The sequence below is a fragment of the Psychrobacter sp. 4Dc genome (assembly GCF_002836715.1).
Lineage (GTDB): Bacteria > Pseudomonadota > Gammaproteobacteria > Pseudomonadales > Moraxellaceae > Psychrobacter.
In genome coordinates this window covers 1-57,671 of sequence record NZ_PJAT01000097.1, presented here as the reverse complement: position 1 = coordinate 57,671, position 57,671 = coordinate 1, and the positions used below count along the sequence as shown (strand labels likewise).

Below are 57,671 nucleotides of genomic sequence, written 5' to 3'. Positions count from 1 at the left end.
TTATCATGCATCGCTGATTCAACAGCAGATTTCACTTCGCTTGATACTAGCTTATCTTTGGTCTGACTTGAGAATTTTGGATCTGGTACTTTTACAGAGACAATTGCAGTTAAGCCTTCACGAGCATCATCACCCGTTGCGGCTACTTTTTCTTTTTTAAATAAATTTTCGCGATCCATATAACTGTTCAAGCAACGCGTCAATGCTGAACGGAAACCTGATAAGTGAGTACCACCATCTTTTTGCGGGATATTGTTGGTGAAACACAGTACTTTTTCGTTATATGTATCTGTCCACTGTAGCGCGACTTCTACGCTGATACCATCATCTTGCTGGCTGGTAAAATGGAATACGTCGTTGATACCGTCTTTACCAGCATTGATATAGCTAACAAACTCTAGCAAGCCACCTTTATGCTCAAATTCATGACGCTTATCAATACGCTCATCAGTCAAAACAATACGCACACCAGAGTTCAAAAATGACAGCTCACGTAAGCGTTTTGCCAAGATATCGTACTCAAAAATCGTACCAGTGAACACATCACTACTAGGATAAAAGCGGATTTGTGTGCCCGTCTGATCGGTGGCTTCCATCTGTTGGATATCGCTATCAGGTACACCATCAGTATAAGTTTGATGATAATGATAGCCTTCGCGCCAGATATTCATCTCAAGTTTTTGAGATAGAGCATTAACGACTGAGACACCCACACCGTGCAGACCGCCTGACACTTTATAACTATTATCATCGAACTTACCGCCCGCATGCAGGACAGTCATAATAACCTGAGCCGCTGACACACCCTCTTCTGGATGGATATCAACAGGCACACCGCGCCCGTTATCCATCACACTGACAGACTCATCTTCGTGGATGACAATATCAATCTGATCACAGTGACCAGCAAGTGCCTCATCGATAGAGTTATCCACTACCTCAAAGACCATATGATGCAAGCCTGTGCCATCATCGGTATCACCGATATACATACCAGGACGCACACGTACGGCCTCTAACCCACGCAATACGCGAATATCTTTAGAACTATAATCAGAAGGCAACACTTCTGAAACTACAGTAGGCACAGCGGCTTCAGTAGCACTGTCGTCTATCAATTGCTCGTGGTCAATAGGTAATGAATCACTCATGTACATTCCTTAATCTAGCCATAATCAGCCATTTACGATTAGCGCACTTATAAAAAGTCTGCTGCATAATGGCATCTTAAAATTAAAGTATATTATTCATAATCTAGAGTGCATATGAGCAGCTAAACCACTAACCACCGTTAGCCTCAAAAAAGGCTGCACAGAGATAAAATTAGTAAATTATTTATTAGTAATAGTCTTTGTTTTTCTAGACATTGTCAAAACTATTGAAATAAATAAAATACATAATTATCAAATACTTATAGATAATTGAAAAATAGAAATCTTTTCTATGATGCTATCAAATAAATTGCTGAGCACAGGACAAAAATAAAGGGTTATTTTAACATTTTTTTGCTTCTAAGTCACTGTTTACTGAGAGTTTTACGGTCTGTGAAAGGTCGTCTTAACATAGTAACTGTTAGGACAAATAGTAGTGGCTAGTGTACTGAGTAATGAGTAATGAGTAATGAGATGTGAAAGTAGATGGGTAATCATCAAAAGTATAAGCAGAAAAATGAAGTATTAGTTAGTAAATGAGATTTTTCCTTGTTTCACGTGAAACGTATTTGGTTGTGACCAAAGTTCATTAACTAAAGGTAAAATATCGTCTGTTAGACTGGTCATAAATACTTGGCAAGGGAGTTGAGCTAGGGTCGATAGCAGTATTTCTATAGCTCTATCATCTAGTTCTGCAGTGATATCATCTAGAAGCACAACAGGGGTTGCTTTCGATGATAAATCATCATTGAGTGAGTCACTGCTCTCTTCATCGTTTAGCAACAGTGGTAGCTGCGATAGGCGCAGTGCAGTAATGAGCAGTTTCTTTTCACCGCGAGACAATACATTTGCTGCCTGCTCTTTTAAAGTCGGTAGTTTGGTTTGGATACTATTTGCTGAAGCTGCTGTTCTCGCATCTGTCGTTTGATCGCTTATAGACTCATCAGAACGCCAATGCACATGAATATCAGCACGATGATTGCCTATACGAGTATATCCCAATTGCAAATCCTGCTCTAACCGCTCATTAAGCTGCACATCTAGCGCGACACTGGTGTCATAACCAGCGTTATAGCTCAGGCTCAGTTGCTCAGCGTAAGAAGGCAATAGCTGTAAAATACTCTTGGCAAAATAAGGCTGCCATTCAGTAAATACTTGCTCGCGATAATGATGAATCAAAGCAGCATGGTTACTCAACCCTTTATCCCATGATTTCAGCTCAGAAAGCTGTACTTGGGTTAAATGACGAGTCCTCTTTAGCAAACTATTGCGCTGTTTCAGTAGGCGTTGATAAGCCATCCATTGTGGATGGAACCCTTGTTTCATGTGAAACACTAACCAATCTAGCAGCTGTCGACGGCTCGCACTTCCCTGCTCCAACATATCCATCGTCGATGGATCTATCAGCAATGTAGGTAGCTGCTCTGTCAAGATACTTTGGTTATAAACAGTGGTTTGATTGAGGCGTAAGATGGTCGTAGCATCTGCTTGCTTTTGAATAGCTAAAGTACGACTATCATTGAGCTTAGCATGAACAGTCGTGTTATTTTGATGATGTTGGATATAACGTTTAGGCTGGTGATGACGAAAGCTCTTACCTCTTGATAACAAGAATATAGCTTCGAGCAACGAGGTTTTACCACTGCCATTTGCACCAATAATTATGTTGCAGGCAGCAGGCTCTACACTAATTTGAGTAAGGTTTCTAAGATGGGATATTTGTAGACGTTCAATCATGGTATCGATAGCCGCCCATTAAAGCCTGCTAATTTAACAGGCAAAAGTTTATTAAAAATCAATATTCAGTACTAAAAATAAAGCCCTTTGAAACGTATTATTTCTATTCGATTTTGTTTATTTCTAAAGAAAAACACACTATATACGCATTGGCATAATGACATACTGATGGAACTCATCATTTAGTTGATTGACCAATACAGAGGCATTCGATTGGCTCATATGCATTTGTAAATCGCCTTGGATGACGCCTAATACATCTTGCAGATAAGCAGCATTAAACGACAACTCCATTGGCTCACCTTGATACTTAGCTTGTATCATCTCGACTGCTTCATCCTGCTCAGCATTATTAGCACGTACTTCGACCATACCATCGCTAGCAAAATTAAAGACCACACCACGAGATTTTTCATTACTCAAAATGGCAACGCGGCGTAATACGTCCGTCATTTTTTCTTGACTGAATAAAGCCAGCTTGTCAGTATTGCTCGGCATCACACGGCGATAATCAGGGAACTTACCATCAATCAAACGCGCAGTAAATGTCACCATCAAATCTTGGCTGACCTTTCCTGCACTATCGACATCACCAAATGGTAAGCTTACTTGTAAAAACTCCCGGCCAAAACTTAGGGTAACTGCGTTATCTTGATCACCCAACATTTTACCAAGCTCAGAAGCTAAACGCTCAAGCTCAATCACTGCCTTACGCGGCAAGATAGCCTGCATATTGAGATCTGCACTTACATTGATCACACTACGGGCTAATGCCAATCTATGACCATCTGTTGCTACCGTTGTCAGTTGCTGCTGTGAAACATCAAATAACATACCTGTTAAGTAGTAGCGTACATCTTGAATCGCCATTGCAAACTGTGTTTTGTGAATCAAATCTGTCAGACGATTACGGCTAATAGTCAGAGGTGTGATATTTTCAGGGTTACCCAAGCTCGGATAGTCTTCGCTTGGCAATGTTCCCAATGTAAAACGACTCTTACCACTAGTTAACAAGCAACGCTCATTTACCTGAGTTACTAGATTAACTTGCGCCTGCGCTGGTAGCGATTTACAAATATCTTTTAGCTTGGTTGCAGGAAGCGTCGTTGTACCGGCTTCAACACAAGCACCAGCAGGCAATTTCAATGTCGATGTCAGCTCTACCTCTAAATCTGACGCTGTTAAGATAAGCTCAGATTCTGATAGCTGTAGCTTGATATTACCCAATATAACCATATTGTGGCGTTTATCAGCGGCTTTGGCGATCAAGTTGATAGCTTTTAGTAACGATTCTCGATTGATCGATAATTGCATGCTTAGTTACTCTTATTTGAATGATTCTTTTATAAAAATTTGCCGTAATGGCTTAATAATACCTTGTCTGCTAACGATAATCTACAGAGCATCTGTGCACTTGTATTTTCGATATTATAAACCATCTGTATCTACTAGAATACAACGATATCTAACGCTTTTATCCTGCCTGTAACATCAGAGCTAGGGTTTTATAATCCTTATCAAACGCAGGATCTGCTGCTCTCAACTCATTTACTTTATCACAAGCGTGCATCACCGTCGTATGGTCGCGTCCACCGAACGACTGACCAATTTCAGGGAAGCTATCGCCTGTTAATTCACGCGACAAAGCCATAGCTATTTGACGTGGTCTTGCAATACTACGCGTACGTTTACGCCCCATAATATCTTTGACCGTGACATCATAGTACTCAGCAACTATCTTACGGATATTATCCATATTTACTGCCTGCACACGCATCGCAACGATATCTTTTAGTGCGTATTGCACCATCTCAAGGGTAATCTGTGCCCCTGTTAAGTTAGCATTGGCAAATACCTGATTTAAGGCACCTTCCAAACGTCTGACATTAGACACCACATTTTGTGCAATGAATAGCGCACATTCCTTTGGTAATACCATCCCGTAGGAGGCTGCTTTTTTCTGCAGAATTTGTACTCGAGTATCAATTTCAGGAGGATCAACAGCGACTGTTAACCCCCAAGAAAACCGTGATCTAAATCGTTCATCAAATTCTGTCATTTGGGAGGGATGTCGATCAGAGGCTAAAATAAGTTGTTTATCACCACTAGTAAAATCTGCAAATAATGTTAGAAACTCATTACTACTTTTAGTCTTTCCTGCCAATACATGAATATCATCTACAATTAATAAATCTACTTTTTTAATTTTCTTTTTAAAATCTTCTATTTTATTATTTCTTAATGAATAAACTAATTGATTTATAAATTTTTCAGAAGTGAAATAATAAAAACTTTGATTATTTTTTAAATAGCGATGAGCTACAGAATGCATTAAATGCGTTTTTCCCAATCCAGAAGGGCCGTATATAAATAAAGGATTGTGACGATTTTTTGATTGGCGCTTACCAAGCTCATAACAAGCCTTGTAAGCCAAGTTATTGGACTTACCTGTAACAAAGGTTTCAAAAGTAAATTCGGGGTTCAGATAGCTTAATGATTTTGTATCAGCAGACTCAACTGGCTCATTATGACGCATGTTCGCGTCGATATCTGCTTTTGCGTTGTTATGATGAATAGATTCAAATTTATGTTCGGATGGGGTAGGGGAGACGTTGTCTTCTACAAACAAAGAACCTGATTGACTGTTATCTTCTGCATTGCGGCCAGTATTATCAACACGTACGACGACCTCTTCAATACTACCTTGACTGTGTTTGGTCACCAACTGCTGAATATCTTGAAGATGATTCTTCTTGATATACGTCACAAAATAATCATTGGGAGCAAGAATAATCAAAGTTTGTGCTTCTTGATGAGCTGACAGAGGTCTCAGCCACATAGTAAACACGTTGTCTTTGACGTTATAACGCAAATCGTTTAGACATTTATCCCAAATATTTGCTGTGTCTATCATGAAAAGTACTGACCTTGTAATCTGAAATAATAGTTATTTTTTAGCAATATAAACTGCTACCTAAGCCTCGATATTACACGTAACAACTAACCAAAGAGTTCGTACTGATATCCTATACGAAGGTGTATATCAAGTAGCGCCTAATTTAACACAGATACCCTGTGGATAAAACCTTGTTTTTTGTGGATAAGATTGTGGATAGTTTTGTGCATAACTTTCATAACCTAGTTATCCATATTTAACCCACAGTTTATCCACAGGCTTACCCATAGCTTAGTAAATTGATAATAAAAAGAAAAATAGACTTAACCACAGATAATCATGGTCCCAATAATAACAATACTATATTTATATTAATTAACTATTATTATAGTGTTTGAACCAAACTGTGGATAACTTTGTAAATTATAGAGTATATAACTATAAAATTTGGTTAACTAGAAATAGGTTTTTAGGGAGATATTTCTACTAGGTTCGTATGAGTTATTTCTCATTTTGGGACAAAGCAAATTAGCTTATTGACCAAAACTATACTGAATGGTATAATCCTCCGTTATTACGAATTTAGTCCATTATTTTGATAGGTGAGTTATGAAACGTACATTCCAACCAAGCGTGATCAAGCGTAAACGTACTCACGGTTTCCGTGCTCGTATGGCAACTAAAAAAGGCCGTCAGGTCTTAGCTCGTCGCCGCGCTAAAGGACGTCATCGCCTTACTGTATAATCAGTAGATTGCGATAAGCATGGCTAATAGTGCTTGTTGTGTTCCTATTGTTTATAGATTGCGATAGTCAATCATCACAACTGACACTTAGCCATATATTAAAAGCGCCCGCATCGGCGCTTTTTTTGTCTCTATAATTTGTTATTATTTCTTCTATCGTTATCCTACTAGGTTGTACTATGTCCAATACTCTATCAGATACACCTGCAGCTAGTTTCACTAAACAGCAACGCCTGCTTACCCCTGCAGCCTTCCGTGAGGTATTTGACGCACCTGAGCGCAAGATTCATCAGAGTCATTTAATGGCTTTTGTACGTGCCAACGAGCATGCACAGCCGCGAGTCGGTATGGCTATTACCAAGCGTAAAGTACCTACTGCTGTCGCTCGTAATCTAATCAAAAGGTACGTGCGTGAAGAGTTCCGTACCAAAGCTTTTAAAATGGAAAATAAAGATATTGTTTTTATTGTTAAAAAACCTATTAAAAATATAGATAATAAAGAATTAAAAACCCAAATAATTAATATATTTAAAAAAATAGAAAAAAAATAAAATGAATATTTTATTAAAAATAAAAATTATAAATAAAATTTTATATAAATTATTTTTTAATTTAATTGTTTTTTATCAAAAAATAGTTAGTCCTATAATACCTGCTCGTTGCCGCTATTATCCGACATGCTCAAATTATGGCAAGCAAGCTTTAACATGGCATGGCACCTGTAAGGGTGGTTGGTTGTTGTTAAAACGTCTTAGTAGGTGTCACCCGTTAGGTGGGCATGGCATAGACTTTGTACCTTTACCATTAGCTTCTTATAGCTATCAATATATATCTTTTAATAATGTACCAAATACTGACACCCAGGGTTTGGGTGTCTATCGAGACAATACTAGCTATGTTTCACAGCTTAATCATTTGATGAAATCAATATAAAGTCGCTTTCTCTAGTCTCAGATAGATACTCTGTTGAGTTACCCACAAGTTATCCACACTCTTGGTATCATTTGAGACAGATTTTTAGTAAAATGATGCACATTTTATGTAAATGACTACTAATTCAGTTGCAATGTGACAGGACAGCTGTGTAGTACAGTCATGACACATGCCCTAATTTTTCATTCCCTAATTTTTTAATCTAGGAAAGGTTTATGCAAAAGATATTTCGGGTGATGATCATCATTGCGATGCTAATTACCGCTTATCTGCTGATTTTGGCATGGCGAGATGATTATGCCGATGCTCCAGCTGTAGATGCGGTGCCAGAAACTACAAGTTCGGTAGGTGCTGACATTCCTTCTACTACTGGTGCAGCAGGTGATATCCCGGTACAGACATTACCTGTGGATAATAGTGCTGTGACAGCGACTCCTGCGAAAAACGCTGGTCTAATCACGGTAACAACTGATCGCTATGATATAAAAATCAATCCAGAAGGCGGTGATATTGTTTATGCTGCACTCAAGCAGTATGATGCAACGCTCGATAGCGATAAGCCTTTCGTATTGTTAGAAAACAACAGTAACCGTGTGTATGTAGCTCAATCTGGACTTATTGGTCAGAACGGTATTGATACAGCAGAAGGTAGAGCGACTTATAACCATACTGCTAACAATTATGTGATGGAAGATGGACAGCAAACGTTGTCAGTGCCGCTTACTTATAAGAAAGACGGTGTGACGATTACCAAGACTTTCACTTTCACTGAAAATAAATATCCAATCGATATTAGCTATCAAATCCAAAACGCGTCTACCAATGCTTGGCAAGGTCAGATGTTTGCGCAATTAAAGCGTGATGATAGTAAAGATCCTGGCATGTCTGATAAAGGCGCGCTGAGCATGGCGACTTATTTAGGCGGCGCTTGGGGCACACCAGATGATCCTTATAATAAGCTGAAATTTGGTGACTTTAGTGACGGCGAGTTGACGACCACTAGCGATAAAGGCTGGGTTGGTATTGTACAACATTACTTCGTATCTGCTTGGACACCTGAAAACTTCACTGGCAAATTCTTCACTCGTGAAACAGGTAGTGATTACTTTATCGGCTTCAATAGCCAACCAGTGAATGTGGCACCAAATAAGCAAGTTACCTTGAATGCAACACTGTATGCAGGTCCAAAAGTTCAGTCTGAGCTAAAAGACGTTGCGGTAGGCCTTAACAAAACAGTTGATTATGGTCTGCTGTGGCCAATATCAAAGGTCTTGTTTGCTATCTTGGAAGGTGTGCATAAGGTTGTTGGTAACTGGGGTTGGTCAATTATTTTACTGACTATCTTAGTAAAAATTGCCTTAATGTGGTTCTCTAATAAGAGCTACTATTCGATGGCTAAAATGCGTGCCATTGCGCCGAGACTCAAAGTGCTCAAAGAAGAGCATGGCGATGATCGTATGAAAATGTCGCAAGAAATGATGGCGATATACAAAGAAGAAAAAGTCAACCCGATGGCAGGTTGTCTACCAATCTTGATGCAAATGCCTATTTTCTTAGCCTTATATTGGGTATTGGTAGAGAGTGTTGAGCTGCGTCATGCGCCATGGATTTTGTGGATTCAAGATCTATCAGCGATGGATCCATGGTTTATCTTGCCGTTGCTAATGGGTGCATCAATGTTTGTACAGCAGCAGCTGAACCCACAGCCAGCAGATCCGATGCAAGCAAAAGTCATGAAGTTCTTGCCGATTATCTTTACTGCGTTCATGCTGTTCTTCCCAGCAGGTTTGGTTCTATATTGGACAGTCAACAACTTGTTTAGTATGACTCAGCAATATATCGTCAATAAGAAAGTCGATGAAGAGCAGAAGCGTCGTACGGTAAAAGTGGTCGATTAATTAGTTTTTTGTCAGAAACACCAAAAACCATCGCGCAAGCGGTGGTTTTTTTATAGATGGTAGATAAGTAGTAAATGTTATCCACAGCTTATCAACATTATCCCCAGTTTATAAATACTGAAACGAAAATATATCTGTTGCGGCTACCTTTCAAAGTTTGCTTTGTCAGTATGAGTCCAGACGTCTATAATAGAGCTTTTAAACATTGAGAGTCATTGTGGATTCCTTAGAGACAGCATTAGCCGTACCTAATTCTTCTGAAAAATCTAATACATCGGGACTCGCCACAATTGCTGCGATTGCAACGCCGCTCGGGCGAGGGGGTGTGGGTGTCATACGTCTATCAGGCAGCCGTGCTTACGATATGGCATGTGCTCTAACAGGTAAGTCTGCTTTTACGCCGCGAATGGCCAGTTTTTGTCGTTTTTATCAGGCTGATGGCACTGTCATTGATGAGGGACTGGTCTTGTTTTTCAAAGATCCGCATTCATTCACAGGTGAAGATGTGATTGAGCTGCAAGGGCATGGCGGTGTTATTTTACAAAACCAATTGCTCGCGCGCGTATTTGAGTTAGGTGCCAAGCAAGCAAGTGCAGGAGAGTTCTCTTACCGTGCTTTTGATAATGATAAGTTGGACTTGGTGCAGGCAGAAGCGATCGCTGATGCGATTGATGCGACCAGTGCTGCCGCGGCTAGTAGTGCAATTCGCTCTCTAAGCGGTGAGTTTTCACAGAAAATTAACCAGTTATTAGAACAACTCATTCATCTTCGTTTGCATGTTGAAGCAGCGATTGATTTCCCTGATGAAGAAGACGTTGATTTTTTGTCTGATGGAGTCATACAAAGCAAACTTGAGCAGACGCAAGATAAGATACAACAAGTTCTAGCAACGGCAAAGCAAGGTCAGCTTTTGCGCGACGGTATCCATGTCGTGCTAGCAGGTAGGCCAAACGCAGGTAAATCTAGCTTGCTCAACCGCCTTGCAGGGCAAGAGCGTGCTATCGTGACTGATGTCGCCGGTACTACGCGTGATACGCTGCAAGAGACAGTCGTGCTCAATGGTTTGACGCTACATCTGACTGACACAGCAGGCCTACGTGAGACAGAAGACACTGTGGAACGTATCGGAATCGAGCGTGCCCGTACAGCCATCACGCAGGCTGATATGCTGCTGATGGTCTATGATGTGACTCGCGATGTTGAAGAAGAAAGCACACCTTTGCAGCTTGCTGAACAGTTGTTTGGTGAACTACCAGAAGCTAAACGCTTACTTATCATTGCTAATAAGAGCGATTTATTGAGCGATAATAATAGAGAAGAAAGTGCTGCTAAGACTCAAGCTGAAATCAAGAATAGAGGTTATCAGCAAGTTAATGTTTCATGTGAAACAGGTATTGGTATTGATAATTTGGTTGAAGCACTATGTGAGAAAGTAGGCTTTCATCCACCAGAGAATAGCTTAATTGCTCGTACCAGACATCTCGATGCGCTTAGACGAACTGCTAATTTCTTGGCAGAAGCACATGAACAATTAACCGTATTCGAAGCGGGTGAATTGGTTGCTGATAGTTTACGTCAGGCCCAACAGAGCTTGGGTGAAATCACAGGTGAGTTCAGCGCCGATGACTTATTAGGTAAGATATTTGGTAGCTTTTGTATTGGTAAATAACTGGTAAGTAGTCTTTGTTATTATCCAATAAACCTAGCTAACTTAGAAACACTGTTCTTATTCTCAATCGTAAAATAAGGAAATGCTATGCACTGTCCGTACTGTAATGCGTCAGAGACCAAGGTTATTGACTCACGTCTTGCTGCGGAAGGTGCACAAGTGCGTCGACGCCGTTCGTGTAACAGCTGCCAAGAACGTTTTACGACTTTTGAGATGGTAGAAGTTGTCATGCCAAGGATTATCAAATCGAGCAACAAGATTGAACCTTACGACAATGAAAAGCTGCGCCGTTCCATTTTACTGCCCTTACAAAAGCGTCCTATCACTATCGATGAACAAGAGGCGATGATTAGTCGTATTGAAAAGCGTGTTAGGCAGATGGGTGAGCGAGAAATCAGTAGTAAAGTCTTGGGTGAAATCATCATGAGTGAGCTTAAAACTTTGGATGATGTCGCCTATGTACGCTTTGCTAGCGTGTATCGCGACTTTCAAGATATCGATGCATTCCATCAAGAGATTGCCAATATTCGTCCAAATGAAAAATAAGCGAAGTAAGCTTTTAAATAAGCCCTAGTTGATAAGTAATTCCTAATTGTTAATCAGCTTTCGAACCTTATTTTCTTATATAGAACACTCAATCATTTATTAAGACCAGCCTTATGTCTATTCAAAGCCATGCTCAAGATGCACAAGACCGCTACTTTATGATGCTTGCTATCGAACAAGCGAAGCGCGGTTTGTATACTACTAGACCCAATCCTGCAGTGGGCTGCGTTATTGTTCAGGCAGAGCAGATTATTGGTCAAGGTTTTCACCCTAAAGCTGGTGAGCCACATGCAGAAGTATTTGCGCTGAAAGAGGCTGGTACACAGGCAGCAAGGGCAACTGCTTACGTTACATTAGAGCCATGTAGTCATACGGGACGTACACCACCATGTGCGCTGGCGCTGGTTGCTGCTAAGGTAAATCGCGTTGTGATTGCAGGTCTAGATCCTAATCCGCAGGTCGCAGGTCGCGGTGTGAAACTATTAGAGCAAGCTGGTATTGAGGTAACAGTCGGTGTCCTGACAGAGCAGGCAGAGGCACTAAACCGTGGGTTTCTAAAAGCTATGCGCACTCAGATGCCCTATGTACGATTGAAAATAGCGACCAGTTTAGACGGCCGTACAGCGATGGCATCTGGTGAATCAAAGTGGATTACCTCGACAGCTGCTCGTGAAGACGTACAAAAACTACGAGCACAAAGTGGCGCGATTATCACCGGTAGTGAAACTGTAATAACTGATAACCCACAACTCAATGTGCGCTCAGAACAATTGGACGTGCCACCTGAGAAAATACCTAATCCTAAAATAGTCATACTTGATAGGCGTCAGCGTTTAAAGCACAGCCTACAGTCTGATTATCAGCTATGCCGGCATCCAGATACTATCTATTGGCATGAAGACGATTTGTCGGCGTTGTTGGCGAAACTGGTTAGTGAGCACCAGTGCTATGATGTGTTGGTGGAAGCAGGTGCTAGTGTTACAGGTAGCTTTTTGAGTCAACAGTTGGTAGATGAGTTAATCGTATATCAAGCACCTTGTTTACTTGGTGAGCAAGCACGTCCCATGGTTGATTTTAATCCTATGTCCCTTGCTCAGCAGTTACGGTTTGATATAGAAAGTCATCAACAGCTTGGCTCAGACCTCAAATTAACCTTATTACCTTTATAGATATTCTTCGTATAAGTAGGTTTTCCACAAATTATAAAAAAAAGCTTAGAATATGGATAAATCAATTGTTGATTTACGTGTTTCACATGGAACTGTGTATAACTTTGTTTCACATGAAACACAAAAGATGTTCATATTTCGATTGTTTTAATAAATATTTATACAAATCAATACTTTAACAGTCTATTTGTAAATAAATAGGTTTCATGTGAAATTTTTATTTGTTGTGGATAACTATGTATTTATAGCGACTTCTAGCTATACCTCTATTGATTTATCCTTACTTATCCACAATTTATCCTATTAACGGTCAAGTCTAACGATGTTGCACTGTCAGTTATTTGAACAAGTTGTGATAAAGAATTGATAGATGATTTGATAAACTAAAATATTCGCCTATAACGGCAATACTGTAATGAGATGAGGGTAATATGTTTACTGGAATTATAGAAAGCGTTGGAAAAGTTAAATCGATGCAGGCGACAGGCGGTGACATACGTTTGACAGTAGAGTCTGATGACTTGGATTTCAGTGACGTGAAGCTAGGCGATTCTATTGCATCAAATGGTATTTGTTTAACCGTGGTGGAATTCGGGAGTAACTACTATTCTGTTGATGTTTCACGTGAAACTATTGCTAGAACAGCATTAGAAGGGTTAAAAGCAGGTCATACCGTCAATCTAGAAAAAGCCATGCTACCAACGACTCGTTTTGGTGGTCATATCGTCGCTGGTCATGTAGATGGAGTAGGGGTCGTTAGTAAATTACAACAAGATGCTCGTTCTATCTATATTGAGATTGAGATACCGCAAGAGCTAGCGCACTATACAGCGACCAAAGGCTCTATTACAGTAGATGGTATTAGTCTGACGACCAATTTAGTGCGTGACAATATTGTCTCTCTAAATATCATTCCGCATACTGCTCAAGTGACGAATATCGCTAAGCATTGGTTAGTAGGCAACAAAGTGAATATTGAAGTAGATATCGTGGCTCGTTATCTAGAACGTCTACTAAATAAATCTCAATCTGGGGGTATGAATGCGTCAAGCCCGCAAAGCCAAATCACAGAAGCATTTCTGGCCGATAATGGGTTTATGAAATAACAATTAAGCTTACCGAAATACTATCCTCGTACCAAGTTTTTGACCCTATCGATATTACTTTGATTAGGTGATATCGATAGGGTATTTTTTATTTGCACTAGAGATTTATTGTATAAAACTCTGCAAAACGGATTCTAAGTCTTTCTTACTAATGGGTTTGGATAAAAACTCGTCCATACCTACTTGCATACAAGCCTCGCGATCTTCTTCTGTATTATTCGCAGTTAGCGCCACAATTGGTATTTTATCACCTTGCGAGCGAATCACTTGTGTGGCTTGTAAGCCATCCATAATGGGCATTCGGCAGTCCATCAAAATCAAAGAAATTTCTTCACGTTGGCTTTTGAGTTTCTCGAGTGCTTGCTGTCCATCTTCTGCGACAATACTACGATAACCAAGCTTACTTAACATCTTACAGGCTATCTTTTGGTTAGTAGGACTGTCTTCTACGACCAAAATCAGTGGAGACAAGATTTCTTTCTTAGGTGTATCTTCTACAAAAGATAGACTGCTGTCATATTGATGTTTGACCAGTATGTTTAGCGTTTTCCTTGCAAACAAGGTTAAACGTAGCAGTTCAGACAGTAGTAAACTTGCGTCCAAGGGTTTGGTCAAAAATCCATCATATTGGCCTAGTAAAGTAGAAGGGATATGCCTTTCAAGTTTCATGCTAAGTAATATCTTCGGTAGTGAAGGCGTAGCGACTAGGTCGTTTAACACTTCTTGTTGCTCGCTATACTTGTTGCTCGCATGAGCTGATAAGGTGATGGATTCGCTGTATTCATAATCTAATAACAAGATAGGAATGACGGTTTGCTCATCTTGTTTTAATTTGTTTTTTAGCTGCTGTACAGTGGCTCTATCTAAAGTGCTGTAGATAGTCACAGATATCGTTAAGTACTCGCACAAACGTTGTAAATGTTCAGCAACTAGAGGCTGATTGATGACAGCGATAAGGTGAATATGGGGCAGCTGCGAACAACGATGATATACCGATTGATAAGTGGTCTGAGGATAAGGAAGGTAGAGGCTAAATATCGTCTCTTTATCCACCGTATTACTTAGTTCGATGAAACCGCCGAGTAACTGAGCAAAGCTATTGGCATCACTCAAGCCAATATTACTGTCTTCAACTAAGTTATGATTGTTTTGATTCAAGATATTGACTAATTGATTTTGTCTCTCAGGAGTAATAGTTGCTCCAGTGTCTTTTACGCTAAACCGAATCCAATAAGATGTCTGCGCAGGCACTGTCGTGTCATTGTTAGGAGTTAAATCCTGATTACTTATTTGCGTTACTTTATCTTCAGGTACACGATCAACAGTGAGCGCGACATAGCCTGATGTTGTAAAACTAATAGCGTTTTTCAACAGATTTAATAGGATATGGTGCAGTCGAATGTAATCAGTTTCGATGTAACGAGGACAGTCCGGCGCAAAGAAATAAATCAATTCTAACCCTTGTTGTCTTATTTCTTTTGTGACTAAATTGCTAACCTCTTTGCTTACCTTATAAATATCAACCGTTTCGATACTTAGACGTGTTTTTCGGACTTCAATCTCCTCTGTGGCTAGTGTCTCATTGAGCACAGTCAACATGCTTTGACTGGTTGTAATCAATGTATTTAGAGTCTTTTTGCCTTGAGCCGTCAATATTGAAGGGTCGATGGGTTCCAACGAATCAATTATCTTCTCTAGTGGTAACCTTAACTTACGACCTATAAATGCTTGGGCTTCGTTTGATTCATCAATTTGTAATTGCAGTTGTTGGTTGTGCAGCTGTAGTTGTTCAGATTGATGGAAAATTTCATCAACATTATTAAAAATCACAGTAAAACCGTGAACTTGCCCATGTTCACCAAACCAGGGTGTTGCGTGTAGTTGGTAGGCTTGTTTGTTCTCCAAGCCATAAACTATCAGTGTGCGAGTAACGCGTAAATTTGAGATGGTTTTTAACAGTATTTGAGTGGCCTCGTCTTTCCCTTCAACGAAATCAGTCAGCTCATAGCTCTGTTCACTCTGTGTAGGAGGGGTAAATACTTGCTCAAAACGCTGATTATAGAAACTAATTTGACCATGTCGTATACTCATCAGCATCGGTAAGGGTGCCTGATCAACCAAGCGTTCTAAGCGATGAGTCAATGTTTTTATACGCCGATAGTCATTATGTAGTTGGTAGCTGACGCGACTTAATGCATGACCTAACAGCATGAACTCTGTAGTAGATTTCTTTTGTAAAAACGGCGGCGGCGTATAAGATTCTTTTGCGCGGCTACTCAAATTATCCGTATAAACCAGTAACTGCTCCCAGTTAGTGCGACGATTAAGCATATAGAGCAATGCCATGAAGAATAGTATGATGGCGACCATCAAAGGAAGCCAATAACGGTAAGATATCCAGTCAACAACAAAAGGTTCGTGGCGTAATACGATATAAATCTGGTGTCCGCTTCTTAGAGTAATGATTCCTGTTAGATCATTGCTATTGACTGTATAAGCGCTATGATCATTACTGCTAAAAGTGGTAGTGCCGATGGTAGGGAAAGCAACAGTAGAAAAAGCAGATTCATTGGGACGAGTATTATGATGAATATAGGTCTGCCCAGAAGGCATCATCAAAATCAGCTGATAACTCAGTTGATCAAAAGTAGGCTGTTCTAAGATTTTTTTTATTTCGCTATCTACAGGCGCTGCATGCTCAATAATACTATGTTGTAGGGAATAAAAAGTATCTATGCTGTGTTGCTCACTATGTTTTTTCATTCCATCAAACATTGTGACATAGTACAGCAGTAACATAACCGTGAGAGACAAGGTATAGAAAATCAATAAGCGCTGTAAGGACTGAAACTGTTGCATGAAAGCGTGGCCCTATCTCGACACGAAAGAATATAGTGAAATTAAAATGAGGTTTCTACATATAGTAGGGGAATTATACGGCAGTTGAATTGCCTAAAATTTTTAGTGTTACCTTCTATTTATAGCAGAATAACGGCTTACTGTTTACAGAGAGTGGTTATTAACGCCAAATTGTTTTGTAAAAACTATAAGCAGAGCGTTTGATGTTCTTGATATTATAAAGGCAAATAATGTCATTGGTTATCATGAAGTGAGGTCATTACAATCATGGCACTGCGCCGTAAACTCACCTATAATGAACAAATAAACCTTATATAATGCATGATTATGACTACAACTGCTCCTACCTTTGATACATCTAACTCGCTTACCGACCATGATACCCCAACTACTAACCGATTAAGGGTAGTATTTGCGGGCACGCCTGAGTTTGCAGCTATTAGCCTTGAGTCATTAGTTAATCAGCAAGAAGCGCTGAATATAGAGATAGTTGCTGTTTACACCCAGCCTGATCGTAAAGCAGGTCGTGGTCAAAAGTTGTCAGCCTCTGCGGTAAAAGAAGTTGCATTGGCAAATGATATCGCTGTAGAGCAGCCAGTCACTTTTAAAAAGTCTAGTGCAGAAGGCCTAGCTGCTAGGCAAACTCTACGCACCTATCAACCAGATGTGATGATTGTTGCCGCTTACGGATTGATTTTACCTATCGGTGTACTAGAGACGCCTACTCATGGTTGCTTGAATATTCATGCCTCACTGTTGCCACGCTGGCGCGGTGCTGCACCTATCCATCGTGCACTCTTGGCCGGAGACGATGAGACAGGAATTACCATTATGCAGATGGACAAAGGTCTTGATACAGGTGACATGCTTTATAAAGTTAGCGAAAGTATTGCCTCTGATGATACCGCTGCTAGCCTACATGATAAGATGGCTGCACTTGGTGCGACAGCCATTAGTACGGTATTAAAGGATTTGCCCACTTATCAAGATCAAGCTATCGCTCAAGACGATAGTCAAGCCAACTACGCTGAAAAATTAGTCAAAACCGAAGGCGAAGTTGATTGGTCGCAGCCTGCTGCCGCTATTGAACGCCAAATTCGTGGACTGACGCCATGGCCCGGTGCTTATACTTTCCGAGCAGGGCAGCGCGTCAAAGTGTTGGCTAGCTTACCTGTAAATACATCGCAGCAAAGCAATGAACCTGCTGGAACGGTTATCAGTGTCGGAAGAAAAGCGATCTTAGTCGCTTGTGGTAAAGAGAGTGATGCTGAATCATCAGCCACCACTTTAGCTATTACTCACTTGCAGTTTGCGGGTGGTAAGCCGATGACTGCTGAACAAGTTTGCCATGGCAACCAATTAAATGACGGTGATCAATTTACGTCAGAAACAAAATAACGTTACTTATATTTAACCTACTTGCACAAGACGCTATCGATCATACGTCAAGGAAATGAAATTTAATGAGACAAAACAGTACTGCGCCTAGAAACAATAAGCTCAAACCATCAAGCAATCTTATTATGAATGGCAGCGTACGCGTGCGTGTGATTCGTACCTTACTGGCTATCCAAAACGGTCAGTCGCTCTCAAGCGTCCTTGATCCATTGCTAAACAGTCTGCACGATGGTGATAAAGGCTTTGCCCATGCATTACTGCTCACGACATTGCGCCAGTGGCATGCGTTGGCACGTTTGCTCGATAGCTTAGCAGACAACCCTATCGAAGAGATTGAGGTGCGTACCACCATTCAAGTCGGCTTAGTACAGTTGCTTTACTTAGAAGTAGCTGACCATGCCGCCATTCACGAAACCGTTGAGGCTGCAAAAGAGATTGAGTTCGCTCACTCGACTGGTTTGGTGAATGCTATTTTGCGTAAGGTCGCTAAGAATCCAAGCAAATTCCGTAAGAAGTGCGATAAAAAACATAGTCTACCAAATTGGCTTGCTTACCAGCTTAAGCAAGATTGGAGCGAGCAGTATGATGAGCTGACACAAGGCTTACGCCAACCAGCACCGATGTTTTTACGAGTGAATTCGGCGGTTACTTCGGTAGAGGACTATCAGCATGCATTGGATGGCGCAGAAATTGATGCAGATATCGTTGAGCTAACGACTGGCTTTAAGGTAGCGAACTCATCAGAGTCTGCCGCTGCTACGCTATCAACCAAAGGTCTTAGACTACATCAAAGCACTTCCGTTAATGCTTTGCCTGATTTCGCTTTAGGAACGGCTAGCGTGCAAGATATGCATGCTCAGTTAGCTGCACCGATTATCAATAAAGCATTAATGGCTAAGCTTAGTGCTGAAAAACCTGATACGAATAATGAGATACATATTCTAGATGCTTGTGCGGCACCTGGTGGCAAGCTTGCTCATTGGTTAGAGCTAATGAGCGCTAACGATGAATCATCGTTGTTTCACGTGAAACAAGACGATGCTGAAACGTCACCTGCGATTACTGATATCAAGGTAACGGCTATCGATAATGAAGCACCACGTATCGAACGTATTCGTGAGAATTTACAGCGCTTGAATCTAAGCCAGCATGACTTGCAGCAAGCAGAGAAAAGCGTCGCACTTAATATCGTTTGTGCAGATGCAACCAGATGGCAGCATGGCAAAAATAAAAAAGCGGCGACAAATGAACCCGTATTTGATGCAATATTATTGGACTCTCCTTGTACTGCGACTGGCGTGATTCGCCGTCATCCAGATATCAGTATCTTGCGTACCGAAGAAGACATCGAGCAAACGGCACTGTTGCAAGCAGATATCTTGCATAACTTATGGCCACAACTCAAAGCTGGTGGTTATCTGCTGTACGTAACATGCTCTATCTTAAAGCAAGAAAACGTCGAGCAAATGCAGGACTTTATCACTCATCATAATGATGCAGTAGTGATCGAGTTTACTGAAGATTGCAACTGGGGTATCGAACAAGCAATCGGTCGTCAGTGCTTGCCAATCGATAGCGCGAGTGGCGATGGTTTTTATTATGCATTGCTACAAAAAACTGCTGAATAAACCGTTTTTAACTATTGAATAACATTATTGTAGACAGGACAATCTAATGAAATATATCAGTACCCGTGGTCAGACAGCACCAATGGATTTTAGTGATGTGCTTTTGATGGGTCTTGCCCCAGATGGTGGTTTGATGTTGCCTGAGCACTATCCAAACATCGATAGCGCAACGCTTGATGAATGGCGTACGCTCAGCTATCCAAAGCTTGCGATGGCGATTATGCAGCGTTTTGCGACGGATATTCCTGCGGCTGATTTGCAAGATATCATTGAGCGCACTTACACTGCTGATGTGTTTGGCTCTGACGAGATTGTTCCTGTCCGCAAGCTTGAAGATAACTTATATATTCTAGGATTATCAAACGGTCCGACATTGGCATTTAAAGATGTTGCTATGCAGTTTTTGGGCAATGCTTTTGAGTATGTGCTTAAGAAAAAAGACGCACGTATTACAATCATCGGTGCAACAAGTGGTGACACGGGTAGTGCAGCAGAGTATGCATTGCGAGGTAAAGAGAACATCGAAGTCTTTATGCTGTCACCATACGGCAAAATGAGTGAGTTCCAACGTGCGCAGATGTATAGTTTGACCGACAACAATATTCATAACATTGCGATCGATGGTATGTTTGATGATTGCCAAGACATAGTCAAAGCGCTACAGCAAGATGCTGAGTTTAAAGCCGCTTATAACCTAGGCACGGTAAACTCTATCAACTGGGGTCGTATCCTAGCGCAGATTGTTTACTATTTTAAAGCTTACTTTGCGGTCACGACGAGCAACGATGAAAAAGTCAGCTTTAGCGTACCATCAGGTAATTTCGGTAATATTTGTGCCGGTCACATCGCTCGCGAAATGGGACTGCCAATTGACCGTCTGATTGTCGCAACCAATGAAAACGACGTTTTAAATGACTTCTTTAATCAAGGTGCTTATCAGCCGCGTCCGACTGAAAAAACCTATGTAACCTCTAGTCCGTCAATGGATATCTCAAAAGCATCTAACTTTGAGCGTTTTGTTTATTTGCTATTAGAAAAAGATAGCGCACGCGTTCATGAGTTATTTGACGGCGTAAAATCAGGTCGAGGCTTTGACTTGTCTGACTTGATGGAAGCAGTTAATAACCGCTATGGTTTTGCTGCTGGTAAATCTACTCATAGCGACCGCTTGCAGACTATCAAAGCGCTTTATGATCAGCATGGTGAATTGGTTGATCCACATACTGCAGACGGCATTAAAGTCGCTAAAGAGCTACAGTTAAATGGTGAAATTATTGTTTGTGCAGAGACAGCATTACCCGTTAAATTTGCAGATACTATCGTTGAGGCTATCGGTCAGATAGATATCGCTCGTCCAGCGCATACTGAAGGGTTAGAAGATTTACCGCAGCACGTAGTGGTACTGGATAACAAAGCTGAACTGGTCGCTAAACAAATCCGCCAACATGTCACACCGAATCCTGCTTAAGTAATTACGGTCTTTATGCTTATCATCAACAAAGAAAAGTATCCACGTAAAAGTTACAACATTGTAATAAAGTGTTTATGATTGTGTTATGGTAGATATAATTGTAATATTAGAAACAGCGTCAGCAAGTCATCATCATGCTAGGCGCTTTTTTAGGAATTATTCTAGCCAATTACACTGAACAGTTACCCTATAATCGCCATGAGAATTTTATTTATAAGTTGCTGATATGATTAAACTTTTATTAATTTTAGAGGTTTTTTGCAGTGATAAATTAAGTACGGTTCTTTGCGTCGAACACAGTGGTACATATTGTGGATATAACGATGAAGATGAGCTTAAAAAAGATAGCAAAAGCACTGTTAATGACGACGTTTAGTAGTGCCATGTTGATGAGCACGGCTCAAGCTAACAATCCGCCACCAACTATCAAAGCTGATGCGCCCAATCGTTATATCGTCAAAAAAGGCGATACCTTATGGGATATCTCAGGTCGCTATCTAGACAGTCCTTGGCGCTGGAAAGAAATTTGGGCAACCAATAAGCAAATCAAAAATCCAAACCTTATCTACCCCAATGACGTTCTCATTCTTTGTGTGATTCAAGGAAAAACACTGATTGGCGTTGATACTGGTGAAGGTTGTGCTGGCGTTGAAAAGCAGCTTACTGGAAATGTAAGTACGAGCACGGTCGCGATTACTTCGACGGCCAATAGCATCCCTCCTATTCCGTGGTCGGCTATTCAGCATTGGCTTGATAAAACGCTTATCGTTAATCCCCAAGACTTTAATACCACGCCTTATATTTTAGCTTCTAAAAACCGTAACTTAATTACTGCGCGTGGTGATAAGGTCTATGCTAAAGGCGTACCGCTTATCGTGGGCCAACGTTACGGCGTCTACCGTGAGGGTGAGCTATATGTAGACCCCAAAACGCAAGAAGTGATCGGTTTAGAAGTTACGCAGGTAGCGACTGGTCTTGTTACTTCTACAGAAAGTAATGGTGTGACTAGCTTGCAGCTTATCGATAGCTATGGCAAAGAAGTGCGTGAAGGGGATCGCGTCTTTGTAGAGTTAGACAACGCTATTCCTCCTGTCTTTTATCCAACGCCTGCAAGTGTCAGTCGCGGCGGTATGATCGTACGTGTGATGGACTCTATCAGCTCAGCTGCGAAGGGTAGTGTGGTCACCATCAATTTGGGTAGCTTACAAGGTGCTAAACCAGGTGATGTGCTGACGGTTTATCAAAAAGGGCCTTTGGTACGTGATACTAAAGATAATGACACACCGGTACGTCTACCAAACGAGCCAAGTGGTATGGTGATGGTTTTTAATACCTTTGACCACATCAGTTATGCTTACGTACTTGACTCTGAGCTACCACTTAATATTGGCGATCAGTTATTACCACCCCCTTATTTATAAATAGCTATAAGGCTGTATTAAGCAATATATTAAACCAAATACTAATCTAAGCTTGCCTATACGAGACAGATGACAATGACGGCAGTCACCTCTTCTTTATCCGACGATCAGCGCGCTATCTTAGCGCTGTGGTACGAGGTGAATGCATCGTTATCTGCTTATCACAAATTGATCACTTCTTTCGGTTATCCGCAGCTTGCTTGGCAAGCCAAAGTAGAGGCATGGAAGCAGCTCGGTATTCATCATACCCATCTCAAACGTCATGAACAGCTAGAGCAAACACTCGCCAATATCGATAAGATTCAGCAAGCGTTGATAGAGGGGCGTTATGGCTTGCTATTCGCTGATGACGCCGATTATCCTGCTCAACTCTCACAAATCTACGACCCGCCGCCATTATTATTTTATCGTGGGAATAGCGCGCGCCTACATCAAGCACAAATCGCTATAGTAGGTAGCCGCAAACCCACCGCGCATGCGCAAAAAATCACGTTTGATATGGCGCAGTACTTAGCGCAAGCAGGTTATATCGTTACTAGCGGTCTAGCTATGGGTGTAGATAAACGCGCACATTTAGGCGCGCTAGCTCAGGCAGACCCTGACTATCAGGGACGGACGGTTGGTGTAATGGGTACAGGGATCGATGTGAACTATCCCAATCATCGAGATCAGTTATTTACTCAAATTATTGAGCAAGGTGGCTGCATCATCAGTGAGCTACTACCACACACGCAGCCGCATAAACATACTTTTCCGCGTCGCAATCGTTTGGTAGCTGGGCTGAGTCTTGCGACCATTGTGACGGAAGCGACAATCAAAAGCGGCTCGCTTATAACAGCACGTCTCACGTCTGAACAAGGTAAACAGGTCTTTGCTATTCCCAGTCATATTGATAATAGTAATGCAGAGGGCTGTCATCATTTAATTCGTGAAGGCGCGACCTTGGTTTATCATCCTCAGCAAGTACTAGAAGATGTCAATGGTCAGCTTGACTATGATAAAGGCGCTTATAGAACAGCGAACGCTACTAATTTCAATAGTAATCACTCTAATATCACTCAGACTTCTGAAGCGATAGAGACAAGCTCAATCAAATCTACTAGCCAGCAACCAACCTCTGAGATAAAGCCTGCGCGCAGTACAGTCGTTGTGCCTGAGCATTTAACTGCAATCTATGAGCAGCTTGACTGGCATGGGCAAGATTTAGATGCGCTTATTAGTGCAACCAAGCTTGCACCGCCGCAGTTGATTGGTCAGCTAATGGAGCTTGAACTAATGGGTCTTATCAGTGAACAAGGTGGACGATATTTACGCATTTAAAATGTTGTAAATATTCCTTATTGGACACTGGCATAGATAGCCCTTAGTTATAGACTCTCCTAGACAATATCTTTCTTGTGGTATTATTAGAATTTACTTCTACGAACTATCTAAGTCATGAGCCAACCTACACCTCTTATTACTAATTCTGCCATTCAAGCTGCTAAGTGGCTAAAAGAAGGGCAGCTGCTCGCGTATCCTACAGAAAGCGTTTGGGGTATTGGTTGCGACCCTTATGACCAAGCAGCTGTTCAGCGTATTTTGGATATTAAACAACGTCCACAAGCCAAAGGCATGATAGTCGTCACTGATAGTGTGTCTCGCTTAGCACCTTTGCTAGCCTCTTTAGATGATGTTCAGCGCCAGCAGGTTATTGATAGTTGGCAGACAGACGATAGCAGAGATGAACAGCACAATCGTCAAGCACATACTTGGTTATTACCGATTCCTCAGCCGCTTGCGAGCACTGTACCTACTTGGATTACCGGTCAGCATCAGACTATTGCTGTTCGCGTCATCTCGCACCCTACAGTTCGCCAGCTTTGCCAGCAGATGGTCGGTGAGCAGAATCCATTTGGTCTATTGGTTTCTACAAGCTGCAACCGATCAGGACAAACGCCTGCTAGCACCTTTGAAGCCGCCTATGCTTATTTCGAAGAGCAAATTGGTTATTTGCAGGGTGATACATTGGGTTATACCTTACCTAGCCAGATTCGTGACGCAACGACAGGCTTGGTTATTCGTTAGTGGACAAGAAAGATGTAGACGTTTTTTTTGCTACCTGTTTGCCTTACTCAACATGTTTTCTATTGTATGAGCTACATTTTTACAGTAATGCTGGCACAAATACTGTTTATCACATACTGACGGGTAGCCCTGAATAGGATTTAGGCAGTCATATGAAAAATAAATTAAATCAGCCAAGTCATAGTTTGAACGAAAGTTTGGCTGAATATCCAAAAATGAAGGTTACTAAGTTATTTTTATTCGTAGGTGCGCTGTATGAGCTCATTATTTTTCCATGGATAGCGACACTTCTTAGCTCAGATTAAGCTATGCTGAATAAACCGTACAACTAAACTTGGTAAACTAAGCGTATTAACCGGAGTTTATCATGACCAAGAAAGTAAGAACCTACAGTGACGAATTTAAAGCCGAGGCTGTTAAAAAGATAGCAGACAACAATGGCAATATTTCAGCCACTGCAAAGCAGCTTGGCATTGCCATGCAAACGCTCTCAAATTGGCAGAACAAAGCCAATCAAGGCAAGCTTGTCGGCACAGAGCAATATGATCCTGATCTTATAAGTGCTCTTCAAGAAATAAAGCAGCTCAAGCGGCAACTTAAAGTGGCCGAAGAGGAGCGCGAGATCTTAAAAAAGGCGACGGCGTACTTTGCCAAGCACAGTTAGTGAAGTACGCCTTTATTAAAGACAATCAGCAAGTCTTTAGCATTAGTAGCATGTGCCGCGTACTACAGGTTAAACCCTCAAGCTACTATGACTGGCTAGGTCGTCATATCAGCTGTCAGCAGGTACATCGTAATCAGTGCGAGTTGTTGGTTAAAGCGGCTCACAGTGAAACCCTCGAACGCTACGGTTTTGAGCGTCTGCATGCGTATCTAAGCGGACAAGGACATAATATTAGTCTATACATGGTCAGAAGCATCAAAGAAGAATTTGGCATCAAATGCCGTCGTCATAAGCGCTTTAAAGTCACCACTGACTCTAATCATCACAAACTGGTCTATCCAAACGTGCTCGATCAGAAGTTTGACACCAGTCGCCCTAATGAGTCTTGGGTTAGCGATATTACTTATATCTGGACACATGAGGGCTGGCTGTACTTAGCAGGGGTCAAGGACTTATATACCAAAGAGCTGGTCGGCTATGCGATCAACAAACGCATGACTGCTGACTTAGTTTGCAAAGCACTAAGTATGGCAATCAAAAACAAACGGCCTAATAAAGGGTTAATTGTGCACTCAGACAGAGGTAGTCAATACTGTAGCCATGCGTATCATAAGATCATTAAACAGCATCAATTTACAGGCTCAATGAGCGCTAAAGGTAATTGCTTCGACAACGCACCCATAGAAAGCTTCTGGGGCACTTTAAAGAACGAGCTGGTATATCATCAGGATTATAAGACTAGATTTGCAGCGATCAACGATATTATTGGCTATATTGAGCTGTACTACAACCAAACGAGGATTCAAAAGGGCTTGAGCTATAAATCGCCAAGACAGGTGTGGTTTGATTATTATCGTCAAGCTGCGTAATTAAAATCTCCCAAGTTTAAGTCTACGGGATTGACGGCAGGGGTCAGATAACAGCATAGGTCTATTGTTCATACTGTTTTTTCCAGTTTATCTTATTGCAGGTGGCTTGTTTGCGATGCCAACTACATTAATGATGGGAAAGTGGCATTCGTATAAAGAAATATACATACAAGATGGGTGGTGGATAAGAACTTTTTTTATGGGAGTTCTTATTAATGCTTTATTTTTTGTTTGGTTTATATTTTCTAAATTTGGTTTGGTGATATGGTTCTCTATCAGTTTAACTGGAGGAGTAAGTGCCGTATTAGCAGGTATGTCAGCTTTACCAGTATTAAAAGAAAATGTTGAAGACGTAGGCTGAGCCATTAAATAAAGAGCTGATCAAACTATTTCTGAAATATTATGATGCGTTTGGATGGTCAAGAAAGTTCGAAACGGTTTATAACAGCTATATTATTTCCATTCACAAATTGACCAACTTATGAGTTAAAACTAATGTTAGATAACAACAGCCACTATCCAAAAAAAATGGTGATATTTTTATTTTTAACTTTAGGTACGCTATATCAGTTGATCTTATTCCCTATTTTAGTATCGCTGATAATGTGGAATAAGGATATAGGTCTGGCATACGCTGTAGCCATACCTTTTTACCTTATTGCAGGTGTATTTCTTATTGGAATGCCTACACTATTGTGCGGTATATGGCTTGCTTCCAAACAAACATATAAGTCCAAAAGATGGTGGGTAAGAGTTTTTCTTGTTGGTTTTTCTATTAATGCCACATTTTTTATTGGTCAAGATGCTCGTACATGGTTGGCGATTAGCTTAGTAGGAGGTATAAGTGCTTTGATTGTGGGTATGTCCGCATTACCTAAACCTAAACAAAGTCTGCAATATTAGCCAAAAAATTAAGATACTTTTTTAATAAAAAAACTTCTATCTTTGACAGTAATTATCAAAGTGCAATGTTTGACCTCGTAAACCTTTCATTCCTCACCTTCCTTTACCAAAAGCATGTAAAAGTCGTTTTGATAAAAACCACAAAAAAGCAGACGATGGTTATAACAGTCTAGTTTTTATTGAACGATAAGTACTTCAGCAATAAGTAACTCAAAGATAAGTCATAGTGGTGGTATTTGAGGCATATAGGGAGTAGGGTATGAAGGTTTTGATTAGTGGCGGTTCAGGATTTTTGGGAAGTGCATTCAGTCGAGAGTTAATGGCACGGTCTCGCGCGCAAAATAAAGACGTGACGATTACTTGGCTAACTCGTGATAGCGGTCAACCACATCCCGATGATATCAATATGATGACTTATGACGAGCTTGCAATGTCTGATATGAGCTTTGATGTCATATTAAATTTAGCAGGTGCTGGGATTGCTGACTCTCGTTGGAGCGATGGGCGAAAAGAAGAATTGATGGCGAGCCGTATCAAACCTACTCAGTCGATATTGGATTTTATCGCACGTGCTAGTACCAAACCCAAGTTACTGGTGAGCGGATCAGCGATTGGCTGGTATGGCACGCAGGGCGACAAGCCACTGACTGAAAACAGCGATTATGAGACGGATTTTGCTCATACACTATGTGATGAATGGGAGCAATTAGCGCTTAAAGCGACCGAACACGATGTTCCTGTGGCTATCGTCAGAACAGGTGTGGTTATTCATCCTGAGGGCGGAATGGTGGCTAAATTATTACTACCCTTTAAATTTGGTGTCGGTGGACAGTTGGGTGATGGACAACAAATCATGAGCTGGATTAGCCGTGAAGATTGGGTTAGTGCGGTCATCTTTATTATTGAGCAGCAGCTTAAACTTACTAAAGAATCAGACGTTAATCACATTGAAAGCTTAGCCCAAGACAATGCACCTATTAATGATAGCACTATTAAGACTGCAAACAGTACCGCAAATAATACAAATGCAGTCGTATATAACCTTACTGCTCCGAATCCTGTGACCAATCATACTTTTACCAAAGCACTTGGCTCATGGCTACATCGCCCAACCTTTTTTACTTTACCAGAGTTTTTGCTTAAGCTGATGTTTGGCGAAATGTCGACCTTACTTATCGATGGTCAAAAGGTGCTGCCACAAGCGCTATTGGATGCAGGTTATTCGTTCAAACACTCGACACTCCAGCAAGCATTAGGAAATCAGAAATAGTTATATAGCAGTTGTTTCATGTGAAACATTAGAGTTTATTTTCTGATAATCACTTATCAAACAGTATTTATGTCTAAGGGCAGTCCATGCGTTACGCATTTTTCTTCACTATCTTTTTGCTATTACAGCTGTTCAGTCTGGGTACAGTATTAAGTATACAGTGGTGGCTCCAGCCTTGGATGACGCCAACATTACAGACAACGATATGGGTTAGTGTATTTATTATTACTAATGGTCTATTAGTATTGAGCGTAAAAAGAGCATTTGCTAACAGTTATCGCTGGATTAGTGGATGGATGCTAATCATGCATTTTATGATACTGACGGCGTTGGCAGTGAGTCTATTCTACGGAGGGTATCTGCTAGTAGTTGCTTTATCAGGTAGTACGTTACACCAATCGAATGAAATGGCTATAGGGCTAAGAGTACTAGCGCTATTCCTATTTTTAGGACTATTTATTTATTCGTTATATAGTGCCTATACCCCTGTTATACGCAAGCTTTCTATTAATATAGATAAACCTTTAACCAAGCCATTACGCATTGCAGTCGCTAGTGACTTGCATATAGGACGATTATTTGGTGTAAAAGCCATAGATAGATTGCAACAACTTATGATTCGCTCTGGTGCAGATATGCTACTAATGCCAGGGGATATTATGGATGATAATACAGAGGCCTTTAATGAATATCATATGGAGCAAAACTTAGCAAAATTGTGCAGTAGTCTGCCACGTGGTGTCTATGCGACATTGGGTAATCATGATTTGTATGGTCATGAGCGACCCATTAGCGAAGCGCTGCAAAATGCAGGTATACAATTGTTGAACGATGAGGTGCTCTATATCGAGCACGAGGGTCAACCAGTATGGTTAGTTGGACGTTTTGATAATCATAAACGTCAACGTGTAGCAACTACCGATCTGCTGACGCAAGTAGATACGTCGCAGCCAGTGATATTGTTAGACCATAGACCGAGTGATATAGATAATCACAGTCAATTACCTATAGATTTACAAGTCTCGGGACATACCCACAACGGTCAAGTATTCCCCGCTAATTTCATCGTCAATGCTATTAATAGATTAGGCTATGGCTATGAGCAGATTGGTAAAGGGCACTTCGTCGTGTCCTCTGGTTATGGTTTTTGGGGCATTCCCTTTCGATTGGGATCGCGCTCAGAGATTTGGTTAATTACACTATCTGGCAATACAAATTGAATATACAAACCGATAATTAGCTAGCAAGCGGTCTATGCAGCTAACCGCGATTGTGTACTGATGATCTCACGTACAAAGCTGCTAAACCCATGAATAATATTGCTTGTCTCTTGTCCAAGACCTTTATGAATACTCATAAAATGAATAAAGCCATGCGGTGCACCAAGCACAGTATAGGTCTCTACAGCAACGCCGTAACCTTTCAGCTGCTTTGCATAAGCAAATGCCTCATCACGTAATACATCGAGCTCAGAAGCTACAATGTAAGTTGGGCAAACTTTACTATTATCACCCAGCATAGGTGAGTTCAGTATGTGTAAACGAGGCAGCGGACTATTCTCTAGGCAAGCAGCATCAAATACTGCTACATCAGCATGATCTAATAGTAGACCCTCGCCGTATAACTCCCAACTTGGATAATCTGTCTCAATATCAGTGACTGGATACAAAGGCATCTGCGCTAGAGGTTCGGGTAATTTTTCTAATAGATTAAACATTTTTTGTCCATCTAACCCTAGGTCTGCCCATGCGCTTTTACTCGGTGCGGTTAGTTGCTGCGCAATTAAAGTTGATAGACCACCACCTGCGCTATCACCAGCTAATACGATACGAGAAGGTAATGCGCCCAATGTGTGACAGTGTTCAACTAACCAATCATACGCAGTGATACAGTCTTTTAATGCTGCTGGAGCAGGACATTCAGGCGCTAAGCGATAATCGACACTAACCACAGACCAGCCAGTCTGCTCACATACCGCATGACAGAACTCATGATGTGTATCGACATCACCAATGCAGAACCCGCCACCATGAAAAAACAGCATGACTGTTTCATCAGGATTATGGATACGTTTTCTTCTAAAACCAGATTTTTTGCCGCCGGCTTTATAACAACGGACAGTCATGTCGCCATCATCCGCATTGGCAATCATTTCATCTTTCCAGCTAACAGGTGAATCACCTTTTTTAGTGAAGGGCTTTATATTGCCTAGCATAGTCGTATTGGCTTGCTGCCATACTCTAGGTGATTGCATGGCTACTGCATCAGCAGTAAATCTCTCACGCAATTCCGGCATTGGGGTTAGTTCTAACGGCGTTTTGAGGTAACTATTTACTGCAAGGATGAGACGTAGATGAGCGTTTGCATGCAGATACTGTTTTGAATTAGGGCCTTTAAGATAACCAATCGCGCCTTCCAAAATAGGGTCTGGTAAGTAGCCGAGACTTTTCATTGCGTAATGCAATGTATGCGGCTGATAGTTTGCCACAGGGTTATAAGCGAGTATTTTCTCTTTAACGCTCAAACGTTTTTCTAATGAGTCATACGCTTTCGCATCTTGATTTGATGATTCTTTTGACACTGGATTTTCTTTTGACGCTAAGTGCAATGTCATCAATGCTTTATTAAGCAAAGTATTGATAGATAAATTTTTTGAATTAGACATAACAGCTCTCATAAATGATTTTTAGCGTGCATTTGAGTGTGGGCGATAATATTTATAGCAATGATAAAATAGACAGCAGAGTAATAGCGTATCGTTTGGTAATAGCTTGATTAATAAGCGTAAAGCAATGGGAATAAATAGCGGTTTTTTGTTCTTTTTGTGAGTAAATATTGAGATTTATTGACATGGAACAAAAATGTTTGACGCATCGTATTAATGACACTTCACGAATATTTGTCATAAATGGTAAAAATTCCTTTGCTCTAGGCTTGAAATTTGTCCTTATCACCTTTATCAAGCAGCTATTGAAGCGTATTAAAAAAACAATGAGTCAGAAACATCGAGCATTTAATAATGGCATAGTAGGACTAGTAATTATTCGGTCTACTGTGCCGTCTCTTAATCTTCATTATTGAAATTCCAAGGAGCTATCATGAGCGAGCAAAACCCGAACCACGAAAATCTTGACCAAAATGTGGCACATGAGAATATTGATCACAATGACAGTATCTTAGAAGAAACCATGAAAGAGTTTGATCCACAGAATAATTCAGGTGAAGAAACGACTATCGAAAACGAAATCAACCTTGATACTTTCAAAGCGCGTATTGCTGAGCTAGAAGGCGAAGTAAAACAAGCCAAAGAAGGTACTGCACGTGCTAATGCTGAAGCTTATAATGCGCAAAAACGCATGGAGCAAGAAGCGGATAAGAGCAAAAAATTTGCACTACAGAAATTTGCTAAAGAATTGTTAGACATCGTTGACAACTTAGAGCGCGCTATCGAAAATGCCGATGCCAATGATCCAGTCGCTGAGGGTGTGCAATTAACGCACAAAGCATTGGTTGCAGTATTGACCAAAAACGGCGTAGAAGTGGTCGATCCACAAGGCGAAAAATTCAACGCTGACTTCCATGAAGCAGTGGGTATTGACCCAGAAGCAGCGGCAGATACAGTTGGTACGGTCTTACAAAAAGGCTATAGCCTAAACGGTCGTCTATTACGTCCAGCTATGGTTCGTGTTGGTCAGTAATATTTTTAGGGCTAAACCCTACTAATATGAAGGTTTTTCACAAAAAATGACATGAAACACAGTTTTTGCGTGATTATCGCCTTGAAAAATACGACGGGTAAACCGATATATAGCAACAAGTGACCGACTACGGTCTGGATAAATAAGTATTTATAGTTAAAAACAAATTAGGAGCAATTGATTATGGGTAAAGTAATTGGTATTGATTTAGGTACTACTAACTCGTGTGTAGCAGTAATGGAAGGTGACAAAGTTAAAGTCATCGAAAATGCTGAAGGTACTCGTACAACACCATCAATCGTCGCTTATAAAGATGACGAAACGCTTGTTGGTCAGTCAGCCAAGCGTCAAGCAGTAACTAATCCAAGTAACACTTTGTTTGCGATCAAGCGTTTGATCGGTCGTCGTTTTGATGACAAAGTCGTGCAAAAAGATATCGGCATGGTTCCTTACAAAATCGCTAAAGCAGATAACGGCGATGCGTGGGTAGAAATCAACGGTAAAAAGCTTGCGCCACCACAGGTTTCTGCTGAAATCTTGAAAAAAATGAAAAAAACAGCAGAAGACTATCTTGGTGAGAGCGTGACTGAAGCAGTTGTAACTGTACCTGCTTATTTCAATGACTCACAGCGTCAAGCAACTAAAGATGCGGGTAAAATTGCTGGTCTAGATGTAAAACGTATCATCAATGAGCCAACTGCTGCTGCACTTGCTTATGGTATGGACAAGAAGCAAGGCGATAGCACTGTTGCTGTATATGACTTAGGTGGTGGTACTTTCGATATCTCAATCATTGAAATTGCAGACGTCGATGGCGAGCAACAGTTCGAAGTACTAGCAACCAACGGTGATACGTTCCTAGGTGGTGAAGACTTTGACTCAGCATTGATTGATTTCTTAGTGGCTGAATTCAAAAAAGAGCAAGACGTTAACCTAAAAGGTGACTCTCTTGCGATGCAGCGTCTAAAAGAAGCGGCTGAAAAAGCGAAGATTGAGCTATCAAGTGCACAAAGCACTGAAGTGAACTTGCCTTATATTACTGCTGATAGCAGTGGTCCTAAGCATTTGGTTGTGACCATCAGTCGCTCAAAACTAGAGAGCTTAACGGAAGAGTTAGTACAGCGCACCATGGGCCCTTGTAAGATTGCCCTTGAAGATGCTGGCCTAAAAATTGGCGATATCAACGATGTAATCTTGGTTGGTGGTCAGACTCGTATGCCACTAGTACAACAAAAAGTACAAGACTTCTTTGGTCAAGAGCCACGTAAAGACGTGAACCCTGATGAAGCTGTGGCAGCTGGTGCGGCAATCCAAGGCGCGGTATTGTCTGGTGATAAAACTGACGTATTGCTACTTGATGTAACGCCATTGACCCTAGGTATCGAAACGATGGGCGGTGTTATGACGCCAGTTATCGAGAAAAACACCATGATTCCTACCAAGAAATCACAGGTATTCTCAACCGCTGAAGACAACCAGCCAGCAGTAACGATTCAGGTATATCAAGGTGAGCGTAAAATCGCTAACCAAAACAAACTGCTTGGTCGTTTTGACTTGACGGATATCCCACCAGCACCACGTGGTCTACCACAAATCGAAGTGTCTTTTGACATCAACGCTGATGGTATCATGAACATCTCAGCAACTGATAAAGGTACTGGTAAAGCACAAAGTATCCAAATCAAAGCGGATTCTGGTCTGTCGGATGAAGAAGTCGAACAAATGGTTCGCGATGCAGAAGCCAATGCTGCTGAAGATGAGAAGTTCGCTAACCTAGCGCAAGTTCGTAACGAAGCAGATGGTCGTATTCATGCCGTACAAAAAGCGCTGAAAGAAGCAGAAGATAAAGTCACTGATGAAGAAAAATCAACAGTAGAATCTGCGATCACTGAGCTTGAAGCTGCAGCGAAAGAAGATGATCATGACGAAATCAAAGCTAAGCTTGAAGCTTTAGACAATGCATTCTTGCCAATCAGCCAAAAAATCTACGCTGATAGCGGCGCTGGTGCAGAAGGTATGGATCCAAGCCAGTTCCAACAAGGTGCTGACGATGCTGGTAGCAACAAAGCTGATGACGACGTCGTTGATGCTGAGTTCACTGAAGTAGACGAAGACAAAAAATAATACGGCTACTAACTAGTTAAATGAAAAAACGCATCCTTCGGGGTGCGTTTTTTTATGGCTGCTATTTCTAAATGTTGTTATGCCTATTAGCCACAGTTCCTACTAGCCACTATTTTTACTATCAGTTAATAAATTAAGTTTTAAACGCACTCACTATGAGCACTTCATAGGTTAAATTAACCACGAGCTGTCCTATGTCATTCTTTTCTGAGAATTGCTGCCAATAGTCTGACTCAAATTGCTGTAGACGAGATTTTGTCCATACAAAGGTTTGAGTATCTTCTGATTTAGCTTGAGTTTGATTGGTCGATACGCCGGTGAGTTTCATATGCTTTAAGATAGCGTAGGGGGTTAGAAATGGTAAATCAAAGCGCTGAATTGAGAGTTTGATATTCTCAAAGCCAGCACTATCTAATGCCAATTGCCATTCATTAATATCTGGGTAGTAAAGTCCTTGACCTGTGAGAGTCTTAATTTGCAAAAAGTTATTTGGCGTAAAAGTACTAAAGACCAGTTGTCCTCTAGATTGTAGGCGCTGCGCTGATTGCGTGACGAAACTCAATGGATCATCAAACCATTGCACGGCATTGGCACTAACTATCAAGCTATGATTTTCTGCTAAATCTATGGTTTCAGCATCACCGATAATGATCTCAGCAGTTGGCAGTATTGATTGCAATGTAGCAGTCTGTTCAGTACATAACTCATTAATGATCCAGTACTCGCTCTGTATATGCTCAGCGAGTAGGCGCGTCATTTGACCTGTGCCTGCACCCACTTCTAGCACACTACTTTGTTCGGTATTAGCAATACTGTCTAATAAGTACTGACAAACGATCTGCTGAACATTGGCATGCTGGTCATAGTCGCTTGCATTGGCAAAGTGGCGAGCGATGGTTTGTTTTCTAACACTGAGGTCATCAGCTGTATCGAGTGTTGTCATAGGCTTCATTATGTCCAAGTGCGCCAGTTGTCTATTAATAGTAGGAGTAAAGTTTGTGTCAAACGATAAGGTTACAACTGCTGTATCAATCGCTCGCAGTCTTCGTTAGTCAGTTTGGCATTCATAACTAAGCGAATACGAGCAGTGTTTGCAGGCACAGTAGGTGGCCTGATAGGTAGCGCATAAAATCCAGCGGCTTGCAACTGTTGTGCTTTGGCAAGAGTGCGTGCATTGTCGCCCAAGATATAAGGCACAATGGGTGAGTTGTAGCTAATATCTTGGACAGCTGAAGTTACACGGTGTTGTGGGTCGATGGCCTGACTAAGCATTGTAGACAACTGAGCTAAATGTGCACGTTGATCAGTGAGTTTTGGCATTCTTGCTAAAATAAATCGTGTCCACGCATGATTGATAGGGGGTAAGGCGGTGCTAAAAATTAGTGGGCGCATAGCGTTAATCAGCCATTGTTTGAAAATATCATCACACATTATATAAGCACCAACTGAAGCAAACGCTTTGCCAAATGTACCCACCAAATAGTCAATATCAGCCAACGTATGCGTCTCTTCTGCCAATCCTAAACCTGTATCGCCTAATATCCCGATAGCATGTGCTTCATCGACATACAGCTCAATACGAGCATCTCTGGATTTTAATTGTACTAATTCAGGCAAGTCAGCACGGTCACCATCCATACTAAATATACTCTCGGTGACAATAATGATACGTTCAACTGTCTCGTCTGCTTGTTCAATAAACTTGGCTAAATGTCCGTAATCGTTATGACGGTAACGACGATAGGTGACAAGTTTACTTTGGCTCAGGCGCATCCCATCGATAATGCTGGCATGTACTAGCTTGTCAGCCAAAATGAGCGTCTTGACGGGCAGTGCTGTCAATGCTGGCAAGATACCTAGATTGGCGTGATAGCCACTATTCAATACCAGCACCGACTTTGTATTGGACAGGTCTTGTTTTTCCATTGCGCTTTGATACCAGCTTTGCAATTCAGACTCTAATGCTTCTAACTGTATATCGTTGCCTGTCAGTAGGCGTGAGGAAGTGGCACTCATTTTAGGAGTGTGCGTAGTAGATAGCTGTTCTATTTGATTGAGAAACTCAGTTTGTAGCTCGATATCACCGCCCAAGCCAAGATAATCATTACTCGCGATATTAAGTAAAGCTTTACCTGCACTAACGACGTATCGGCCATCGTGCTGCAGGTTTGGCAATTGACGGTACTGCTGCTTTGCTTTTAAGTCTGCAAGTGCGCTTTGCAAACGCTCAGTGATAGAATTTTGCATTTCTTCTCTCTAATTATTGTTATATCAGCCATGTTTAGCCGATTTGTCCAGCAAGAAAACTGTGAAATGAGTACGGATTATTGCATAAACTGGATGGATGTAACAAAAGGTTTCATATCTAGGCCTTTGTAACCCGAGCACTGACAAATGCTTTCAAATCTTAACTCTCATACCATTAAACACTGACAGAGTGTCTGAAATAGTTTGTTACTATGTACCCATCGTTAGCAAACAAGGCGATACGGCCAAATGGTCAATACAACTAAATAACTTGTTTGTCCAAATTTACTTGAAGGAGCTAATAATGAAAACTCTACAAAAAACTATACTTGCACTAGCAACTGGTTCTTTACTTACTGTAGGTGCGCAAGCTGCCGTTAATTATGGTAACGGCTATACAGGTCAACCGTATGTTGGTGCTAAGATTGGTCAGTTCGATAATGATGTAAGCGGCGACGATCCAACTGCGTATGGTGTGTATGCTGGTTATAACTTCGATCCTAATTTTGGTATGGAAGTTGAATATGTTGGTTCAGATGATGCTGATCTAGACAATAATGCTGGCGATTATGATACGAAAACTTATGGTGCGTACGGTACTTATCGTTACACGTTCCCAAATACTGCACTGTATGCCAAAGGTAAGCTTGGTATCGCTAAAACAGAGCTAGAAGCTGATTTTAACGACGGTAGCAGTGATTCAGTGAGTGATACTGGTATTGCTGGTGGCATCGGTCTTGGCTATGCGGTGAATCCTAACTTCAATGTTGAAACAGAATATGCCATGATGGATAGTGATGCAGATACTAAGCTGCTTACTGTTGGTGCTAACTTAAAGTTCTAATTATTTAGAAAACAAGCTTTTAGCAAACAGCTATAATAAAGAAACGATCACTTTAAGTGGTCGTTTTTTTTCGCTTAAAATTTATGTTAAGGCCTTTAAGTTAGTAATTTATAAGCATCCAATAAGTAATATATCATTATCGTTAAAGCGTTGTTATCCTTAAAAATGTGCTACATTAAAAACTGGAATGATAAAGATAGGAATGGTGGCAAGGATGGAGATACTTTGGATGATTGAACCTTGGCATTGGTTAGTATTGGGCTTCTTATTACTAATCGTTGAGATGTTTGTACCGACGTTTGCCAGTCTGTGGTTTGGTGCCGCTGCCATCATCGTTGCAGCGCTATCATGGCTGTTGCCTATTTCTGTCTCTGTTCAGATTATCGTCTGGTTAGTGCTCTCTGCTGTGTTCTTATTGGCTTGGTTCAAGTTTATCAAGCCGTTGTCAGTAGATCGTACCAAAGCTGGACTGGGCGGCAGTGTCATAGTCGGTGAAGTCGGCATGATTATCGTGTCACCGCAGCTAGATAAAGCTGGCACGGTTAGATTTAGTGTTCCTATCGTTGGTGCGGCTGAATGGATGTGCCGTACGAGAGGGGAGCAGGTGGCAATCGGCGATAGAGTGGTAGTGACGGATATTGTTGGTAACGAGCTGATTGTGAGCAGTACAAAAGCGCAGGCAGCGATGCATAAAAGTATGCAGGTATAATAATAAGGGATGAGTTATGGAAAGCTTTAGTATTGTCATGGTGGTATTGATTGCACTGGTGGTATTCACCGTGTTTAAAGGCGTACGTATTGTACCGCAAGGTTATAAATGGGTTGTGCAGCGACTGGGCAAATATAGCCAAACGCTAGAGCCTGGGCTTAACCTCATCATCCCTTATGTAGATGATGTGGCTTATAAAGTAACGACCAAGGACATCGTACTCGATATTCCGTCACAAGAAGTCATTACTCGTGACAACGTCGTTATCATTGCAAACGCTGTCGCTTATATCAATATCGTGCGTCCTGATAAGGCGGTCTACGGTATCGAAGATTATGAGTACGGTATCCGTAATCTGGTACAAACGTCATTGCGTTCGATCATTGGTGAGATGGATCTTGATAGTGCATTGTCCAGTCGTGACGAGATCAAAACCAAGCTAAAACATGCGATTTCGGAAGATATCGCCGATTGGGGTATTACCCTTAAGACAGTGGAAATTCAAGATATTAACCCTTCGCAGACCATGCAAGCATCCATGGAAGAGCAAGCAGCGGCAGAACGTTTACGCCGTGCGACAGTGACCCGTGCTGATGGTCAAAAGCAAGCTGCTATATTAGAAGCGGATGGTCGCTTGGAGGCTTCACGCCGTGATGCTGAAGCGCAAGTGGTACTAGCCAGAGGTTCTGAAGAGTCGATTCGTTTGATTACTAGCGCGATGGGAGAGGAAGAGATGCCGATCGTATACTTGCTGGGTGAGCAATATATCAAAGCGATACGAGAGTTGGCTGAATCTGACAACTCTAAAATGGTGGTACTACCAGCAGATATCTTAAGTACTGTAAAAGGTATGGTGGGTGATAAGTTAAAAGTGTAAAAAGCCATAGCAATATTAAAAAAGACCTCGCTTGAGGTCTTTTTTATATTTAATAATTGACGAATGACTCGTTAACTTAGATAACTTTGGAAAAGCGGTTTTGGTGTTTCTTTTCCAAGTATTCATCAAATACCATAGCGACGTTACGACCAAGCAAGCGACCTCTAGGTAAGACGCGAATACCTGCTGCATCCATATCTATCAGCCTGTCGTTTTGCATAGCGCCCAACTGCTGAATCTCATTAATAAAATAGGTGATGGCATCGATACCAAATTTTTGATTCACATCTTTAAAATCGAGATAATCATGACACAGTAGGTTCATGATGACGTATTCACGCAAGCGGTCTTTGATAGAGGTTTTAATGTACTTTACTGCAGGCATGACAGTCGGATTGATTTTCGCCATATCAATCTTGGCTTGATAACTCTGTAGATCAGTATCGTTTTGCAAAATATAGCGCGTATTGGCATTAGAAATCTGACTGATTGATGAGACACCAAAACCTAATAAGTCACAATCTCCCATGATGGTGTAACCCTGAAAATTACGATGCAAGTTACCTTCGCGCTGGGCGATAGCCAATTCGTCATCAGGTTTGGCAAAATGGTCGATACCAATATATTGATAGCCAGCTTCGGTCAGTGTATTGACGGTATTACCCAGCATCGTAAGCTTAGCAGCTGGGCTGGGCAAGTCTTCATCTTTTATCTGACGTTGGGCTTTAAATCGCTCAGGCAAATGCGCATAGTTAAAGACCGATAGGCGGTCTGGTGACATCTCGATGATACGATTTACAGTTTTGTCCAACGTATCAGGTGTTTGATGTGGTAAACCATAAATCAAATCAATATTGATAGAGCGAAAACTAAGCTCACGTGCTTCTGTTAGCACGCTTTCAATAAGCTCTGCTGAGTGCACACGATTAACGGCGATTTGGACCGTTTCATCCAAGTCTTGCACACCTAAGCTGATACGGTTAAAACCGAGATTCCGCAGTATCTTTAGGGTGTCTTCACTCAGCTCGCGAGGGTCAATCTCGATAGAATAGTCACCTTCATCTTCTGGCAAAAACTCAAACTGAGTCTGTAAAAACTCCCATAATTGCACCATCTCTGCGTCACGCAAAAACGTTGGTGTACCACCGCCCAGATGTAGCTGTTTGACCAATGGTCTGTCGCTGCCTTCTGGCGTAGATAACAAGCGGCGTTTATGGATAATTTCAGCAATCAAATACTGTAAGTAATCGCCAGAATCACTATTTTTTTTGGTAATAATCTTATTGCAAGCACAGTAGTAGCAAAGGTGGCGACAGAACGGAATATGAAAATATAACGATAAAGGAGCGCGCGCTTCACGATTCTGCAGGATTTTTGTCTCAAGACCAATAGCTTCAAAACTATTTGGTATTGGAGCGAATTCTAGAGCAGTCGGATAAGAGGTATAACGCGGTCCCGAGCGATTGTACTTATTGATGATTGCTTCATCAAATGTTGGTAGCTGCTTGCTAGTAATACTGCCGCCGCGTGTACTGGCATAAGGGTTGTCAGGTTGCATAACAGGGCGCACAGTCGTGGGCGGCTCGTCCGCACGGTTGTAAGGTTGCTGAGTGTTCTGTTCTGAATAATCTGTCATGCGATATTCCTCGTTTTTACTCTAGATACTGCTGATTTCTATATGATCAATGATTTCGGATGTGTTGTTTATTTTCAAATTTTATAACTGATCGATAATAAGATTTGAATACGTCATCGGCAGCAGTATGTATCGCCAAATGTATAGTAGATAGTATAACAAATCCTTGTTAGCAGTGGGGTGGTCGGTGAGTATTCTCAATTATTGAAGTAGAGCGTTATTTAAACATAAAAAACCCCAGAACGACGCTGAGGTTGTGGTGATTCCCTCTACACCAGCAATAAAACACGACGTTTGCGCGTTGATAAATAATACTTTATTATCAATGACACTCTGTATTAGGAAGATGCTGATGTCGTTTGCCCAAGTCTATACCCGTTCGGTGGTTGGTCTGCATGCTCCCAAGGTCATCATTGAGGTGCATCTATCGCAAGGACTGCCTGCATTGACCATCGTTGGCCTACCTGAGGCCGCCGTGCGTGAGAGTAAGGACAGGGTACGCTCTGCCATTCTAAATTCAGGTTTCCAGTTTCCGAACCGCCGCCTCACGATTAATTTAGCCCCTGCTGATCTACCTAAAGATGGCGCGCGTTTAGACTTACCTATTGCTATCGGTATACTAGCGGCAAGCGGACAGCTTGAGCCAGAGGTGCTATCAGGATTTGAGTTTATCGGCGAATTAGCGCTCAATGGTCAATTGCGACAAGTAACTGGTAGCTTGGCAGTCGCACGGGCGATTAAAGCTGAGAAGTTAGCATTAGCATTGTCGCAAGTAGTAGCGAATGAGCAAGAGCAAAATAATTCAGATACCTCGCCGCAGACAACTCCGCAACTGATTGTACCGATTGATAATGGTCGTGAGGCCAGCCGCGTTGATGGCGTAACGATACTAGCTGCTCAGAGTCTAAAAGCAGTTTGTGATCATCTACAGTCGCTCGTTGACCCAAGTGCAAACTATGAGAGTTTGTCAGTGGTGCAGCCTAATCCAGCACCGCAGCATGTTGGCTATCAAGTGGACTTAGCCGATGTCAAAGGACAACATCATGCTCGGCGCGCGCTAGAGATTGCCGCCGCGGGTGGTCATTCATTGTTATTTACAGGGCCACCAGGTTCTGGCAAGACGCTTATGGCGTCACGATTGCCAACAATATTGCCAGACTTAAGTGATGAAGATGCGCTAGAGGTTGCCAGTACCTATTCGGTGGCAGACAGCGATTATGACTATGGGACGCGGCCATTCAGACAGGTGCATCATACAATATCAGCTGTGGCGTTGGTCGGTGGTGGTTCACGGCCAAAACCGGGTGAGATTACGCTAGCTAATAAAGGCGTGTTGTTTTTAGATGAATTGCCGGAGTTTGATCGAAGCGTGCTGGAGGTATTACGTCAACCATTAGAAGCCAAACAAATCACGATTAGTCGCGCTAATTCTCAAATGACCTTTCCAGCGAATTTTCAATTGGTCGCTGCGATGAATCCTTGCCCATGTGGCTATGATGGCGATACATCAGGACGTTGTCGCTGTCGACCTGAGCAGATCAAACGTTATCAAGACAAACTATCTGGTCCTCTCTTAGATCGTATTGATTTGCATATCACCGTGCCTGCGTTACCGATTGCCGATCTGCAAAATAGTCAGGTAGGTGAAACCTCCAAGCAAGTACGGGCTCGCGTGGTAGTCGCGCATCAGCATCAAATGCAGCGCCAACAAAAAGTTAATAATGAGCTTAGCCCTAGCGAAATCGATGAATACATCCAACTAGGCGACAATGAAAAGCAATTATTGCAACTTGCTCAGCAGCGTCTAAATTTATCAGCGCGTGGCTACCACCGAGTATTACGAGTTGCGCGTACAATCGCGGATTTAGCTAATAGTACGGATATTAACAGCGCCCACGTATCTGAGGCGCTGAGCTATCGCAGCAAAGCGTAATCTCTGTTTAAACAAGTTACATCATGATGATTTGATAGGTTCTTTATAGACTAAAATCTATCTTTCATAATCCAAGCAACTAAGTCAGCAAAGTGGTCAAATGCTTCGGTCGGATTTAATTCGCGAATATCTTGCCCGTAGTTATAACCATAAGATAGGCCGAGCGTGTCCATATTGGCGTTCTGTCCAGCCAGCATATCGTTTCTAGAGTCTCCAATCATCACTGCCTGATCAACACTGACATTGAGAGTCTCACAGACGTGTAGTAGAGGCGCTGGGTCTGGTTTTTTGACAGGCAAACTGTCGCCGCCCATCACTTCACTAAACAAATCTTGCCAGCCAAACGACTGCAATATCTTCGGTACAAATCGAATGGGTTTATTGGTGACTAAAGCAAGTGTATAGCCAGCTGCGTGCAACTTTTTGAGTCCGTCATCGACATCTGGATAGGCAACGGTTTTGCTACCACTAAGATTCTTATAAGCATCAAAAAATATTTGCTCTGCATGATCAGCTTCTTCGACCGTTAGCTCACCTTCTGATACTTCTACCTTGCCAACCAAAGCGCGCTCTACGAGCAGTCGCGAACCATTTCCTATCCAATTGCGTATCGTCTCGATAGGGTAGGTCTCTTTACCCAATGTGGTTAGCATGGCGTTGGTGGCGTCGGCCAAATCGGGTACGCTATCAATGAGCGTTCCATCAAAATCAAAAATTAAAAGCTGCTTATTCATTGTTCCTCACTATTGGAAATCGTTATATTTATTATATTGGTCATACCTTAGCACAGTAGTATTTCGAGACCAGTCAATTTAGTTATCTGTTGTGCTTAATGTCTTGAGTATTAGCAACTATTCGACATCTTTATAGCGTTCACGATGCTCTTTTTTCATCCTTAAATAGTCTTCGTTCTCACGGCATTCATCCCATTTAACTTTAAAGATTCGTGCAGATTCTGCTTTGACTGGGTCTTCCTCTTGTCGTGGCAATTCTTCGCGGCCATGAGCGCCGCTTTGACCTTTTTTATCATCAGGTACCGCGCCTTTATATTTTTTACCGCCTTTATGATTGGCATAGCGACGAGCGCGGGTATAGCCCATTTGTATAAACTTACGCGCCATATCTGCACCGACAAAGTCGTCGTCAGCCAAGTAATCTAAAAACATCTGATAGATAGCTTCACTACTCTCGCGGGCGATGTCGGGAGTCGCAAATCGCCAATGGGGTAAAATCTCAGACTTGTAAGGCTCTACCAGTAATACGCCTTGCTCACCGCGACCGACACGGTACAACTCAGGCTGAGCGCGCAAATCTAAACTCTTATAATCCAAGTCGTAATCAAACTCTCTCATATCTATGACCTATTATTTTTATCTATTCGTATATGGTTATTGAGTATACTTAGCCAAGCTGTTTAGAAAAAAGCACAAAAATGTTATGCAACCGTGACAGTAGGTATTTAGCGTTAAGTAGAAATGGTTATGGTAAAGTCAGCTGTGGGACGTATGAAGGCTACTAATGTGATTAGCGCTACGAGAGATGTTATGTTGAGAAATAAGATAAGTGTAAATGAGCTGATTTGTTTGCTATTGCCTAAAAACATACTGGTAGCGTGGCTATTGCTAACGACAAGCATACTAGCCAATACGACTGCCCATAGCGCATGGTTTGAACGTTTGATTCCGCAAGGGGAGACCTACACAGTACGCGAGATAGATCGCGATTTGGCATTTGTGATAGATGGCTTTATCTATGATGCGCGTACGTCTTGTTTTTTGGCAGTAGGCGACCGAGTGATATTCTTTGAGGGGCGTCACGGTATTGATTACCGCGCAACTATATACGACTTGGATTCGCGTGAGCGCTGTAATTTGCTACTACGTGGTCGGTTGTACGAATAATGGTCGGCTCTACGAATAAGGGCGACGCATGAATAAAATGAACGCTAAAGAATACGGTAAAATTTAAACATAAAAAAAGCCCCGAACATTGCTGTTCAGGGCTTTTTAGAATTCTATTAACGAATGGTGGCTCGAGGCAGGATCGAACTGCCGACACACGGATTTTCAATCCGTTGCTCTACCTACTGAGCTATCGAGCCGTCTTCGTTGAGGTCGCTATTAAACTAAATATACGCGCTTCTGTCAAGCTGTTTTTGCATTATATCTGATAAAAGACGATAAATAATCAGATATCGGCAAAATTAACCGTTTTAGCGCTCAGTTTAGTCCTTCACACGCAATAGTTCGTACTCACTCATGATACGGTGAATATCAGCGTCAGCAGGGACAAATTCACGTACGCCTTTTCTAACTTCGCAATCATAGACCAGTTTAATAAACTTGGCATCGATAGCACGTTTACGGTTTTCTGGATGCACAGTGAGATATTGTAGACGCTTAGCATTGGTCTGCCCGTCATCAAAACAGGCGACCGCAGCGATAGGCTTATCATTGAACATCCCAACATACAGGTACTGTCCACGTTTAAACCCTTGCTCAACGATATTTAATACCTCGATACCGTCAGGCTGCGCATCATCACTATCGTACAACGCCTGCAAACGCTCTGCTAGCTCATTGTCGCGAGCAGGTTTTTTGATAAGTGGCGCATCCAAACTATTAATGGCGATCGCTTCTAAAGGCATAGCAGTTCCTATAAATAGAGGGTTTCTATAGTATAAATTAGCAATATGAGACAGCACGATGTCATAGCGTGTAGTGCCGTAAGTAAGGGTCTTCAAAGTCAGCGCGAGTCATGATTGATAATACTGAACACACTATTTTAGCAGAATGACATGATTTTGTGCGTGGTTTACCGCTTGGTCGTGGCAGTACATGTTAGGGTTTGCTATGATGAGGCTATATAATATTTAGTATGTATAAACCCTAATATGTTGATATCTTTTGTATATATCATTTTCTAATACATTTTTTGCTAAGGTCTGACCCAGACACTAGTAAAATATTTTGGGCAGGTTTTTGCCTTATTTATTGACCGCTTTTCACTGATAAAAAACTGATAGAGAGTAGCCATGACAGCCAATGCAACGACGACTGCTGCCACATCTGAGCAAACTGAGTCAAAAAACGTAAATCTATATGGTCGCCCTGAACGTATCGCGACCGTTGAGCGCAATACTGCCGAGACGCAAATTACCTGTACCGTTAATTTAGATGGTACGGGTAAAGGTACGGTAGACACTGGTGTGCCATTTTTGGATCATATGATTGATCAAATTAAGCGTCACGGTTTGTTTGATTTAGACATCAAATGTACCGGTGATACCTTTATTGATGACCATCATAGCGTTGAAGACACTGGTATTACCCTTGGCCAAGCCTTTAACAAAGCACTGGGTGACAAAAAAGGCATTCGTCGTTATGGGCACTTTTATGCGCCGCTAGATGAGTCATTGACCCGTGCTGTCGTCGATCTGTCAGGGCGTCCTGGTTTGCATATGGACATTCCATTTACGCGCTCGCACGTCGGCCGTTTCGATGTTGACCTATTCAGTGAGTTCTTTTACGGGTTTGTCAATCACTCATGGATGACGGTGCACTTAGATAATCTAAAAGGCAAAAACAGCCATCATCAGATCGAATCCACCTTTAAAGCCTTTGCTCGTGCGTTACGTATGGCTTGTGAGTACGATGAGCGTGCATTGAACACCTTGCCATCGACCAAAGAGGCTTTCTAAGGCGCATTTAAGGCTCTTCTACGGTGTCAGTCAAGCTTGGCGTACTAGCTGTACAGCCTACGCTTGACTTCCTTGTAGCAAAACCTTATCTACACCTTAGTAATAGCCAACAATATAAATGGTCAACAATATAAATAGTACAGTAGTCAAAATATTTAAAAATGAGAACCAATCGATGACTAAAGTAGCACTATTAGATTACGGTATGGGCAACCTGCACTCTGCTAGCAAAGCCCTATCGGTAGTCGGGGCAGAAGTCTCTATCACCAATGATCCAAAAGTCGTGGCGGCGGCTGATAAGATTGTATTCCCTGGTGTGGGTGCAATGCGTGACTGTATCGCTGGCATGCATGAGGCAGGCATTGATGACGTCATACGCCATGCAGTATTTAATAAGCCCGTTATGGCCATCTGTGTGGGCATGCAGGCGTTGTTTGAGCAGTCAGCTGAAAATGGTGGCACGGACTGTTTGGGCATCTTAAACGGCACTGTAGAAGCGTTTGACCCTACGTGGAAAGACAAACAGGGTGCAACGATAAAAGTACCGCATATGGGCTGGAATACCATTAGCGGTATGAATTTTGACCATCCGCTCTGGCACGGTATCGAAGACAACGCGCATTTTTATTTTGTGCATAGCTATTACTGTGAACCTACCGATAGCTCACAAGTGGCGGCGGTATGTGACTATGGTCAACCGTTCTGTGCCAGTGTGATCCAAGACAATCTATTTGCCACCCAGTTCCATCCAGAAAAGAGCCACACCGCTGGCTTGCAACTGCTCAAGAACTTCGTAGAGTGGAATGTGTAAGTAGTTGATAAACGTGAAGTGAATATTTAATTTAGTAGAAGGTAGATTATCAATTGTATAATCTGCCTTTTTTATGCTCAGCCATCACTTTGTAGCTGCCATTCTTTAGCTACTATAGTTTAGCCATCATGGTTTAGTGATACGCTCAGTTGTTTTCTACTCGCTTATACTTGGAATATCTCAGTGGATTTTACTGCCTTTAAAATGAATGTTGTGGAAACAACTGGCCTTGCCAAAGATGCCTTACATATCTATGTCGGTGTCGGTGTTTATCTGCTGTGTCTGGTTGCGCTGCGACCTATTATAAAAAGCCAAGGTATTCGGTCATTTATCGCATTGATCGTCGTGACTTGTATTGCGCTGTTGGGTGAGTATTTGGACAATCGAGATACGATTGAAGCGCTTGGCTTAACTGGCTTGAGCCGTGATCAGATACTCGCGAGTATCCGTGATTTGATCAATACTTGTATGTTGTCTTATGTGCTCTTTGCGCTGAATAAGTGGACGACTATATTTCGACCAACCAATAAATCGACTTCACTGACCAAACGCCATAAAAAAACGGACTATTAATTAGTCCGTTTTTTCGTTTTGCTATTTGAATTTATAATTCTAGCAGCTCATCTTATTTCTTGGCTTCATCATACAGCTCACGTACGACTTCACCAATCGCTTTGATACCATCAGTGAGCGTCTGCTCATCGGCGGCGATACTCATGCGGATACACTCGTGCGCATGCTGATAATCGCTAACATCGACACCAGGGAAGAAGTACTCACTTGGCACAATAAGCGTGCCTTTTTCTTTTAGGCGCTCGTATAGATCCAGCGTGCTAATCGGCAAGTCTTTAAACCATAACCACAAGAATATCGCACCCTCAGGCTTATGAATGACCAACGGGTAATCGCCCAAGGCTTCTTTCAACAGCTTCACAGCAAGGGTAGCCTGCTTTTGATAAAACGGCTTGATGTCGTTATCAGATAATTGCTTAATACGATCGTTTTCTACCAATGGCGTGGCAATCGCTGCACCAAAGCGTGTCGGTGCAAGGTTCACCACCGCATTCATTGCGCTGACCGCTTCAATTACTTTGGCATCGGCCACAATAATACCCGTACGCATACCAGGCAAACCAATCTTCGACAGACTAAAGCACAGAATCGTATTGTTATCCCAATTCAGGTGCGCGTCAGAGTAGATGATATTGGGGAAGGGCATACCGTAGGCATTATCGATAATCAGCGGTATGTCATAGCGTTTGGCAATCTCGGCCAAATGTGCCATTTCGTCATCGGTCAGCACGTTGCCAGTCGGATTGGTCGGGCGTGAGCAGCAAATCGCGCCGATACGACCTTCCTTTAGTGCTGGCAAGTTCTCTAACGCGTCAAAATCCACACGATATTTAAAGAAGCCTTCCTCACCATCATGAGTCACTTCATCGATATGCGGTAATACAGCGGTGAAATGCTGACCTTCTATATGCACATCGCTATAGCCAATATACTCAGGGGTCAATGGCAGTAGAATGGACTTGTCGATAGATTGGTTCTTTTCATCAGCGAACGCACCGCCAAATAGGTTAAACAGATAGAAAAACGCATTCTGTGAGCCATTAGTCAGAGCGATGTTTTCTGAGGTGAGGTTCCAATCGTAATGACGGTTAAAGAAGCCAACCAACGCATCGATAAAGGCGGCATCCCCTTGCGGATTGGAGTAGTTCGCCATGCTGATAATCGCGCTACTATTGGGCACGCCTGCATCATTATCAACACCCAGCGCCTTATAGGTCTCCAAGAACAACTCATTAACGGCATCAATTTTGGCAGGGTTACCACCGCCCAACATGTTGACAGGTTGATCGCTTTTTAGCGCATCGCCCAGATCATCCATCAATTGTGAGATGCCAGTGGGTTGGGTAAATTTTTGACCGAACTTTGAGAATTTCATAAGGCTACCATGCTGTTTGAGAGGGTGTTAATGAGGTATAGGCACGCATACCCCTAATGATAATATGGGCGTTAGTATAGCAAATAGTCAGTTTTAAACGAGTTGGAATCGTAAAATAAACTATTGTTAAATCATCGCTCTTACCCTAGCCATAATTCCACGGCCAATCACCAATCTCACATAAATAATGGCAATGGCAAACAGTAAGACGATTAACGCCGCACCGCCAATAGCCAAGCTCGTCCACGGCACACTAAATTGTAGATTAAACCATTGCGTGATTGCTGCCCATGCGCCAACGCTGGCGATCACAACGGCAAATATCGCCGCGCTAATCCCAAGCACGCCCAACTCTAGGATATTTAGCATATACAGATCGCGCTTTTGCATACCGAGCAGTCTAAATGACGCGCTGTCTTTCATGCGGTCTTGCGAAGTAGACAGCAACGAGCTGATCAGCACCATGACTCCAGTGAGCAGGGCAAGCAAGGTGAACACATAGACCAAGCGGCTCATTTGTACCACCAGCTCTTGGATTTGCTTCGCGATAGCAGTCCCATCAATGGTAGTGACAGCAGGGAACTCGCGTACCAGTTTGCCTTGTAGTTCTGGAATGGCACTCTCTGACACGTGGGCAGTGGCAAATTGAATCTGCGGGGCAGCGGACAGCACCGACGGCTCAAATAAGAAATAGAAATACGGGCTTGGGCCACGCTCATAGCGCGTGCGAATACTGGTAATTTGCCCGATGATTTCGATACCTTGAATGTTAAAACGTACCTGATCACCCATACCGACATTGAGCATACCCGCGGCAGTGTCCAAGATAGATAAAGGTTTGATTTGTTCATTTGTCGCATCGATAGGGGTGTATAGCGCGTCATCTGTGAGCGATTCAGTGATGTATTCGGTCTCCATGACCGTATCTGCATAGCTCAAGTTAAAGACACGCGTGGGATCATCAAACCCATCAGCAGGCTCGATATCTTTTGCCGCCACATCATTGGCCGTCTCTACACGTGCACGAATGACGGGATAATAAGTGACAGGCGCTCCAATGATGGCATCAATATCGTCATGTTGATCGCTCTGCACGTCGAGCAAAAACAGATTAGGCGCGTCTTCAGGATATGCATTGATAAACTGCGCATTGATACTGTGATTGAGCGTGGTAATGAGCGTCAGCACCGCTACCGATAGTGATAAGGTGACAAAGAACAACGCTGATTGGTTGCCTTTACGCGCAAGGTTATGGATGGCGATACGCTGCATCCAACTGACCTTAGTATTGCTTGCTAACTTGTTAAGCAACCAGAGCCACCCACGCGCCAATAACCAAAATATCGCCACAAAGCCAATCAAGCCGCCCAATAGCTGCGCACCTAATGACAGTGAGCCAACTTCATAAGCAAAGAAGGCATACAGTCCTGCCAGCACCAAGCCATACCATAGTAGCGGCACGCGTCGATACCAAGGCAAGTTTTGCATTTGCGTGCTCGCCCCTTGATTGAGTAGGGTAGCCGGTTTGGTTGTGTTAAGCGCGCTTAGACCGCGCTGTGCAATCAGTAGCGTCAGGGCTAAGGCAATCACAATGGTTTTGATGGCACTGATTGGGTTAATAGCGAGACCGACATCGACAGGCAAGATAGCCACCAGATATGGCTGGCCGATTTTGAGTAAGCCCAGACTAAGAGCAACCGCTGCGATACAAGCAATGACAGTCGTTACGATAAGCAGCTGATAATAGCTACGTTTGAGTGAGCCAAGCGGTTCGCCTAACGCCAAGCGAATGGCATTATTGGACTGCTGCTTGCTGACAAACGCACTAATGACGCCGTACATGGCGACCGCAGATAGTAGCAACACCGCGATGACCAGCAGTTTTAAAAACATCAGCACATTATCAGAGATACGCGAGACAGAAGTGTCTGCGGACTCTGCATCAGAGAGCTCGATATCAGGATAATTGGTCAGGATATCTGTAAGCTGTTCACGCTGCGTGGTTATCAGCTCGGGATCGCCTGCCATTTCGATACGATAGTTTATGCGGCTGCGTTGACCCAATAGGTTGGTTGACGGGAGTGCATCTTGTTTCATCAACACACGCCCACCGAAACCAAAGGTGGTCAGCGGACGGTCAGGCTCTTTGGTCAGTACATCACTGATCGTGAACTGCGCATCGCCAATGGTGATACGGTCGCCGACATCGGCCTGTAGACTACTGAGCACTTCTGGCGCGACGATCACACTGTCAGATGTTAGCTGATCCCACAGCGGCTGCCCCGAGGCAAGTTCCGCTGTGCCGTATAGGGGATACGACGGCGAGACGGCTTTGACACTGGCAAGCAAGGTTTGCTCATCATTGACCAGCATGGCGCTAAACTGATAGTCATACACGGTCTGTGTATTAGGGATAGTTTCTACCTGTGACAATACTTCGCTTGGCCAGTCCTGCTTACTGTTTAGGATTAGATCCCCACCAACGAGCGCACGCTGATTGTCATTGATGTAGCTATCGACAGACTGCTGCACCGAGTCGAGGGTCAGGTAGGTTGCAAGCGACAAAGTCAAGGTCAATAGGAACAACACGGGATATACCCAGCGCTGCCACCAGCTACGGGTTAACGCTTTTGCGCCTAAGGTTTGACGGCTAAAGAAACTGCTCCCTTTAGTATCAGTAGCTTGATTATTGATAGCCGTATCGCTTTTTTTGATCGTAGCTTTAGTCATAATTTTTTTGCTTAATCGGTAGACGTATTAAGAAATTTTAGAATGTGTTATCAGGTAACCAGATATAGATAAAGTCGAACAACTCTGCATCTGTCATATCAGTTAATGAATGAACGAATTTTTTATCTTTGACTGTTTTATATACTGCGCTAGCTACTACTTTATGGTAAAGAAGAGACTTACCTTTCGTTTGTTGTTCAAACCAGTGTTTATTTATTTTGCTAGGTAAGTTATAGAAAAAAGAAAAATCTAGCTGTTTACTGAGGAGGTTCAACTTCTTGTATTTGTAAGTATCAAAGTAATATAAATGTCTTAATGCATCATTTTGCAGTGTATTTTGCTCATTCTGTAGTAAGTCTAAAAAACAAAGGTATTCGTCATCATTTTCTATAAAGTACGTCAAAGGGTATAGGAAATAATTATTTGCTCTTAAATATCCCTTACTTATTGCTTGTAGAATAAGCTGACTTATCTCGTCTCTGTTGGCATTGATGAAAGGTTTTGAGTAATGCTCTAATATAAAAGAGAGCGCAAAAATAATGGAATAATCATCTGAGTCAGCCATCTGTTTCAAATAATAAAGCGCATTATCTAATTTATAGATCGAGATTAACTGATTAATTGTTTGGCTATAATCTTCGGTTTCAAAAGTGAACTTTCCAGCAAGTAAGTCTTTTGCCACGCTTTCTATCTCAAGAGTTCCCATTGAACTAACCTTATTAAATTAGAGCATTAAAGACTAAGGGATGAATGCCTATTTATTCTTCAATGCGGCCGTCATGCATAGTGATGACGCGATCTGCCATCTCGGCAAGTGCAGGGTCATGAGTCACGACCACCAGTGCTGAGCCAACCTGTTGGCGTAAGTCTAATAGCAGCTGCATGACTTGATCGGCATTTTGCTCATCTAAGTTGCCCGTTGGCTCATCAGCAAAGACAATCTTTGGATGCGATACCAGTGCTCGCGCCACCGCTGTACGCTGCTGCTCACCACCTGATAATTGATTGGGTAAGCTGTTACGTCTATGACCTAAGTCGACCGCATCTATCAGCTCGTCTACGCGTGATGGGTTTGGACGTCTGGCAATATCAAGTGGAAAAGCAATATTTTCAGCGACGGTTAGTGTGGGCAGTAGATGAAACGACTGAAAGACAAAGCCCATATCCTGTTGACGAATAACGGCTAGCGCATCTTCGTCAAGACTGCTAAGCATTTGACCTGCTAGCGACACCGTACCGCTATCGGGATAGTCTAATGCTGCGAGTAACCCTAACAAAGTAGATTTACCCGATCCTGATTTGCCCATGATGACTACAAACTCGCCAGCATTAACGTAGATATCTACGTCTTTAATGATGGACAGCTTTTGCTCACCGACTTGTACGGTTTTATTTAATTGTGAAGCGGTCAGTAGAGCTTGTGTCTTAGCGTCTGCTTGTAGCGTTGCTGTGGCAGTCGAAGATGATGATGTCATTACCGTGTCTCGTTTAATGGTCTCGTTAAATAGTCTCATTTGTCGTATTTTTTGTCGTGTCGTCTTGAGCAGTTGCAGCTGTGTTATCGGTATCGGTTGTTTTTAACTCTTGTAGTTCTTCTAGTTCATTTAATTTAGGCTCTAGAATAGGCAGGATATTATTATTAACGATAATCTCGTAGCCTTCTTTAGTCGGATGAATCGCATCTGCTTGGTTAAGCTCTCGGTCACCGCCGACGCCCTCTAAGAAGAACGGAATAAGCGTTAGATTCATATCCTTGGCAATACGTGGATAAATGTCTGAGAATGCCGCGACGTATTCACTGCCTAGATTGTCATAGATCGACATACCGCCTAAGATGACGACACTACCATTGTCTTGCAGGTGCTTAACCGCAGTACGAATATTGGCTTCAATGGTCGCTACATCGATACCGCGTATCGCATCGTTAGCACCAATAGTCAATATGGTGATGTCGGGTTTGGTTTGCGACACCCAGTCCAATCGATTGACCAATCCCGTACTGGTTTCACCGCTTAGACCTGAGTTGATAACCTTGGCATTAGCGTAGCCCATCTCTTGTAGACGATCTTCTAACTGAGCAGGATAGTTGTCGTCTTTGTCCACTCCCAGACCTTCTGTCAGGGAGTCACCAAGCGCTAAAATAGTAAGTGATGAGGATTTGACCTGTTGATCAGTTGTTGCTGCGGTTTCAGCTGCTACTGGAGCAGTGCTGGCTTGACTGTTAGTCGCTTCAGTACTGGTACTCTGCGTATCATCAGCAGATGTCGTTTCAGCATCTTTCTGACAGCCACTGATAGCCATTGCAGCTGCGAGCATGGCGATAGCAGGCAAGCGCTGAGCAAAACGAGAAGGGAAATTCATCATGGGTGTTATGTCCTATATGCAATCAAACCAAGGTATAGTCAAATCCTATCTAAATCAGATACGGTATCAGTCGGATGAGTCGTCAGGCTCGCTCAGTCTACTATTGGTAGTACTGTCACTCACCTTCCTTTTATCCAGATTATATTGAGTATCCAGCTTATATTAAGTATCTAAGTTATATTGAACTGACTATAGCAAAATAAGACAGTGACCTATATTGCCCTAAGGTTAATTTAAAGCCGCTTTATTGCGTGTTAGCAATTATGGCCTTATGAATAACAAAGGCTTATAGCAATCAAATATATTTGCCATCGACCATCACTGGACGACTAACAAGCCAAGCAATCACGACGTTGACAATCATCAGTATCAGCATAATAAAAAGTGGCACACTCCAACTGCCCGTTGTTTCATGGAGCCAGCCTGTGCCCAATGGGCCAAAAAACGCAATGATATAACCAACTGCTTGAGCCATACCAGACAGCTCACTTGCCTGATTGGTCGTATAGGTGCGCATAGAGAACAGCATCATGCTCAAGGTGAAAATCGCCGAACAGCCCATGCCCATCATACCTGACCATAGCCATGCCAAGTCAGTCGATAGATAACTGACGCCCAATATACCAATGACATTTAGCACAGCGGCGAACACCGCTAGCGCTTGAATAGGGCGACCGCGATTGACCAACCAAGTTAAACTTAAGATAGAGACTGGTGCCATAAACTGAAATACAGAACCCATTTGTCCAGCACTGACGGCAGATAGCCCTTTACTCACCCAAATCGATGGTAAAAAACTGGCAACGGTATAAAATAATAATGACTGTAATCCCATAAAAATAGCAATCTGCCACGCAAAGGTAGTGCGCCACATAGAGATATCAGAAGAACCTAACGCCGCAGGGATGATCGCTTGATGGTTGGATGAACCCAACCGTACACGTAAGAACAGCCAGATAACAAAGGCAAAAACACCTAGTATTGTCCAACCGCCTAATGCCCACTGCCAACCAACTTGCTCCGATAACGGTAGCACCACGCCTGCGACGATACCTGCTGCTGTGGTCATCGTAAGACTGAACAACCCTGTAATCAGCGGAATATGTTGCGGGGTACGCTGCTTAATGACCGGTGCTGCTAAAGTATTAGCGAAGCCGATGGCAAGGGTAAGCAACAAAGTACCAATTAAAAACCCACTCCACGTCGGGATAGCAGTACGGATAATCATCCCTACCGTTAACAACCCAATCATGGCAATCAGTGTGTTTTCTAGTCCGAATCGCTTACCAATTGTTGGAGAAATCAGCGCACCTACAGCAAAGCTCAGCATAGGCACTGCCCCTAGCCAACCTATCTGAAATTCAGAGATATCAAGCGCGTCTTTTACCACTGGGGCGATAGAACCTAGTGCAACGATAGGTGCACGCATATTGGTTGCTAGCAGAATCATGGCACACAGAACCAACCAAAAGGTAAAGCGTGAGGAGGGCAGGCTAGATGAAACAGATAGATTGGACGAGGTAGACATAGCAGCACAACGATGACAGCAAAAAAGAACACGTTATTAAACAGCGCCAAGAAATTGCCGCTTATAAAATAACACCAGAGAGCATTTACCCAGACACGTACCTAAACGGTAATCGATATCGTAAGTTAGACCGAAAAATATATGTAGCGCGTAAGACATACAATTTGCTTAACTGACTTTACTAAATTGGCAGGCAGGTTAGTCAAAATGTATGCGTGGTTACTTCGAGTTACGGTTTTAGAACAGTGATAATAAGAGATGGCGATAATAATAAATCTTAAATAAGCAGTCTTATCGCACAATAAAAATAGCGCCAAGTCACTTCTGAATGACTTGACGCTATTATAAGAACATATGTCAGGTAAATGCTACCAACGTATGGTAACTAATAGGCTATTAAACCGATTTACCCAATTGAGCAGCTCTTAATGCATTCTCTTGCTGTTCAGCGATTAGTGAATCGCACTTATTGGGATCATTGCCGCAAAACGAGCAATTTTCATCGCCCATCAATTTGGCAACACCGCCACAAGATCCTCTAAGCGGCTTTTTTTTGACCATATAACCGACGCCCATAAAAATGAAGAATAGGACAAATACGGTGAAAGTAATGGCAAGCATAGGAAGCAGTTGGCTAAGCATAGAGGAAACCTCATTTTAAAAAATAGGGCAGTTATTAGTAGTGTTGTCTAAGTTCATGACAGCTAAGCACCGTTAATAACAACTGTATAATAGTATAGCAAATTTTAGTGCGGCTCGTTGTGCGTTAACGTATTCTCTTGTTTCACATCTATCACTTACCAGTGGCTTTTAGAGTGTGCTGTCTAGAGCTTGGAGAACGTTTAAAGCTTTTTATCAGCACGTAATGCTTTCATCGCTGGGGTCTGTACCACCTGCCAGTCGTCAATATCATCATCAGCAGCTTCGTTGGACATATCATCAGAACCTTTTGCCTTTACATCGTCAGCTAGTACCACAAACATGGCCGCCAGATTTTGCGTTTTAGCGAGGTCTAGTGCTTTGTGATAAGGCATCGCGGTAAGAGCAGTTGCCCACGCATCCGCTAATGCAACCGAATCAGCTGCGACAGTGACTGAAGGTGCGCCGCCTGCAATAGGGTTGCCCGTTGTCGGGTCGATAGTATGGCTATAGCGTTTGCCATCGAATATGACGGAGTTGCGATAGTTGCCAGAGGTCGCCAGATGCATTTGGCTAGCCGTATTCTTTGGCTGGCGAATAGCAGATATGGTCTGACGTTCGCTGACAGTACTGCCTTCAATAGGAGCGTCAATGGCAATTTGCCATGGCTGCTGTTGGTTATTCACACCAGAAGTGGCAATTTCACCGCCGATCTCAACCATATAGTTACGAATTTGATAATCATCTCTCAGTACGTCAGCGATGACATCGACACCATAGCCTTTGGCAACGGCAGAGAAATCTAAACCCACGCCGTCTTTGGTTTTATAGATGGTGTCGTCTTTCTTTATGATGCTCTCAAAATCGACCAACGCTTTGGCTTGCGCAATCTCAACGGCAGTCGGCGGACTTTGTAGTCGCTCGACCGTCATGGTACTCCCAAAGCCCCAGGTGTTTACGAGTGGCATAACAGTAGGGTCAAAGGCACCGCCAGATTGCTGATAGACAATTTGTGATACGTCTAGCACACGACTAAAATCAGCATCGATAGTGATAGGTTTGTCTTTGCCCAAACGATTGAATGTAGATATAGTCGAGTCGTTTTGATAAGTAGACATGCTATCGTTAATTTGTTTTAGGCGCTCGTCTACCGCAGCTTGTATGGCAGCTTCGTCCGCATCATCAGGCAACTGATAGCTAATATGATAGCTCGTTCCCATCGTCTCACCGATCAGATAGTTATAGTCTGGGGTTTGCTGGCAAGCACTGAGACCTAAAGTACTAGCAAGGCCAAGGACTCCAACTAGGGTAAGGTGCAGAGGTTTTTTGGAAGATAAGCTGGATATAGTGTTTTTCATAATATTTTCGGTATGGCGTAGAAATGAGTAGGGTGTAAAACAAGCCACGCTTATTTTACACCCCTTGAACCCAAAAATACTAATGAAGGCACCATTCAGCGACAATTCGTTCGGTTGAGTGGATTA

The 57,671-nt window shown here is 42.3% G+C and carries 50 protein-coding genes and 1 tRNA gene (1 of these 51 running past the window's edge); 30 read left to right on the top strand and 21 right to left on the bottom strand.

What is annotated here, in order from left to right; all coding sequences use genetic code 11:
- From gyrB to dnaA, 4 genes are all read right to left on the bottom strand, one after another.
- Positions 1 to 1,151 carry the 5' portion of a DNA topoisomerase (ATP-hydrolyzing) subunit B gene (gene gyrB, locus CXF61_RS07920; protein ID WP_165597811.1) on the bottom strand. Its footprint begins 1,465 nt before the window's first position, so the window shows 1,151 of its 2,616 coding nt (coding positions 1–1,151); its start codon is at positions 1,149 to 1,151; its stop codon lies off the left edge, out of view.
- A gap of 525 nt (positions 1,152 to 1,676) precedes the next feature.
- Complete coding sequence (gene recF / locus CXF61_RS07915) at positions 1,677 to 2,888, bottom strand: DNA replication/repair protein RecF (RefSeq protein WP_165597810.1); 1,212 nt, start codon at positions 2,886 to 2,888, stop codon at positions 1,677 to 1,679.
- A gap of 138 nt (positions 2,889 to 3,026) precedes the next feature.
- The gene (gene dnaN / locus CXF61_RS07910) at positions 3,027 to 4,202 is read right to left on the bottom strand and encodes a DNA polymerase III subunit beta (RefSeq protein ID WP_165597809.1); all 1,176 of its coding nucleotides are present in this window, start codon (positions 4,200 to 4,202) and stop codon (positions 3,027 to 3,029) included.
- A gap of 160 nt (positions 4,203 to 4,362) precedes the next feature.
- The gene (dnaA, locus tag CXF61_RS07905) at positions 4,363 to 5,802 is read right to left on the bottom strand and encodes a chromosomal replication initiator protein DnaA (RefSeq protein WP_165597808.1); all 1,440 of its coding nucleotides are present in this window, start codon (positions 5,800 to 5,802) and stop codon (positions 4,363 to 4,365) included.
- A 591-nt stretch (positions 5,803 to 6,393) separates the two neighbouring features.
- Between dnaA and rpmH the strand changes: the two genes are divergently transcribed.
- The 8 genes from rpmH (at position 6,394) to CXF61_RS07865 (ending at position 13,849) form a co-directional block, all read left to right on the top strand.
- On the top strand, positions 6,394 to 6,528 hold the full coding sequence (gene rpmH / locus CXF61_RS07900) for a 50S ribosomal protein L34 (RefSeq protein ID WP_007394757.1): 135 nt from the start codon (positions 6,394 to 6,396) through the stop codon (positions 6,526 to 6,528).
- A gap of 179 nt (positions 6,529 to 6,707) precedes the next feature.
- Positions 6,708 to 7,079: a ribonuclease P protein component gene (gene rnpA, locus CXF61_RS07895; protein ID WP_165597807.1), complete on the top strand. Its 372-nt coding sequence runs from the start codon at positions 6,708 to 6,710 to the stop codon at positions 7,077 to 7,079.
- A 1-nt stretch (position 7,080) separates the two neighbouring features.
- Positions 7,081 to 7,461: a membrane protein insertion efficiency factor YidD gene (yidD, locus tag CXF61_RS07890; protein WP_165597806.1), complete on the top strand. Its 381-nt coding sequence runs from the start codon at positions 7,081 to 7,083 to the stop codon at positions 7,459 to 7,461.
- 215 nt (positions 7,462 to 7,676) lie between these two features.
- Positions 7,677 to 9,359 (top strand): membrane protein insertase YidC, encoded by a 1,683-nt coding sequence (yidC, locus tag CXF61_RS07885; RefSeq protein WP_160021025.1) that lies wholly within the window; start codon positions 7,677 to 7,679, stop codon positions 9,357 to 9,359.
- 289 nt (positions 9,360 to 9,648) lie between these two features.
- A complete protein-coding gene (gene mnmE, locus CXF61_RS07880) occupies positions 9,649 to 11,028 on the top strand; it encodes a tRNA uridine-5-carboxymethylaminomethyl(34) synthesis GTPase MnmE (RefSeq protein WP_165597834.1) in 1,380 nt (459 codons plus the stop codon).
- Between the two features lie 87 nt (positions 11,029 to 11,115).
- A complete protein-coding gene (nrdR, locus tag CXF61_RS07875) occupies positions 11,116 to 11,574 on the top strand; it encodes a transcriptional regulator NrdR (RefSeq protein ID WP_057762240.1) in 459 nt (152 codons plus the stop codon).
- 113 nt (positions 11,575 to 11,687) lie between these two features.
- A complete protein-coding gene (gene ribD, locus CXF61_RS07870) occupies positions 11,688 to 12,743 on the top strand; it encodes a bifunctional diaminohydroxyphosphoribosylaminopyrimidine deaminase/5-amino-6-(5-phosphoribosylamino)uracil reductase RibD (RefSeq protein WP_165597805.1) in 1,056 nt (351 codons plus the stop codon).
- A gap of 431 nt (positions 12,744 to 13,174) precedes the next feature.
- Positions 13,175 to 13,849, top strand: a complete 675-nt coding sequence (locus CXF61_RS07865) for a riboflavin synthase (RefSeq protein WP_165597804.1) — start codon at positions 13,175 to 13,177, stop codon at positions 13,847 to 13,849.
- A 105-nt stretch (positions 13,850 to 13,954) separates the two neighbouring features.
- On the opposite strand, the gene CXF61_RS07860 is transcribed toward CXF61_RS07865, so the two are convergent.
- Positions 13,955 to 16,708, bottom strand: coding sequence for a response regulator (locus CXF61_RS07860; protein ID WP_165597803.1), 2,754 nt, complete (start codon positions 16,706 to 16,708; stop codon positions 13,955 to 13,957).
- A gap of 327 nt (positions 16,709 to 17,035) precedes the next feature.
- On the opposite strand from CXF61_RS07860, the gene fmt reads away from it, so the two are divergent.
- From fmt to CXF61_RS07800, 12 genes are all read left to right on the top strand, one after another.
- Positions 17,036 to 18,106 (top strand): methionyl-tRNA formyltransferase, encoded by a 1,071-nt coding sequence (gene fmt, locus CXF61_RS07855; protein WP_165597802.1) that lies wholly within the window; start codon positions 17,036 to 17,038, stop codon positions 18,104 to 18,106.
- Positions 18,107 to 18,171: 65 nt separating this feature from the next.
- Positions 18,172 to 19,734, top strand: coding sequence for a transcription antitermination factor NusB (locus CXF61_RS07850; RefSeq protein ID WP_165597801.1), 1,563 nt, complete (start codon positions 18,172 to 18,174; stop codon positions 19,732 to 19,734).
- 46 nt (positions 19,735 to 19,780) lie between these two features.
- Positions 19,781 to 21,202: a threonine synthase gene (gene thrC / locus CXF61_RS07845; RefSeq protein WP_165597800.1), complete on the top strand. Its 1,422-nt coding sequence runs from the start codon at positions 19,781 to 19,783 to the stop codon at positions 21,200 to 21,202.
- A gap of 326 nt (positions 21,203 to 21,528) precedes the next feature.
- Positions 21,529 to 22,626 carry a LysM peptidoglycan-binding domain-containing protein gene (locus CXF61_RS07840; protein WP_165597799.1) on the top strand — a complete coding sequence of 366 codons (1,098 nt, stop codon included), beginning with the start codon at positions 21,529 to 21,531 and terminating at the stop codon, positions 22,624 to 22,626.
- A gap of 75 nt (positions 22,627 to 22,701) precedes the next feature.
- Positions 22,702 to 23,946, top strand: coding sequence for a DNA-processing protein DprA (dprA, locus tag CXF61_RS07835; RefSeq protein ID WP_165597798.1), 1,245 nt, complete (start codon positions 22,702 to 22,704; stop codon positions 23,944 to 23,946).
- 117 nt (positions 23,947 to 24,063) lie between these two features.
- Complete coding sequence (locus tag CXF61_RS07830) at positions 24,064 to 24,693, top strand: L-threonylcarbamoyladenylate synthase (RefSeq protein WP_165597797.1); 630 nt, start codon at positions 24,064 to 24,066, stop codon at positions 24,691 to 24,693.
- 152 nt (positions 24,694 to 24,845) lie between these two features.
- A complete protein-coding gene (locus tag CXF61_RS07825) occupies positions 24,846 to 24,998 on the top strand; it encodes a hypothetical protein (RefSeq protein ID WP_165597796.1) in 153 nt (50 codons plus the stop codon).
- Between the two features lie 62 nt (positions 24,999 to 25,060).
- Positions 25,061 to 26,226 (top strand): IS3 family transposase gene (locus CXF61_RS07820; protein ID WP_165597795.1). Its coding sequence is split into 2 segments (ribosomal slippage): positions 25,061 to 25,316 and positions 25,316 to 26,226, totalling 1,167 coding nucleotides; the frame shifts between segments, so codons are not numbered across the junction.
- A 115-nt stretch (positions 26,227 to 26,341) separates the two neighbouring features.
- Positions 26,342 to 26,587: a hypothetical protein gene (locus CXF61_RS07815; protein ID WP_165597794.1), complete on the top strand. Its 246-nt coding sequence runs from the start codon at positions 26,342 to 26,344 to the stop codon at positions 26,585 to 26,587.
- A gap of 134 nt (positions 26,588 to 26,721) precedes the next feature.
- Positions 26,722 to 27,129 (top strand): hypothetical protein, encoded by a 408-nt coding sequence (locus CXF61_RS07810; protein WP_165597793.1) that lies wholly within the window; start codon positions 26,722 to 26,724, stop codon positions 27,127 to 27,129.
- Between the two features lie 259 nt (positions 27,130 to 27,388).
- The gene (locus CXF61_RS07805; RefSeq protein WP_165597792.1) at positions 27,389 to 28,399 is read left to right on the top strand and encodes a TIGR01777 family oxidoreductase; all 1,011 of its coding nucleotides are present in this window, start codon (positions 27,389 to 27,391) and stop codon (positions 28,397 to 28,399) included.
- Between the two features lie 86 nt (positions 28,400 to 28,485).
- Positions 28,486 to 29,619, top strand: coding sequence for a metallophosphoesterase (locus CXF61_RS07800; protein WP_165597791.1), 1,134 nt, complete (start codon positions 28,486 to 28,488; stop codon positions 29,617 to 29,619).
- Positions 29,620 to 29,651: 32 nt separating this feature from the next.
- Here the strand turns inward: CXF61_RS07800 and CXF61_RS07795 are convergent, their stop codons facing one another.
- Positions 29,652 to 31,064 carry an alpha/beta hydrolase gene (locus tag CXF61_RS07795; RefSeq protein WP_165597790.1) on the bottom strand — a complete coding sequence of 471 codons (1,413 nt, stop codon included), beginning with the start codon at positions 31,062 to 31,064 and terminating at the stop codon, positions 29,652 to 29,654.
- Between the two features lie 433 nt (positions 31,065 to 31,497).
- Between CXF61_RS07795 and grpE the strand changes: the two genes are divergently transcribed.
- Together grpE and dnaK are read left to right on the top strand one after the other, a co-directional pair.
- A complete protein-coding gene (gene grpE / locus CXF61_RS07790) occupies positions 31,498 to 32,097 on the top strand; it encodes a nucleotide exchange factor GrpE (RefSeq protein ID WP_057762215.1) in 600 nt (199 codons plus the stop codon).
- Positions 32,098 to 32,280: 183 nt separating this feature from the next.
- On the top strand, positions 32,281 to 34,221 hold the full coding sequence (gene dnaK / locus CXF61_RS07785; RefSeq protein WP_165597789.1) for a molecular chaperone DnaK: 1,941 nt from the start codon (positions 32,281 to 32,283) through the stop codon (positions 34,219 to 34,221).
- Positions 34,222 to 34,354: 133 nt separating this feature from the next.
- Here dnaK and CXF61_RS07780 read toward each other — a convergent pair whose 3' ends face one another.
- Positions 34,355 to 35,164: a methyltransferase domain-containing protein gene (locus CXF61_RS07780; protein ID WP_227526629.1), complete on the bottom strand. Its 810-nt coding sequence runs from the start codon at positions 35,162 to 35,164 to the stop codon at positions 34,355 to 34,357.
- 71 nt (positions 35,165 to 35,235) lie between these two features.
- A complete protein-coding gene (locus CXF61_RS07775) occupies positions 35,236 to 36,468 on the bottom strand; it encodes an 8-amino-7-oxononanoate synthase (protein WP_165597787.1) in 1,233 nt (410 codons plus the stop codon).
- Positions 36,469 to 36,772: 304 nt separating this feature from the next.
- Here CXF61_RS07775 and CXF61_RS07770 point away from each other — a divergent pair, with 304 nt between their 5' ends.
- The 3 genes from CXF61_RS07770 (at position 36,773) to CXF61_RS07760 (ending at position 38,898) form a co-directional block, all read left to right on the top strand.
- The gene (locus CXF61_RS07770; protein ID WP_102078619.1) at positions 36,773 to 37,312 is read left to right on the top strand and encodes a porin family protein; all 540 of its coding nucleotides are present in this window, start codon (positions 36,773 to 36,775) and stop codon (positions 37,310 to 37,312) included.
- 229 nt (positions 37,313 to 37,541) lie between these two features.
- The gene (locus CXF61_RS07765) at positions 37,542 to 38,021 is read left to right on the top strand and encodes an NfeD family protein (RefSeq protein ID WP_057762204.1); all 480 of its coding nucleotides are present in this window, start codon (positions 37,542 to 37,544) and stop codon (positions 38,019 to 38,021) included.
- Between the two features lie 16 nt (positions 38,022 to 38,037).
- Positions 38,038 to 38,898: an SPFH domain-containing protein gene (locus CXF61_RS07760; protein ID WP_057762202.1), complete on the top strand. Its 861-nt coding sequence runs from the start codon at positions 38,038 to 38,040 to the stop codon at positions 38,896 to 38,898.
- 76 nt (positions 38,899 to 38,974) lie between these two features.
- On the opposite strand, the gene hemN is transcribed toward CXF61_RS07760, so the two are convergent.
- Positions 38,975 to 40,456, bottom strand: coding sequence for an oxygen-independent coproporphyrinogen III oxidase (gene hemN, locus CXF61_RS07755; RefSeq protein ID WP_413775332.1), 1,482 nt, complete (start codon positions 40,454 to 40,456; stop codon positions 38,975 to 38,977).
- A 430-nt stretch (positions 40,457 to 40,886) separates the two neighbouring features.
- Between hemN and CXF61_RS07750 the strand changes: the two genes are divergently transcribed.
- Positions 40,887 to 42,467, top strand: coding sequence for a YifB family Mg chelatase-like AAA ATPase (locus CXF61_RS07750; protein ID WP_165597785.1), 1,581 nt, complete (start codon positions 40,887 to 40,889; stop codon positions 42,465 to 42,467).
- Positions 42,468 to 42,517: 50 nt separating this feature from the next.
- Here CXF61_RS07750 and CXF61_RS07745 read toward each other — a convergent pair whose 3' ends face one another.
- A complete protein-coding gene (locus CXF61_RS07745; RefSeq protein WP_165597784.1) occupies positions 42,518 to 43,201 on the bottom strand; it encodes a phosphoglycolate phosphatase in 684 nt (227 codons plus the stop codon).
- 117 nt (positions 43,202 to 43,318) lie between these two features.
- Positions 43,319 to 43,819 carry a DUF4385 domain-containing protein gene (locus tag CXF61_RS07740; RefSeq protein WP_165597783.1) on the bottom strand — a complete coding sequence of 167 codons (501 nt, stop codon included), beginning with the start codon at positions 43,817 to 43,819 and terminating at the stop codon, positions 43,319 to 43,321.
- A gap of 129 nt (positions 43,820 to 43,948) precedes the next feature.
- On the opposite strand from CXF61_RS07740, the gene CXF61_RS07735 reads away from it, so the two are divergent.
- Positions 43,949 to 44,368, top strand: coding sequence for a hypothetical protein (locus CXF61_RS07735; RefSeq protein WP_165597782.1), 420 nt, complete (start codon positions 43,949 to 43,951; stop codon positions 44,366 to 44,368).
- A gap of 124 nt (positions 44,369 to 44,492) precedes the next feature.
- Here CXF61_RS07735 and CXF61_RS07730 read toward each other — a convergent pair.
- Both CXF61_RS07730 and CXF61_RS07725 read right to left on the bottom strand, forming a co-directional pair.
- Positions 44,493 to 44,568, bottom strand: a tRNA-Phe gene (locus CXF61_RS07730).
- Between the two features lie 123 nt (positions 44,569 to 44,691).
- Positions 44,692 to 45,114 (bottom strand): hypothetical protein, encoded by a 423-nt coding sequence (locus CXF61_RS07725; protein WP_165597781.1) that lies wholly within the window; start codon positions 45,112 to 45,114, stop codon positions 44,692 to 44,694.
- A gap of 387 nt (positions 45,115 to 45,501) precedes the next feature.
- Between CXF61_RS07725 and hisB the strand changes: the two genes are divergently transcribed.
- From hisB to CXF61_RS07710, 3 genes are all read left to right on the top strand, one after another.
- On the top strand, positions 45,502 to 46,167 hold the full coding sequence (hisB, locus tag CXF61_RS07720) for an imidazoleglycerol-phosphate dehydratase HisB (RefSeq protein WP_227526628.1): 666 nt from the start codon (positions 45,502 to 45,504) through the stop codon (positions 46,165 to 46,167).
- 175 nt (positions 46,168 to 46,342) lie between these two features.
- Positions 46,343 to 46,978 carry an imidazole glycerol phosphate synthase subunit HisH gene (hisH, locus tag CXF61_RS07715; protein WP_165597780.1) on the top strand — a complete coding sequence of 212 codons (636 nt, stop codon included), beginning with the start codon at positions 46,343 to 46,345 and terminating at the stop codon, positions 46,976 to 46,978.
- Between the two features lie 204 nt (positions 46,979 to 47,182).
- Positions 47,183 to 47,551 (top strand): hypothetical protein, encoded by a 369-nt coding sequence (locus CXF61_RS07710; protein WP_227526631.1) that lies wholly within the window; start codon positions 47,183 to 47,185, stop codon positions 47,549 to 47,551.
- Positions 47,552 to 47,603: 52 nt separating this feature from the next.
- Here the strand turns inward: CXF61_RS07710 and CXF61_RS07705 are convergent, their stop codons facing one another.
- The 8 genes from CXF61_RS07705 to CXF61_RS07670 form a co-directional block, all read right to left on the bottom strand.
- Positions 47,604 to 48,926 carry a valine--pyruvate transaminase gene (locus tag CXF61_RS07705; RefSeq protein WP_165597778.1) on the bottom strand — a complete coding sequence of 441 codons (1,323 nt, stop codon included), beginning with the start codon at positions 48,924 to 48,926 and terminating at the stop codon, positions 47,604 to 47,606.
- 126 nt (positions 48,927 to 49,052) lie between these two features.
- A complete protein-coding gene (locus CXF61_RS07700; protein WP_165597777.1) occupies positions 49,053 to 51,656 on the bottom strand; it encodes an ABC transporter permease in 2,604 nt (867 codons plus the stop codon).
- 37 nt (positions 51,657 to 51,693) lie between these two features.
- Positions 51,694 to 52,362 (bottom strand): hypothetical protein, encoded by a 669-nt coding sequence (locus CXF61_RS07695; RefSeq protein WP_165597776.1) that lies wholly within the window; start codon positions 52,360 to 52,362, stop codon positions 51,694 to 51,696.
- Positions 52,363 to 52,414: 52 nt separating this feature from the next.
- A complete protein-coding gene (locus CXF61_RS07690; protein WP_165597775.1) occupies positions 52,415 to 53,131 on the bottom strand; it encodes an ABC transporter ATP-binding protein in 717 nt (238 codons plus the stop codon).
- 25 nt (positions 53,132 to 53,156) lie between these two features.
- Positions 53,157 to 54,017, bottom strand: coding sequence for an arylesterase (locus CXF61_RS07685; protein ID WP_413775331.1), 861 nt, complete (start codon positions 54,015 to 54,017; stop codon positions 53,157 to 53,159).
- A gap of 298 nt (positions 54,018 to 54,315) precedes the next feature.
- The gene (locus tag CXF61_RS07680; protein ID WP_165597773.1) at positions 54,316 to 55,548 is read right to left on the bottom strand and encodes an MFS transporter; all 1,233 of its coding nucleotides are present in this window, start codon (positions 55,546 to 55,548) and stop codon (positions 54,316 to 54,318) included.
- A 396-nt stretch (positions 55,549 to 55,944) separates the two neighbouring features.
- Positions 55,945 to 56,190, bottom strand: a complete 246-nt coding sequence (gene nqrM / locus CXF61_RS07675) for a (Na+)-NQR maturation NqrM (RefSeq protein WP_057762175.1) — start codon at positions 56,188 to 56,190, stop codon at positions 55,945 to 55,947.
- A gap of 200 nt (positions 56,191 to 56,390) precedes the next feature.
- Positions 56,391 to 57,545, bottom strand: coding sequence for an FAD:protein FMN transferase (locus CXF61_RS07670; RefSeq protein ID WP_165597772.1), 1,155 nt, complete (start codon positions 57,543 to 57,545; stop codon positions 56,391 to 56,393).
- Between the last annotated feature and the right edge of the window lie 126 nt (positions 57,546 to 57,671).

Bases quoted from the DNA above. Each gene is read 5' to 3' on its own strand.
- recF (WP_165597810.1), bottom strand. From the start codon at position 2,888: ATGATTGAACGTCTACAAATATCCCATCTTAGAAACCTTACTCAAATT.
- dnaN (WP_165597809.1), bottom strand. From the start codon at position 4,202: ATGCAATTATCGATCAATCGAGAATCGTTACTAAAAGCTATCAACTTG.
- dnaA (WP_165597808.1), bottom strand. From the start codon at position 5,802: ATGATAGACACAGCAAATATTTGGGATAAATGTCTAAACGATTTGCGT.
- rpmH (WP_007394757.1), top strand. From the start codon at position 6,394: ATGAAACGTACATTCCAACCAAGCGTGATCAAGCGTAAACGTACTCAC.
- rnpA (WP_165597807.1), top strand. From the start codon at position 6,708: ATGTCCAATACTCTATCAGATACACCTGCAGCTAGTTTCACTAAACAG.
- yidD (WP_165597806.1), top strand. From the start codon at position 7,081: ATGAATATTTTATTAAAAATAAAAATTATAAATAAAATTTTATATAAA.
- yidC (WP_160021025.1), top strand. From the start codon at position 7,677: ATGCAAAAGATATTTCGGGTGATGATCATCATTGCGATGCTAATTACC.
- nrdR (WP_057762240.1), top strand. From the start codon at position 11,116: ATGCACTGTCCGTACTGTAATGCGTCAGAGACCAAGGTTATTGACTCA.
- ribD (WP_165597805.1), top strand. From the start codon at position 11,688: ATGTCTATTCAAAGCCATGCTCAAGATGCACAAGACCGCTACTTTATG.
- CXF61_RS07865 (WP_165597804.1), top strand. From the start codon at position 13,175: ATGTTTACTGGAATTATAGAAAGCGTTGGAAAAGTTAAATCGATGCAG.
- CXF61_RS07860 (WP_165597803.1), bottom strand. From the start codon at position 16,708: ATGCAACAGTTTCAGTCCTTACAGCGCTTATTGATTTTCTATACCTTG.
- fmt (WP_165597802.1), top strand. From the start codon at position 17,036: ATGACTACAACTGCTCCTACCTTTGATACATCTAACTCGCTTACCGAC.
- CXF61_RS07850 (WP_165597801.1), top strand. From the start codon at position 18,172: ATGAGACAAAACAGTACTGCGCCTAGAAACAATAAGCTCAAACCATCA.
- thrC (WP_165597800.1), top strand. From the start codon at position 19,781: ATGAAATATATCAGTACCCGTGGTCAGACAGCACCAATGGATTTTAGT.
- CXF61_RS07840 (WP_165597799.1), top strand. From the start codon at position 21,529: ATGAAGATGAGCTTAAAAAAGATAGCAAAAGCACTGTTAATGACGACG.
- dprA (WP_165597798.1), top strand. From the start codon at position 22,702: ATGACGGCAGTCACCTCTTCTTTATCCGACGATCAGCGCGCTATCTTA.
- CXF61_RS07830 (WP_165597797.1), top strand. From the start codon at position 24,064: ATGAGCCAACCTACACCTCTTATTACTAATTCTGCCATTCAAGCTGCT.
- CXF61_RS07825 (WP_165597796.1), top strand. From the start codon at position 24,846: ATGAAAAATAAATTAAATCAGCCAAGTCATAGTTTGAACGAAAGTTTG.
- CXF61_RS07815 (WP_165597794.1), top strand. From the start codon at position 26,342: ATGCCAACTACATTAATGATGGGAAAGTGGCATTCGTATAAAGAAATA.
- CXF61_RS07810 (WP_165597793.1), top strand. From the start codon at position 26,722: ATGTTAGATAACAACAGCCACTATCCAAAAAAAATGGTGATATTTTTA.
- CXF61_RS07805 (WP_165597792.1), top strand. From the start codon at position 27,389: ATGAAGGTTTTGATTAGTGGCGGTTCAGGATTTTTGGGAAGTGCATTC.
- CXF61_RS07800 (WP_165597791.1), top strand. From the start codon at position 28,486: ATGCGTTACGCATTTTTCTTCACTATCTTTTTGCTATTACAGCTGTTC.
- CXF61_RS07795 (WP_165597790.1), bottom strand. From the start codon at position 31,064: ATGTCTAATTCAAAAAATTTATCTATCAATACTTTGCTTAATAAAGCA.
- grpE (WP_057762215.1), top strand. From the start codon at position 31,498: ATGAGCGAGCAAAACCCGAACCACGAAAATCTTGACCAAAATGTGGCA.
- dnaK (WP_165597789.1), top strand. From the start codon at position 32,281: ATGGGTAAAGTAATTGGTATTGATTTAGGTACTACTAACTCGTGTGTA.
- CXF61_RS07780 (WP_227526629.1), bottom strand. From the start codon at position 35,164: ATGACAACACTCGATACAGCTGATGACCTCAGTGTTAGAAAACAAACC.
- CXF61_RS07775 (WP_165597787.1), bottom strand. From the start codon at position 36,468: ATGCAAAATTCTATCACTGAGCGTTTGCAAAGCGCACTTGCAGACTTA.
- CXF61_RS07770 (WP_102078619.1), top strand. From the start codon at position 36,773: ATGAAAACTCTACAAAAAACTATACTTGCACTAGCAACTGGTTCTTTA.
- CXF61_RS07765 (WP_057762204.1), top strand. From the start codon at position 37,542: ATGATTGAACCTTGGCATTGGTTAGTATTGGGCTTCTTATTACTAATC.
- CXF61_RS07760 (WP_057762202.1), top strand. From the start codon at position 38,038: ATGGAAAGCTTTAGTATTGTCATGGTGGTATTGATTGCACTGGTGGTA.
- hemN (WP_413775332.1), bottom strand. From the start codon at position 40,456: ATGCAACCTGACAACCCTTATGCCAGTACACGCGGCGGCAGTATTACT.
- CXF61_RS07750 (WP_165597785.1), top strand. From the start codon at position 40,887: ATGTCGTTTGCCCAAGTCTATACCCGTTCGGTGGTTGGTCTGCATGCT.
- CXF61_RS07745 (WP_165597784.1), bottom strand. From the start codon at position 43,201: ATGAATAAGCAGCTTTTAATTTTTGATTTTGATGGAACGCTCATTGAT.
- CXF61_RS07740 (WP_165597783.1), bottom strand. From the start codon at position 43,819: ATGAGAGAGTTTGATTACGACTTGGATTATAAGAGTTTAGATTTGCGC.
- CXF61_RS07735 (WP_165597782.1), top strand. From the start codon at position 43,949: ATGGTAAAGTCAGCTGTGGGACGTATGAAGGCTACTAATGTGATTAGC.
- CXF61_RS07725 (WP_165597781.1), bottom strand. From the start codon at position 45,114: ATGCCTTTAGAAGCGATCGCCATTAATAGTTTGGATGCGCCACTTATC.
- hisB (WP_227526628.1), top strand. From the start codon at position 45,502: ATGACAGCCAATGCAACGACGACTGCTGCCACATCTGAGCAAACTGAG.
- hisH (WP_165597780.1), top strand. From the start codon at position 46,343: ATGACTAAAGTAGCACTATTAGATTACGGTATGGGCAACCTGCACTCT.
- CXF61_RS07710 (WP_227526631.1), top strand. From the start codon at position 47,183: ATGAATGTTGTGGAAACAACTGGCCTTGCCAAAGATGCCTTACATATC.
- CXF61_RS07705 (WP_165597778.1), bottom strand. From the start codon at position 48,926: ATGAAATTCTCAAAGTTCGGTCAAAAATTTACCCAACCCACTGGCATC.
- CXF61_RS07700 (WP_165597777.1), bottom strand. From the start codon at position 51,656: ATGACTAAAGCTACGATCAAAAAAAGCGATACGGCTATCAATAATCAA.
- CXF61_RS07695 (WP_165597776.1), bottom strand. From the start codon at position 52,362: ATGGGAACTCTTGAGATAGAAAGCGTGGCAAAAGACTTACTTGCTGGA.
- CXF61_RS07690 (WP_165597775.1), bottom strand. From the start codon at position 53,131: ATGACATCATCATCTTCGACTGCCACAGCAACGCTACAAGCAGACGCT.
- CXF61_RS07685 (WP_413775331.1), bottom strand. From the start codon at position 54,017: ATGAATTTCCCTTCTCGTTTTGCTCAGCGCTTGCCTGCTATCGCCATG.
- CXF61_RS07680 (WP_165597773.1), bottom strand. From the start codon at position 55,548: ATGTCTACCTCGTCCAATCTATCTGTTTCATCTAGCCTGCCCTCCTCA.
- nqrM (WP_057762175.1), bottom strand. From the start codon at position 56,190: ATGCTTAGCCAACTGCTTCCTATGCTTGCCATTACTTTCACCGTATTT.
- CXF61_RS07670 (WP_165597772.1), bottom strand. From the start codon at position 57,545: ATGAAAAACACTATATCCAGCTTATCTTCCAAAAAACCTCTGCACCTT.